The organism is Nocardia sp. NPDC056611 (genome assembly GCF_042792755.1).
Taxonomy (GTDB): Bacteria; Actinomycetota; Actinomycetes; order Mycobacteriales; family Mycobacteriaceae; genus Nocardia.
In genome coordinates this window covers 114277-171947 of record NZ_JBHTVV010000006.1, presented here as the reverse complement: position 1 = coordinate 171947, position 57671 = coordinate 114277, and the positions used below count along the sequence as shown (strand labels likewise).

The window sequence follows — 57671 nt, the reverse complement described above, 5'->3', positions numbered from 1 at the left end:
GTCAACGCTGACCCGCACCTTCAGGATCGTTTCGAACAGACGTGAGGTAGCAATGAGCAGCGAGATCGCCGGTAGAACCTTCTCCACTCCCGAAGAGGCAGGAATCGAGCCGCCCACCCCGCAGGATCTCGAAGAGTACGGGAAGATGTTCAAGGAAGCCCGGCAGAAACTGCGCATCGCCTCACCCGATCCAGAAGTCCTCGCGAGTAACAAGTTCCACGATGAGATCTCCGGAACCGAATTTGACCCACGCAACCGTAAGTCCGCTGATCACTAGGTTGTTCAGCCAGTATCGACCACCAAGGCCAGGGTGCATCGTGTCTGGGCGAGAATCTCTGATTACCGATGCGCGAAGTCGTTCCGAATGGAGGCTCGAGGGTGCAAGAGCTGCTCACCAGCGAACAGGTGGAACAGTATCTCCGACAGGCCCACATCATTTCGGAGTACCAGCAATTGGGCATGCGTCGGATGGAGCACGCCTGGGTCTGCTGGCGGATCCTCACGCCAGACGAGGCGAACCAGGCAGCGAGAACACCGGGGACCGGGGTCTGCCTGATAGTGAACCCCATCACCGGGGTGGTGATCAGCCATGGCAGCTCGATGCATCCACTGACATGGGGCGAGATGTACGACCAATCGATCCGGACGGGCGAACCGATGCCCGCGGGCGGACAGATCTATCCACACCGGTGGAGACTGAACATCCAACGGGCTCGGGAGGATCAGACCGAGATCGAGTACTTGGTGACAGCGGAGTCCCTGACTGAGCCGCCGGAACCGAGCACGGAACTCCGGCTGATCGTGAACCGGGAAAGCCAACAGATTCAGACGACCGGGAACACCAATCCCGAGCTGATCAGCAGGGCGACGAACGCGGTCCAGGGAGCCAACCGTCAGACCGAGACCTGGCCCGGGTACCTGACGATCGAGTACTAGACGGCGGGGATCCGCGGGGACAGACACAGCTTGTTCCGGATCGTTCGTCAACGCTGACCCCGCATCTTCAGGATCGTTTCGAACAGTGTCGGGGGCGCATCAACGACATCTTCGCGGCGCATGACGATCCCGCACGACCGCCTGAGTTGCCCTCTCTACGTGTGCGATCCGAAATTGTCGATCAGCTCGGGCTGCGCGATCGGGAGGGATAGGTTACCGCGTGGCAGTTGTACCACGAACACGATGCCGCGCTGGAGAAGTACGTCGCGAGCATCTGCTGCCTCAGAACGAACAGTCCCATTCCGAGCCTCCGAGGGATGAGCCGAGTTCCGCCCACGATCCGGATACACAGCCACACAACGGGATTCCAGCGACCAAGGCCACGTCAGCGCTTAGGTCGTCGAATCCTTCTGGTTGCACAGAGAGGGAGTCACATGGGGCGGCGTCGCCTCAGTCGACAAGAACCAATCGGAATGGCCGGCAGCGGCTGCCGTGAGGTCGCCGTCCGGGTAGGCCATCCGGAGGGAAGTGATCCTGGCCTATCCACAGACCGGGATAGGCTCGCAGTGGCAGTTCGAGTACGTCTCCTGGGCACAACCTGGAACGGCCACCTTGGATGTCATCCATCAACCGGCCGACTCAGAACACAGGTAGAGCACGACGATCATTGAGCCGCACTGCGAAATGCCCGAGTAGATGAGGATCGAACGACGCATGAAGAGGCTGAAACGACGGCGTCCACGCTGCAGGCTCGACTTGCACGGACACCTCGACCAGGAGCGACTCGAGCAGATACGCGCCAAGCTGGGGCTGACCAAGATGGGCAGGCTGAGCGACTGGCAGGACGAGGATTTCGGCTGGCGAGACATCAGCCACGACGGCGATTCCTCATTGATGCTCAATTTATGGCGCCATTCCGAGGACCAGTGGTCCATCCTGATTTCCGCCGCCGATGATATTGATCTGAGCGATCAGGAAATCGCCCGCTGGAGGACAATTTTCACAACCGCCGTACTCGACTCCGGATTGGAGATCACCGATTTCAAGGTGACTGCGCCACCCCACCGCGAGAGCTACGAGACCACGTGGTGGAATGAGAACTGGTTGCGGACGACTCACTGGGACCTACCGGCCCAGAATCTCGAGGAACTCTGGCCGGTGATCGGCGTCCATCCTTCTGCGGCCGAGGTCGAGAAGCGGGACAAGCTGGCTATTTTCATGACCAGCCCGACGTGGCAGCCGGCACCAGTTGAACTGCGTGAACAGGCGGAGAATTTCATACGGCGCGTGACCGAGGCCGAGCATGTCATCCAACAGGCGCGGGAGGATCGGACCGAGCACTCCGGGAGCGAGTGAGCCGGATCAGCCGGTCGTCTCGTTGCCGTCACGCAGTCGCGTCACCGGGGGTCGACCGGTAGGGTCCGGACAGACATGCTCAGTCAAATGGGGGACGAATGAACCAGTCGTGGCAGCCTTCGCATGCCGAAGATTCGGCTCCGACCGGCCATTCGCTCGAGGTCACCACGATCGCGGACTCCGAGACCACCATGCGTTTGAGTCGCGTCCAGGCCCTGGCTCGCTGGCGCTCGCCCTCCCTGTGGGGCGGCCTGCTCTTGATCCCCCTGATCCTGCTGTCGCGGCGCTTTCTCGAGTTCTTCGTCTCCGCCGGTAAACCCGGTTGGAGCCCCGCTACCCTGCCGCTGTTCTATCTTTTCATCCTCGCGATCGCGATCGTTGTCTGCGCCCTGCTCACCGCTGTCGCGATGGTCAGACGGAACCCGGCGATCGCCGCCTACACCGCCCCCGGCACCTCGATATCGGCAATATTTCACCGCGACGCACTGGAATTGGCGCTGACTACCGGCACCACCACCATCCCCTACAACGGGATCAAGGATCTCGCCAGGATCGGTGGAGGAATCTTCCTGCGCGAGAGGGGCACCCGCGGCATCGTCCTGCCGCGCGAGCTGTTCCCCGACGCGGCGTTCGAGGCGATGGGGCGGCGGCAGGGCGGACGATCGGCTCCACTGCCGAACCTGTCCAAAGAAACGCGAGCCGTCCTCATCGCCGGAGCGGTGCTGATACTCGGTGTGGGAATCGTTGCCGCCATTACTATTTCGAGGGATAGCGCGCCGAACATCTCCCTCTCCAGCGCACCGAAGGGATGCGACATGGTTCCGGCGGGGACGGTAGCGGCTTACCTGCCCGGTACGGCATGCAACGCTTACGACCGGGATGCTTCGAACAGATATCTGCGCTGGTCCGGCAGCACCGGTCTCCTCTCGACCGTCGAGGCGACGGTGACCGTGGAGGCCGGAGAATCGGGCGCGAAAGACTGCTTCACCACCGGTCGGCAGGAGATGGTGACAGCAGCGCCGACTTATGCGAACCAGTCACAGCAGGAGATTTCGCGACTCGGCGACAATGGACCAGCCGTCGACCAGGGATGGCTCATCACAGGCATATTCGGCAAGAACGGCGGGTACCCGCGCGCGGATATCGTCGTGCGACAGGCGAATGCCTGCGTGCGCATCACCGCCAGCGGATTCGGCGATAGCCGCGCCAGAGACTCCGGCCCGGCGACGGCCAACGATGCCGCGATCAGTTTCACCCGGGAAATCCTGACGTCTCTGTCGCACTGATCGTTCAGAGACTGGATTCCCCATGTCCGATTGAAGGCCTGCGCCCCTCCCGGGTCACGTCTCGAATCCCGTTGACACCCAACCATGTAACTCACCAATCTGGAGCCACATGACGAGGAGGACGATGACGTAGGCCAGGACGCTGGCCATACCGATCCAAACCAATCCTCTACCTATCAAGTTCTTCTCGTCGATCGAGGGATCGCCTTTGACCAGGGTCAACAACGGGATGCGATACCCGCTGTTGTCTCCGCCGTCGGGCACGGTGAAGGCCGCGATCAGTAGCAGGATGTCCGCGATCTTCAGTAGCGAATGCTGATCAGCGGTGGACAAGGCCGCGGCGAACAGCAGAGGCGCGCAGACCACGAAAGCCGGCAGGCCGAGCGTCCAGAGGGTGAGCATGATCAGCCAGCCCGGGGCCAGCAGGCGGATGAGGACCAGACCGAAGACCAGCGGCAATTGCCATGAAACGATTGTCATCCCCACACCACTCCCCTGACGTCGCGCACCCGAGCCTAGCGACCCGAGCGGCGAGTGGCCCCGCCCCGCAAATCGGCTGCGACCTACTCGATCGCACGCCCTACCTCACCCGAGTGTGGCGAGTGGGTCTTGCGACGCTGCACCAATTCTCGAACGATGCGCGCGATCTCCTCCTTAGTTCAATAGTCGATCCTTCCTCGGCCGAGGCTCATGACCTTGACCGATGTCGAGGAGCTCGACGACATCACACCGGGCCGAATCGGCGCAGACAGTTGGTGACCCGATACCATTTGCAACGCGAATCAGGCAGTACGACGGGGGATGTGGGCGTTCGTGGACAAAGGGACTCCGTTCGGGCACTACCGGCTGCGCCGTCTGCTCGGCGAAGGTGGGATGGGGCAGGTTTACGAGGCGTTCGACACCCGTAGTGACCGGATCGTCGCGCTGAAGGTTCTGCCGCCGCACTCGGCTGCCGATCCTGAATTCCGGGAGCGGTTCCGACGTGAATCACGCGCGGCGGCGGGGTTGAACGACCCGCACGTGATTCCGATCCACCAGTACGGTGAAATCGACGGACGTATGTATCTGGACATGCGGCTGGTGCAGGGGCAAGGCGTGGATACTGTGCTCGCCCAGCGTGGTTCGATGCCACCGGCGTTGGCGGTGTCGGTCGTAGGACAGGTCGCGGCTGCGTTGACTGCCGCGCATGCGAATGGGCTCGTGCACCGGGATGTGAAGCCCTCCAACATGTTGTTGTGCGCGGACGACTTCGTGTACCTCATCGACTTCGGTATCGCACGCTCCGCCGCCGAGGCTGGGTTGACCAGCACCGGCGCGGCGATCGGCACCTTCGCCTACATGTCCCCGGAACGCCTGGCAGGTGTGGCCGACATTCGGTCGGATGTGTATGCGCTTGCGTGCGTCCTGCACGAATGCCTCACCGGCTCACAGCCTTTCCCCGGTGCCAGTCTGGAACAACAGATCACCGCGCACCTGACCAGCCCTCCGCCCCGGCCGAGCGTGGTCCGGCCGGACGTGCCGGCGGCGTTCGACGACGTCATCGCGCGGGGCATGTCCAAGGATCCCGCACAGAGGTATCAAACAGCGGCAGAGCTGGCGACAGCTGCCCGCAACGCCCTGGCTGTCTCTACCGACCTGAGGGCACCAACCGCGCCAACGCTCCAGGCACCGCGGCCCCCGGAACTGAATCACGCCGATGAGGATCGTTGGTGGGAACCCGAAACCGTACTCGTCGAATCTGTTCCGGACTCGCGGCGCAGCGAGCGCACCCGCGAGACCACCGATGCGCCGCCGGATATTGGCAAGAAGAAGGTGCGGCGTGGCCGCATCCTGCTCAGCCTGGCTGTCGCCACCGCGGTGGCAGCACCGATCAGCTGGTACGCGACACGCCCAGAACCACCGCAGGACTACTCCCTGGCGCACCCACCGCAGGTCCCGACCTACAAGGTAGGGGAGATGCCGGAGTACGTGACCGTAGACGCGGCCACCCATACCGCCTTTGTCGGCAACAACAGACTCGGGCGAGTCTGGGCAGTAGACACGGTCTCTCATACCGTGACCGCGACCATCGATGTCGGGCAATCGAATGTGTGGGGAATGGCTCTCGATCCGGGCCTCCACACCCTCTTCACTCTGGGATCCGGGTTCATCACGATGATCGACACGGAGACCCGGACCGTCATCAATGGAATTGCCGTCAAGGATGCGTCGTTTCTCCAGGGAATAGCGGTCGACCCGGACACGCATACGCTCTACACCAGCAGCAGCGTGAGGATATTTGTGGTCGACGCCGTCGCTCGCACCGTCCGGTCATCCTTTCCCGTCCGCGACTATTCAGATCAGTTGGCCCTGGACGCAAACGCCCATACGCTGTACGCGGTCAATACGAAGAGCAATACCGTCTCCGCGATCGACACAACATCCCAGAAGGTCACAGCCACCATCAATGTCGGGAAGAGTCCCCGGCAGGTGGCAGCGGACCCCATCACCCACACCGCATACGTGACCAACTACGACGACGGAACGGTATCGGTGATCGACACGGCATCCCGCGCTGTCATCGCCACCATCAACCTCGCAGGGGATGCTGGTCACGGAGGACCTGAATCAGCCAAGGCAGTCACGTTCGACAAGGACACCCACACCGTCTACGTGACCTCCGGCAGCAGCACGGTTTCCGTGATCGACGGTCTGTCCCATGTGGTCATGTCCACCATCGGAGTCGGCGAATCGCCGTGTGACGCGGCAGTGGATCCGTCCACCCACACTCTCTACGTCATCAATAACCGCGGTAACTCGATGTCGGTGATCGAACGCTAGCTCCGACGCGGCTGCTGCTCTCGTTGGCGTCGGGAGAGCTGGGCAATTAGGGTCGCAGGATCACATGGGGAGGGATGGGCGGAGCTATGAGTTACATGCGGAATGACGGCGTCATGGGTGCGGGCGGGGCGGGGAGCGCGGGGGCGGGGCGGGTCACCGGGGGGTTGTTGATCGCGGCGGCGGTGTTGGTGTTCGCGGTGTTGTGGGCGCCTGTGGCGAGCGTTCAGTTCGGTGGCCGGTCGTGGGAAACGTCGGTATGGGAGGGGAACGGGGGATCCGGGCTTGCCGACTGGTTCTCCGCTGTGCCGTATGTGCTGATCGGGCTCGTGGCGGGTGTGACGGGGATATTGCTCGTGGTGGGGGTGGGTGCTCGGCGCAGTGTGCTGTTCTGGGTGGCGGCCTTCGCGGGTGGGATGGTGCTGGCGATCTCGTCGGGGGACGTGATGGCTTATGCGCAGGGGTTCAAGGAGAACATCTCACCGGCGGCTGGATTCTGGGTGCTCATGCTGGCGATGCTGGTTGCGATCGGGGCTCTGGTGAGTGGGCTGCGGGATGCGGTGGTTTCGAAAAGCGGTGCGCTGCAGGAGACCAACGGGGCAGCCGGTGGGGCGGCGGACCGGGTGACGGGTGTGTTCTTGCTTGTCGCGGCCGTTGTCGAACTGGCGGGGTCGTTCAAACCGGCGATCAGCGACAGCTCATACTTCAGGTCCATCTGGCGCACGAACTCGGACGGATCGGCGCCGCTGCTGCTGGTGCATTTCGTACTCATTCTGATCGTGGTGGTCGTGGTGGCGATTGCCCTGCTCACGGGTGCGGGTGCGCGGAATCCGGCAGTGCGCGCGGCAGGTGCGGCCGCCGCCGCGCTCATATTCACGGACGAAATCAACGGGCTGATTTCCACCTTCACCATCATGGGGCTCAACTTCTGGGAATACCTGGGCATCGGTCTCGTCATGATGGTGCTGGCGCTGTTGCTGTCCTTCGCCGCGGCCGTGGCGGGGCTGGTGGCGCAGTCGGCGCGACCACGCGCGGCGGCCCAGCCTCGGGCGAGCTATGCACCGATGAACGCCGCGCCCAACCCGTTCGCGCCGGCGCCCCATCCCTTCGCCCCCGCTCCGGCGGCGAATCCCTTTGCGCCCGCCTCCTCAACGAATCCCTCCGCCCCTGCTCCGGCGGCGAATCCCTTCGCACCCGTTCCGCCGGCCAATCCGTTCGCACCCACTCCCCCGGCGAATCCCTTCGCGCCCGCGCAACCCGCGCCTGCGGTGGAGGCGACCGTCAAGATCGAGCCGACACCGACTGCCGTGCAACCGCCGCGGATGGCGCGCGTCTATGACGGCAAGGATGCCGACGGGCGGCCTGTCGTGGATCGGCCCGCGGTGGAGGGGAATACGCGGACGGCCGTGCTGGCGTATCTGGAGTCGGCGCCGATCGTGTTGGCGGCACGGAGTTTCGAGCAGGATGAGTTCGCGCCTGGGGATCGGGATGTGCCGTTGAACTTCCGGACCGATGGGGTGTGGGTGTGGGCGGGGGCGGTGCCGCACTATCTGCACAAGCATGGACTGGCGCCGGAGCCGGAATTGGTGCGGCACATCGCGGATCGCGGGTTTCGGGTCGGTGAGATCGGCGACGCGGCTCAGCAGGCTGCTATTCAGGTGATCACCGGAAGCTGATTGGGTAACGAGGAACAGTGTGAGTCAAGACAATTCGACCGCCGAGTCGCCGGATGTGGGTTTCCGGATGGCTGCGGCAGTCCCGGCGCCCGAGTCGGGCAGCAGTACCGCTGAGCAGGTGGCCGATCGGGTAGCCGACGAACTTCTTGCCCTGATCCCGGACGGGTTCGATCGGCTGGAAGCGGCCATCGCGATGACCGTCACGGATGAGGCCGCGCAGGTCATCGTGTCGGACGGACAGAGCGTCGCGCAGGTGCCGCTGTCGAGGCGTGCGGTCGAATTGCTGCGGGAGGCTCGGCAGCTGGCGGCGACGTCGGCCGAAGGGCCCTGGTGGCGGTTTCTCGCCGCTGTCACCACGACCGGTCCCGCACGGATCGAATACGACTACGGCGCTGAGCCTTTCCCCGAGCAGCAGCTGTTCCCACCCCAGGCGTACCTCGCCGACCTGCTGGAGTATCCGCGCGAGCGGCTGCCGGTCTGGCTGGCGGCGTATATCGGACATGGTGATCGGCAGGCGCGGACTCCGAGTACCGCCTTCGCGGCGGCGCAGGCCGACGCCACGGCGGTTCCGGCCGGAGAGGGACTTCCGCCGCTCCCGGTCCTGTGGGCGCGGTGGGCACTGATCTCCGCGGCGTTCGTGGCAGTGAAATCTCCACTCGGACCGCGAGTTACGAGCGCGCTCGGCTGGTTCGAGGGCCGAACTCGTAGCGGTTCGACGCTGCATCGGCTGCCGCACGGTCGGGCGGTGCTGTCCGGTGGCATCTGGAACGCACCGGAGCTGGATGCCGTGTACAACGGCGGCACGGCGATGCCGCAGTTCTATCGGGGGGCTCCGGATTGGGTCGCGGATCCGGTGTTAAGCCCCAGGGCCGCAAACGGTTTGATGTCGTTCTGCTACTGGTGGGATGGAAACGCGTGGTATCGCGGTGAGTCCCCGGACGCGAACGGCGTGCAGGACGCGCTCCCCGGCGTATGGAATGACGATGCCGTCTACGACGTGCTGACACAGGTATTCGACGGCAATGCGTCGTCCTGGCTCACGGCGCTGATAGCCGCAGCTGATACCGGCACCGTGACGCGCACACTGCTGTCCCGCGCGCTGGTGGGCCCCGACATCGATCTCGACAGCGCCTATTTTCAACTGATCTTGGCGGGTGTCGCCGAGTAGTCGCGTATATGATCGCAACCTGATGGTCAGATGAACATTGGGGGTTCGACGTGAGCAAGGTAGAGGTCGAGATCGCCGGAATGCGTTCCGTAGCAGGTGGACTCGATGACGTGAACACCAAGGTCACCGACATTCTCAACGCGATCACCGCGGCCGCGGACGCTCACGAAGGCGTCTGGGGTCATGACGAATTCGGCGACCAGTTCGCCGAGGGCGAGAGCGGATACGACGCGCGCAAGCCCGGTCTGCTGGCCGCACTCGGGTCGAAGACGACGCTGCTGGCGCAGTACTCGAAGGGCCTGCGCGACGGCGCGACCAAGCTCGAAAACATGGATGAGGCCAACAAGAACGGCTTCTGATCGATGACGAACGAGGTCGCGAAAGCGCAGTTGGCCGATCTGGCCGAGATGGTGCAGGGCAGTTTCGCCGCCGTCGCACGGGCACAGCGGGACCGAGCCCGGCTGACAGCGAGCGCGCGTGCCGGTGGGCGACGGGTCACGGTCACCGTCAATGCCGACGGTGCCGTGATCAAGACCGAATTCTCCGATGACATCGACGAACTGACCTATTCCGAGATCGCCGCCGCCGTCACCGCGGCCGCGCAGGAAGCCGCCGTCCAGGTCAGGGAGAAGTCGCAGGAGATCCTGGCGGCATTGCAGGCCGAGAAGGCGAAGATGCCGACGCTGTCCGAAGTCTTCCCGCTCATGCCCGATATCCAGGCCATGATGCCCACTCCCCCTGAGGTTTCGATGGCGCCGCCGAATGCCGCCGAACGCCGGGAACCCGACGCCGACGCCGGGCCGCGGTTCGAGAATGTCGAGGAGTTCGAGCACGATCCCAAGGCCCGAGCGCATTCGGATGCCGCGACACCCGGCTGGTGATCGACACCGGGCGAATGATCGGCCGGCGCCCGCCGATGCGATGATGTGGCTCGACCGCGCGGAAGATCCCGAAAGGCAGGCCAATGCTCTGGTTGAAAGAGTCGCCATCCTTCTTCCGGTTCCGCAACGGCACCATTCGCCTCGAGGAGCCCGAGCACGGCATCGTGGTCGGGCAGCGTTTGAACATCCGGACCGGCGCCTTCGAACCGGCGTCGGCGGAGGATATCGACGCGGTTCTGAAACCTGGTGCGGATCTGGACTTCTCGGAGCTGACCGAAGAGCGGTTCATCCGCGCGACCGAAGAAGCGCGCAGCACGTATCTCCGCGGCGACGGCCCGATATTCGATATGTACCGCCAGGCGAAAGATATATTCGAGCGGGCCGAGCGGGAACGGCGGCGACTCGCCCCCGAGGAGCGGGACCGGATCGCCGACCTCTACCGCACGACTTTCCGGACGTGGGAAGAGGAATTCGCGCGGCGAACCGCGGGCGAGGCTCCGACCTTCCGCTATACCTGGGTGGGCGACGCCCGGTAGTCTCGCGAGAATTGGACCGGCAGAAGCACTCTGGGTAGGGTGAATCGGAGAATCTTCCAATCCGGTTGGGAGCCCGGACCTTACGATCAGCTGCGAAGTGGAGCCGATGATTGTCCGGATGGACCTGGGTTGGAGACCACCTACCGAACTGGCTGATGGCGGCCCTCAACTTCGGAATGTCTTATCCGAAGGGCGATCAGGACGCACTCTTCGATCTGGGTGACGCCTGGAAGAAGGCCGCGGCCGACCTGGAAAAGCTCGAACCCGACCTGAGGACCGTCACCGGCAGGCTGCCCCAGTTCTATGACAGCGACGGCGCGGTGAAAGTCAGCGCCGAGCTCGCGACGCTGTTCGACGGCAAGGACTATTCCATCCAGAAGCTGGTCGAATGCTTGAACCAGCTCGGCCACGATACGCGCGCCACCGCAACGGAAATCGAGTACGCCAAGATCCAGTCGGAGATCTTCGCGCTGCTCACGCTGTACACCGTGCTCCAGCTGAGCGCGACCCTGTTCGGCGAGGCGCTCGTACCGGAAGTGCTGCTCACCGCGCGCGGGACCCTGCGCATCTTCGCCGAAAAGGTCATGGAGCGGATCGGGCTGCTCCGAGCCCGGGCCGCCCTGGAAACCCTCGCCCAGCCCCTGCTTCGCGAGATCACGGTGCCGCTGGGCGAAAAGCTCGCCGCGCAGGCGGCGACGCGGCCGCTGCTCAACACCGCATTGAAGTACGGCGGAAAGTCCCTGGTCGCGGGGCTCGGCGCGGGCACGATGGGGGCCGGGCTGGATGCCGGTACGCAGTTCATCCAGATCCTGGAGGGCCACCGCGACGACGGCTTCAACCTCAAGCAGACCTTCCAGACCAGTCTCATGTGGGGCGTGGGCGGCGCCGTCGGCGCGCCGTTCCACGCGAAAGTGGGAGACCTGCTGAGGGATACGCGGCTCCCCTCGCGGCTGGGCGGAGCCATCGCCGGCGGCGTCGGCGGCGGCATGGGCGCCGTCGGCATGTACGGGACCGGACTCGCCACCCAGCTCTACGACAACGGTGGCGACTGGAGCAAGGTCGACAAGACCTTCCACACCGAGCTGCTGATCGGTGGCTTGGCCATGGGCGTCGGCGGCGGAGCGAACCATGGGATGGAGAACGGCCACAGCGCTCCGAGCGACACCGCGACCACGGCGAGGCCCAGTCCCGACGGCAGTGCCCCGCATGCCCCCGCACCGGAGGTCCACTCCCCCGCGCCGGAGGTTCAGGTGGCGGGCGAGCAGCCCGGACGCGGTGCACCACACGATGTTCACCCCGCCGCGGCGTCCGAACAACCGGTCAGCCACGAACCGGCCGACGCCCGTACCGGGGAGCGAGCAGCGCCGGCTTCGGAAGCTCCGCGCAATGATCTCCAGACCAATGCGACTACAACGGGCGACGGAGGTTCTCGGAACAGCGACGCCGGCACGAAGCTCAATGATGCGGGACCGAAAGCCGGCGACTCGGGCCCGAAGACCAGCGATACGGGCTCAAAACTCAGCGATACGGGCACAAAGCTCGGCGATACGGGCCCGAAGCTGGGCGATACGGGCCCGAAGACCGGTGAGACCGGTACCAAGCTCGGAGAGACAACCGCCAAGCCGGCCGACACGGCCGCACCGCGGGCCGGAACTCCCGCACCACAAGCCGGTGAGGGGCCGCGCGCATCGACGGCGGCGACCGACCACCGCGGCAATGTCGCGGCGGGCGCCCAGGACAGAGCCGCGCCACTAGGCCGCACCCCCGAGGCCCGGCCTGCGGAAGCCGCCTCCGACACCCAAACACGGTCAACTCCAACGGAATCCGCCACGAAGCCGGAGCAGTCTCCGACGGGGAAGCCGACCGACCGCACCGACCCCTCGGGCAAGTCACCCGAAACGGAACCATCGCGGAGGGATCCCGCGCCCGAAGGACCACGGCCCGAGGACTCCCTACCGGATCGGGCCGAGCAGACACCGAAAGAGCCTGAAGCCCAGCACGAACCGCGACAGCAGCCGGCAACAGAGGTTCAGCGCGAGAACGAGCGCCGAGGCAGCGGACGCCCCGACAGCGGCGACCCGGCGCCGGAAGCTCCCACACCCAGGGACTCCCCGGTGCACGACGAAATCGCGCCCGCTCTCGTCGTGACAACGATGCCGGGTGAGCACGAGGCCAGGACGCATTCCCCTGACGCGGCGAAGCACGACGCTCGCGACGGCGCGCGGGCCCGCGGCCACGAGAACTCGAAACCCACTGACGCGCAGGATTCGCACACACCGGCCGACCCATCGAAACCTGATCCAGCAGAGAGTGATTGGTCGAAGCGTCCCGAAGACGAGTGGTCGAACCGGGACAGCAACCAGGTCGCGGACGAACTGGCGAAGCGGTGGGACCTCGAAGTGTCGGGGTTCGACCATCCACTGCTCGACCCCGAGGTGGCGCGCGAGTTCGCTCGCGCTATCGACGAGATGCTGACCCGCTACCCGGACGTGGATCTGCGCAAGGTGTCGATCGACTCGATCGGCGACCCCGGCACCTACGCCGCGACGTACGAAGGGCACAGCCCGTCGGGCCGCATGTACACCGACGAAGTGGTCCTGGACCGGGACTACGCGCTCGATCCCGAACGGATGGCCCGCGAGATCGCGGAAGACGAGGCGGACGGCCATCTGGTTCCCGGATCCGCCGACCGCCCGATCCACTCGACCCTGGTGCACGAGTTCGGCCATGTGCTCGCCATCGAGTCCCAGGAACACGCCGAGCTGACCGCCTACAAGGCTCTGGCGGACCATTTCGAGGCCACCCGCGGCGGGATGGACAAGGACGCCTTCCACGAATGGCTGGATCAGCTCAGCGGCTACAGCTTCGACGAGAACGGCAGATTCGACGGCCCCGAAGCGGTGGCCGAGGCGTTCACCGATGTCGAGTATCACGGTGAAGGCGCCACCGAGCCCGCCCGGGTCCTGTACCACCACCTCCTCGACAGCGCCCGCGACCACGGCAGCACCCCGGACGGCTTCTCGCATCGTCCCGACGACGCGGGCCAGGACCCGCGTGCACGAAAGGGGAAGTCTCCCGGTTCATCCGAGCCGAACGGCGAACACGAGGGCCCCGCCACCGCGCCCGAATCGCCCGAAGCCGGTGGCCCCTCCGCACCCGATGTCGAGAGCTACCTGGAGCAGCCTCGGGTGTCGGCCGCCTTGGACCGCGCGGACGAACTCGGCATCACCACCTCGATCAACGGTGTCGACACGCCGGTCAGCGCCGTCATCCGGGATCTGCTCCCCCAGCATCCCGAGCTGGCCGACATGCTCCGGAGCAACGAGCACCTCGAACGCTCGCTGCTGGAACGCCCGAAAACACTGGCGTCAGTGCTCACCCACCCCGATGGTCTGCCGGTCCTGCACGATGCCGTCAAGGCGGTCGCGGAGCGCGGACCGGAATCGGCGCTGGCGGAACCGGTTCACATCGAGCCGACCCCGCTGACCCCGGCGGAGCGGGCGATGTCGCACGAGATCCGGGACGCGATCGGCGACGTGCCCGAATCGAGCCGCAGGCAGCCCGAATTCGACTACGGCAGAATCGAGGACCCGGAATACCAGCGCGAGTTCCTGCGGAAGCAGTACGACATCTGGCGGGCGTCGCAGGACGCGCTCAATGACGTCGTCCGGGACATCGCGCAGGAGACCGAGGGCACGCCCGGTTGGCGCGACGCCCCGAAGGACGAGACCCGCGCCTGGGACAAGATCAAGGGCTACGACGGCGACGTCTCCCGCTTGACCGACCTGGTCGGCGCGAAGATCGTCTTCGACCAGGTCTCCGACGCCTACCGCGCGCTCGAGATGATCGAGAACGATCCCCGGGTGCGGATCGTCGAATTCGAGGACCGCTTCGACCACCCCACGCCCTCCGGCTACCGCGACCTGCAAATGAAAGTCCAGTTGGAGAACGGCCACATCGCCGAACTCCGCCTGCATCTGAGCCACATCGACGCCGTCGCCAGCTACGAACACGCGCTCTACGAGGTGCAACGCGACTTCAAGGCCCTGGCCAAGGACGAGAACCGCGCCATGCACCCGGAGGAGGCGGCGCTCAGCACCGAACTCAAACGCACTGTGAGCGGCCGATTCTGGGAGGCGACGCAGCAAGGGCTACCGGAAGAGCACGCGCCGACGAGACAGGAACCCCCGGAAAGACGGGCCAGGGCCCGCAGCGGCATCCCTGACGAACCTCGAGACCCCGGTTCGACGCCGGCCGACCCGAACCGGCCCGAACAGCCGATCGGCGAACAGCTGCGCGACAGCGGCCAGCTGACACCGGAACTTCGCGACGGCTTCGATAACCTGCGCAGCCTGGCAGCGGAAATCGATCGCGCCGCCGCCGATCCCGCCCGAGCCGATGAATCGACGAACCTTCGTGAGCGATTCGCGGAACAATACGACGGTCTCGGTCTGCGCGACGCCGAGAACAGCGGTGCCATGTGGCAGCTGTTCGACCAACACGACCAGGCGCTGTCCACCTACCTCGCGGAATACGCGCGTGATTTCCTGCCTCTCGCGGAGCAAGCCCCTCCCGGCCACGAGCAGCTGAGGGATCGATTCGAGCAGGTCCGCGCGCACGTCAACGACATCTTCGCGGCCACCAACGATCCGGCCCGAGCTCACGAATTGCCTGGACTACGTGCGAAATTCGGTGAACTCGCCGACAGCATCGGCCTGCGCGAGCAGGAAAACCGGGGCCCGGCGTGGCAGTCGTTCACCGAGCACGACGCGGCGCTCGCCGAGTATGTGGAGCAGAATCACGACCATCTGCTGCCCCGTCCCGAGGATGTCAACCCGCCCGCTCCCGAGCCGATCAAGCCGCTCCCGGGATACCAAGGGAACTTCCACCAGGACGCCCGAGACATTGTGAGCGCGCTCGAGAACGCGGGGCGTCCCGACCTGGCGCAGAAGTTCACGGACCTGGTGAACCGCGAAGTCGACGGCGGCAATGTGGGAGGGCTCGAGGATTGGATGGGAGAGACCGCCCCGCGCGCCCGAGCCAGCGATATGGACCAGGTTCTCGACAAGGCCGCCGAGCTCACCGAACTCGACCGATTGGCTCGCGAGATCGAAGCCCACCCGGAACTGAGCGTCCGGTTCAATCCCGGTGTATCCGGGGACAAGTCGTTCGACATCCTCGTCGAACGCACCGCGAACAATGGGTCGACGACAGTCGAGCGACGGGTCGAGATCGAACGGATGAAACATCTGCCCGAGCAGGCGACGAGCATGCACGGCGCCGCACTGCACGGCGCGGACAAAGCCGTAGCGCCGGTGCCGGACCGGATACCGTCCGCCGAGACCACGGTGGTCATGCCCGAGAGTCCACCGGAAGGGCGCGTCCAGCCGCTGGGCGGCGGCAACGAACGGAGGTTCGGCGCGAACGGATGGGACTATGAAATCGTCGACCCGAACGGCAATGTCCGCAAGACGGGCAACCTCCTCGACGAGCTGGCCAAGAGTTTCACCGTCAACAAGAAATTGCACCCGAACCTGGCGAACCTCGATGCCGTTCGCTTCGTGGACGAGAATGGCAACCTGCTGGGACAGATGGTCCGAGACGGTGAGGGATGGAGAAAGGTTCAGTGATCGGATTCAGCGAGTATCGGCCGCATGGTGAGAGTTTGACCTTCACGCGCAGCTTTCCCGTGGACGTCGAGAGCTCCGAGGCGTTGTTCGCGGATGCGCTGCGCGTGCGCGACCATCTGGCGAATGTCGTGCGCCCCACGGGCTTCGATCTGTGGTTCACCTGCGCGATCGAGGGCACCTACATCAATGTGGACGACCCGCGGCCCTCCGACCAGTACTGGGAAGTCCTGCGGACGGATACGCCGCTGCCGCAGGGCGACGGCCCGCAACCGGCTGTCGTCACACGGTTTCCGGTCCTCACCGATCCGGACCTGATCAGCACCTACCGGCAGGCGCTGAATACGATCACTTGCCCGCCAGGGTTTTTCGTGATGTTCGAGAGCATCGCCCCGCTGGGTGCGACCACCCGCTTCGTACGGACCGACGAAGCGCCGAGCTCGGACGTTCTCCCGGTCACCTTGTGGGACGACACCCTGAACCTCCCCGTCACCACCGAGGCGGACGGAACCACATGGCTCGGCCCGCTCCCCGACGCGGCCCCCTACCTGCCACCGGTCACCTTCAGGATCTGGTTCGACAGCATCCTGGTCCTCACACTCGATGTGCACTGGGGACGGTGGCTCGAAGCGGGGAACGCGGAGCACGCGCTGCTCCAGGCGGCACTGGACGCACTGCTCGCCGACGACTGGCAGCTGACCTCCGGCGAGCCCCGGCATTTCAAACTCTGAGATCCCGGAACGCGAGCCGGGCACACCGCGGGCATCGGGCAGCTCGATACGATGGCCCGGACGCCGAAGCAGAAGGAGACGGACGTGCGGCATGGCCGTCCCAGCCAGGAACAACTGAAGCTGAACTTCGAGAGCATGCTGGCGCGCGCGCTGGCCGGACAGGGGCTGCGCAGCTCGACCGGGCTCGACGAGGAGACCCGCACCGCACTCCGAGCTGTCGCCCGCGCCCATCCGAATGCCACCGATGACCTCGTGGAGGCCGCGCGCCAAGCCTTCGCCGGCCAACTGGACGGCAGCAACGCCGCCCGGTGGCACGCGCAGGCGGACCAGATGCTGAGCGAGATGGAGTCTCGCTCACGCGAATCGGAGTGATCCCGCGGTCTGCACCGCGATCGGTCAGAGGTTCGTGAAGTCGGTCGAGTTGTCGGTTTCGACCTTGCCGAAGGTGGCGGCCTGCTGCCGCACGACGGCGGCCAGCTTGCGCAATTCGTCGATGCCGCCGCCACTCTGGTCCACGAAGGACGCGCCGACGGCGCTGAGGGTCTCGGCGGCCGACAGCGACACCTTGTCCGAGCCCGCGGCGGGCACGGCCAGGACCGAAGCGTCCGCGCCGAGCGCGGCCTCCAGACGATCGGCCACGGCTTCCAGGTCAGCGGCGGCGGCCAGCACCGTGTCCGCGTCGAAACGCACACCGCCCAAGTTGAATTCGCTCATCGTCCCTCCCTTTCGCCGCGAATCCTACCGTGTCGCACCGACGGACACCGAGCCGGTTTCCGCGGTGTCGATCACCGGTTCGCGCTGTGGATCACTGTGCCGGGCGCGGACCGTTGGTGCCGACCGCGCCGATCACCGGCACGCCCGTGTAGCCCAGCTCGCCCACGACCTCGTCGCCGTGTTCACCGGTGACCAGGTTGGTGCGCACTTCCTCGTCGGCGTCGCCGGCCAGCCCGGCGCCCGCGCCCGCGGCGCCCATCGGCGGCGGCACCATGCCACCGCCCATACCGGCGCCGCCGACACCGGGCACCGGGGCGGGTACGGCGACCGGCGGGGTGGTGGTCGCGCTCATGGTCCGGGGGCTGGTCTGGCCCAGCGGGGCCGCGCCCGCGCCGCCGCCCAGGCCACCGATCGGCATGAGCCCGCCGCCGCCACCGAGTCCGCCCGGACCCGGCTGCGTGGTCTTCGGTTCGGTCTCCGGCGCCGGCTGCACGGTCGAGGGCTCACTGATCGACTGCAACTGCTGCAGGGTCTGCGCGCCCTGCCCCGCGACGCTGCTCAACGGCGCGATCGCGCTCAACAGCTGGGTGACCTGCGAGAGCGAGTCCACGCCCTTCGGCGCGTCGGTGACCTTCACCTTGTGCCCGGCGGTGGTCATGTTCGCGCTGTGCACCGTCATCTCGGTGCGGGTCTTGGCCACCACCGCGGTGGCCTCGGCCGCCGTCTCGCTGGCCAGCGACAGCAGGAACGCCTGGCCCGGCGGGGTGGCGATGAACGGGGCGGCCAGGGTGACGCCCGTGACGAACTTGGTGATGACGGCCGACATCATCGCGCTACCCACGGCCACCGAGCCCGCGGCACCGGCCATGACGGTCTTCTGGTGCCCGTTCTGGGTTTCCAGTTCCAGCGCATTGGTCTGCGCGGCCGCGCCCTTCTCGGCAGCGCCCGCCGCACCCGAACCCTCCCAGGAGTTCGAATTGGCCAGCGACATCACCGACTGCGCGATCGACATCACCTGCTGCAATGCCGAGGAGACACCCGAGAGCATCTGCGACGCGTCCAGACCCTGACCCAATTGGCCGGTGCCGAAGGTGGAGGCCAGATCGGTGAGCGGCTTGGTGAGCGCGGTCAGATCCAGGGTCGGCAGCGGCGGCATGTCCGGCATCGGGGGCAGCGCCGGAATCTGCGGCAGCGCGGGCAAACCCAGCGTCGACAGCACCTCGGCGACCGGCGAGTCCAGCAGCGGCGCGAAAGCGGTGTCGCGCAGGGCATCCGCCACCGACTGCCCGCTCGCCACCGTGGGAGCGGCCTGCGCGGCTCCCGTCGAACCCTGGTCGAAGGGCGTACTCACAGGTCCCGCGATAGCGACAGGAAGTCGACGCCCGCGGCGCCGTCGACGGCCTCGTAGGACGCCGCGGCCTCGTGCGCGGTGACCGCGGTCCCGGCGTGCACGGCCGCCAGCTCCGCCACCGACGACAGGTGATTGCCCTGCGCGCCCGCGTAACTCAGCAGGAAGTCCTGGCCGATGAGGCCGAAAACCGGTACCAGTGCGGCGACCGTGGCGACCTGGTCGACCGCGGCGGCGCTCGCCACCGCGGTGGCCATGGCGGCCGAAGCATCGCCGTAAGCGCGAATCGCGTCCGGAGTGGCAACGAGATGGCTCATGAGACCCCCATCAGGAAGATCATTTCGGTTCGAACTATACAGAGCGGTGAATCGCCCGGCATAACGAAGAGTTCACTAATTGACCAACGGCCCGGTGAACACCGGGTATTCCCCAGGTGATCGAGGGTACGGCGGATCAACTTGCCGCACTGTATATTTCACACGCGTATTCACACATGCTCAGATCGGGCGCAGCCAGCTGTCGGGTTCGGTCTCGTAGTCCTGCTCCTCGACGTACTCCTGCCTGGTCACATCGTCGGTGGTCGGCAAGCCGGTCAGCGCCAGCAGTTCCGGGGACAGCCCGGCGGCCCGCAGCTGGGCACGTCGCTCGACACCGGCGCGGGCCGCGGATTGCTTGCACAGGCGCAGAATCTCCGAGGCCAGCAGCTCCGGGTCCTGGCGCAGGCGGTCCCGTTCCACCGAAACCGCCCGGGGCAGGCCCTGTTCGGTGGTGGTGACCACGATCGCACCGGTCCGGGAGGACAGCGTGAACTCGCTCGGGAATTCGTCTGCGGTCATCGGTTCGTCTCCCATTCGTCGGCGACCGCCAGGACCACTTCGGCGATCCGGGTGTTCACTTCGGTCACCACGCGGCGGTGATCGGCGGCCATCGCCACGGGTGGATGGTCGGCGGTGATCAGATAGCGGCCGTCCTCCGCGAGGTCGCGCCACTGCAGATGGTGCCGGGTGATACCGCGCGGGCCGAAACGCGAACGGCCTTGCACCACATCGATGGTGCCCGCGGTCGAGGCGGTGATCGCCAGGAACTCCGCGGCACGGTCCACCACGCCGCCCTCCAGCGTCTCGTGCGCCGGAGACAGGCCGAAACCGTAGTCGGTGTCCACCACGTCCTCGGCCTCGGCGAGCACGCGATCGCCGCCACGGCCCGCCGGCGCCTCCGGCAGCAGGCGCACCACCTGCTCGGCCAGCTCGTTGGCCCAGAACTCGGAGATGGTGAATCCCGAGGCAGGCCCGGCGGTTTCGCCAGGATGCTGCATCAGCAAGTAGCCCGCGTCGCCCGAACGCACCCCCATCACCCGAAGACTGGACTCCGGTACGACCCGGTCGCCCAGATCCCAGCCGCGCAGCTCGATCCGGACATCCGGGGTGTGCAGCGCGCGCAGCACGTCGGCCAGATCCTGGTCGTGGCGATCACGCACACTGTCGCGCGCGTGAATCTTGCTGTCCTGGAAGGCACTCCACAACGGCGCGCGGCTGGTGAAGAACATCGGCTCGGGCAGATGCTCCTCGCCGAGCTCCTCCCACAGCACGAGGAACTCCAGATCGGTGAAGGACCAGGATCGCACCGTCAGCCCTCGACCACCGGCTTGGCCACCACCGGCGCGGTGCCCATCGCCTCGTCCAAATACTCTGAGGAATCCAGGAATTCGGGGCGCTTGTGGTCCTTGCCGCCCTGACCCTGACCGCCGGCGCCGTGACCCATCGGGCCCATACCGCCACCGCCGCCCATACCGCCCATGCCGGTGGAGCCCGCCGCGACGCCCGCGCGGGCCACGCCCATCGAGGTCGATTCCGCGGTTTCGGCCAGCGCGGCACGCGGGAACAGGCGCGAGGTCTCGAGCATCGGCTTGGGCGCACCGCCACCACCGCCGCCACCGCCTCTGCCGCCACCACCCAGGCCCTTCTTCAGGTCTTCGAGGTTGGGCATGCCCGCCAGCGGGGAGTCCTTCAGCTTGTCCTTCAGTTCCTGCTGCTGCTTCTTCTGCTGCTCGGTGGTCTGCAGGCTCGTGAGGCCCTGCATGCCCTGCTGCAGCGCGCTCGACAGCTGCGACATGCCCTGACTGGACTGGCCGGAGTTCGAATTCGGGTTGGTCCCGGACGGATTCCCTTGCGGATTGGTGCCGTTGGGATTGGTGCCGTTCGGGTTCGTCCCATTCGGGTTGGTGCCGTTGGGGTTCGTGCCGTTCGGATCGATTCCGTTGGGGTTCGTCCCATTCGGATCGATTCCGTTGGGGTTCGTGCCATTGGGGTTCGTGCCGTTGGGGTCGACACCGTTCGGGTTGATCTTGTTGTTCGGCATGTTGCCGAGATTCGGCATGCTCGCGCCGCCTGCACGGTTCTGCCCGCCGCCGTTACCGCCGCTCCGGCCGTCGCCACCACCGTTGTTCGACCGCCCGCCCGGGCCATCGAGGTGGGGTTTGGGGGCGGTGGGATCGGTCAGCCGCGGGACGGCCTGACCCGCGCCGGTCAGGCCGGGCACATACCAGTGCTGAAAGGCCAGCTGCGCGGCCTTGATCATGTTCTCCATGCGCTGGTAGTGGTCGTAATCGAAGTCGGTCGGCTTGTTGCGGGGCATCATGACCTTGGTGTTCTCCAGCCAACCCGACACGTACTTCAGGTTTTCCGCCATCGAACGCAGGTTGTCGGTGAGGTCGGTCGCCTGCTTCTTGAAGGTGTTGGCGGCGTCCACCGCGCTCTGCGCGCCCGCACTCGACCAGTCCTTGTCGTCCACCATCTTGGTGAGTTGCTTGGTCAGCGCCTCGAAGCTGTCGTCGACCTTCTTGGCGACCTTCGCCCAGGTGGCACTGAAATTCGCCACCGTCTGCGGGTCCATGCCCGCGCCCGCCTCATAGAACCAGTCGAGGTCATGGTGCGCGTAAGGGTTCTCCGGATCGATCGCTTCGTAGTGCCCCTGCTCGTGGGCGACCTTGTACAGGCCCTCATTGCCCTTCGCGTGCTGGTCGATGCGCGGCGCGGAGTCTCCACCGAGGTCGAAGATCTTGCCGTGGTCCAGGGACGGTTTGGCCGGGTCGGTGTCCTTGGCGTCGGCCGCCTTCTTCAACTGGTCGAACTTCGTCTTGGAGTCCACCTCGGCGACGTCGTAGGTCTTGTCGGCCTGAATCATGGTGTCGGCCATGCCGTTCACCAGCTCGATGTAGCGATCCAGGATCGGTCCGAGCGCCAAACCCTGCTCGTTGAAACGCTTCTTGAGAATCAGGACCTGATAGAGATGCTCGTTGTCACTGAAGCCCTTGTGCGTGGTGAGAATATCCTGATAACTCTTGGCATAGATCAGCGCGTTCGCCGCGATGGCGGCCAGTCTCGCGCCCTCGCGCGCGGCTCCCGGTTTCAGCTCGAGATTGCCCGCGTGCGCCTGCTGCGCCAGGCCGGGCCAGGGATTCCTGCCGTCCTCACTCACGTCCCACTCCTAATCTCGCGCGACACTCCGACGATACGGCCAGATCTCACCGATACTCCACTCGTCGGCCGCGATCCCACTACGAATGCCGTTGGCGGAAGCGCTGTTCGAAACCGGACAGGTAGACCGACGGCGGCGTGCTGGAGGTGGCCGCCTCCACCACGCCGTCATCAGCGACATAGAAGAGCGCGCGATCCAGCACGACCTCCTCCGGCTCCACCGGAACGTACACCAGCCAGCCGACCGTAAGCCGTTCCACGCGTTGGCGATCGGGCGGGAATGCGGCGGGGTCGATGCCCTCGGTGTCGAGGTGGTGGCGCACGATCTCGAGGGCCTCGGACTGCGGAATCGGCTCCGGGCCCAGCCGGGCCACGCCCGCCAGCGCCAGCTGGTAGTGCACGGCGTCCAGATCGGCGGCGTCGCCGAAGACTTCGTACAACTGGGCGTGAGTGACATCACGGCGCTGCGCGCCATCGACGAAACTCGTGACGGCCGAGCGCAATTCCTCTGACGGATGCTCGGTGAGCAGGTCGCAGATCACATCGGCGACGGTGCCGGCGGTCCAGATGCCGGGCACCGCGACCGCGACATCGGCGGCCGACGGGGACTCGCCGCGATACCAGCGGCCGCGCTCCCACCAGTAGCAGAAGCTCAGCAGGCCGCCGCCCGCACGAGTGTTCAGCACCGGGTTCGCCACCCACTCGGGCGCGCCCGCGTACAGGCGCGGGAGCGGCGTCTTGCTGTTGTAGGCGACATCCAGTTCCGGCGCGTTCCAGACACCGCCGGACAACACGGCGCGGCCGCCGGGTAGCTCGTACAGGGAGGAACCGGAGCGGCGGGAGCCCTCGAACCAGCCGAAGGACGGCAGGACCCGCGGGCCCCACTCCGAGCCGACCGCCACGAACGCGGCGGCGATGGCCGCCCAGCGCGACCACAACAAGGGGAACGGCGGGAAGTCGTCCTCGGAAACCACCGGGAGATAACCGGATTCGCGATCCGCGCGGGCCTGCTCGGCCGCCTGACGCGGGGAACGGGACTGGCGGTTTCCGTGACCGACATAGGCGGCCAGCCAGGTCGGGAGGGACTCGCGCGGGGTGGCCTCCAGGTCGGCCAGGTATTCCTGCGGGGAGAACAGCTGGTCGTCCGGGAACGGGTCGTCGCCGTAGTCGTGGTCGACGCTCAGCGCGCCCTCGGAGGTGAGGTCCAGTTCCAGTCGCCACCAGGGGTCGCCGAGTTCGGCGGAGAGGAGGCGATGGGCGGCCACCAGGGTCATGATCGTGTCGGTCGCGGGCACCAGGGCCTGGCGCTCGTCGTCGTCCGCGTACAGGATGCGGGAGCGCTGGCCGGAGGCGGCCAGGGCGAAGGCGGCGCGGACCTGGGTCCATCCCTCGGGGGCCAGCTCCTGCAGTTCGGCGGCTATACGGTGGGCGAGGCGGCGGGCGCGCTCGGGAACGTCGAGTTCCTCGGCGGCCATGCTGAAGCCGACATCGGGGCTGGGTTCCGTGGGGACATCCGGGGTTTCGTTCGGGTCCGAGGAAGGATCCTCGCCCAGGACCGCGGACAGGGGGTGGATCTGCGGGCTGTCGTAATCGACGGCCTTTTCGATCCCGAAGGCGGGTGCGGCCGAATCGGGCGCGACCGCGACAGATTCGGGCTGCTGATCGGAATCCGGTGTGCCGGATCGGTTTTCACTGAACTCGCGAGATACGGTCACGCGGGGATCGTCGCTAACTGTCCGACGCGGGCTTGCGCTCGGCGAACCGGCGCTCCAGGTCCGCGCGCCAGCGGGCGGCATTGCTGCCGTCGAGCTGGCCGGCGAAGGACTCGCGGGCGGCGGTCACCAGGTCCTCCGTCGCGTTCGGGTACGCCTCCGCGATCGCCCACAGGGCGTTCTCGGTCGGCGAATCCAGACCGGACGCGGTCCGCACACCACGCCCCTCCCGCACATCGGCCAGGATCGTGTCGAAATTCCGCCGCAGCTGCTCTTCGCTCGGGCGTTCACCGCGCACGTCGAACCTCCTCATCCGTTCCGAAAACCAACTGTCAGCATCACATACCCGGGACAACCGTGCGGTTGCCGAAACCGTAAAAATCGGCGAACACCTCACCGGCCGTCATCCGAAGATCCCCAGCCGGCGCGACGAATCCGACAGCACATCGCGAATCAGCAATCCCAGGTCCGAATCCGCCGGCCGCTCGCTGTACCGCAGCTCACACCGCACATCGCCCGGACCTCCGATCACCAGACGCACGAAGCCCTGCCCCGAACGCTCCCACAGCGCCCCCGCCGCCAGCCGATCCAACTCGATCACCTGATCACCGACGCGCAAGACCAACCCTGCCGCCGGATCGCGGTAGAAAACAACCCGCAAACCATCCAGCTCGTCGAAAACACCCGCGGGCGCACCCGTACCGACCGGCGCGGCACTCAACTGCCCCGTCACCGGATCCATCAGCGCGTACTCCCCGAACCCGGAATGCGACCGCAGATAAATCTGTCCACCGGAGGCAGTCCGCCCCGACGCCCGCGGGAACCGGCTGTTGCCACGAGAACCACCATTCCCGTTCCCACCGCCCGGCGCACCCTGCGGCGGCATCATCGGCGCGCCACCCGGGAACCCCGGCCCCGCGCCGCCACCAATCCCATTGCCGCCGTTGGCACCGTTGGCGCTCGGGTGCCCGCCACCGTTCCCACCCTGGTTCCCGGCATCGGGCGAATCCGCCACCCACCGCGGCATGCCCGGATCGGTATGCGGATACCCCTGCTGCGGCCCCTCCGGCACCCCCGGCTGCACCGGCGTCCGAGACCCCAGCGCATCCGTCAGCCACTGCGGCAAATGCGACCCACCCGGCGCCGCCGGCTGCGAAGACCCGGAATCCACCGGCACCTGCGGCCCCTGCCCACCACCGGGAAAGGTCGTCTGCTGCGAACCATGCTGCCCACCAGTCCTATTCGGCCATTGCGGTTGCTGAGTCGCACCAGGATGCGCCGGCTGCGGGATGCCGGGATTCGAAGGCTGCTGGGGCAGTGCCGGATCCGTCTGCTGACCATCCGGCCGACCAGGCAACGGCCAGCCCGGATTGACCGGAACCTGGGGAATGCCAGGGTTCGTCGGCCACGCCGGCACCTGCGGGACACCGGAATCTGTAGGCCACTGCGGGGTACCAGGACCGGGCGGCAGTTGCGGCCACTGCGGTGGGGTCGGGAACTGCGGAGCGCCCGGGATATGCGGAGGCTGTGGCAGCTGCGGGGGTTCCGGCAGGTTCGGCGGGACCGGAATGTGCGGAGGGGTCGGCGGCTGCGGCGGAGTGGGGATACTCGGCGGCTGCGGCATATGCGGAGGCTGCGGGATATGGGGCGGCTGTGGTGTATTCGGCGGGGCCGGTACCTGCGGCGGCGTCGGCTGCTGTGGGGTCGGCTGCGGGATATGGGGCTGCGGCGTCGGCTGATGTGGCGTCGGCTGCGGCTGGTGCGGCTGCTGAGGGTTGTGGGGTGGGTTGGGGTCCGGGGGCAGAGTCCACGGGGCGGGCTGCTCCGGCGGCTTCGGGGTGTAGTCGGGGAATTCCGGGTCGAACTGGTGCGGCACGAGGGGCAGGTGCGAGCGCCAGTTCGGGCTGTAGCGGAACGGGGTGTCGTCGCCGGTCGAGGCGTTGTCGTCGGAGCGGTCGCCATCACCCGCGTCCGGTTCCGAAGTCGAACCGGAACCCGATTCATCCGGCGCATCCGCATCCGAGCGCCCCGAACCGACATGCTCGCCGGTTCCGCCGGAACCACCGGACTCCCCCGCACCCGCGGGCTCGGGACCATCGCCCGCACCGCCGGAATCACCCTGGCCCGGCTGGACCGGATCATCCGATACACCCGATCCGTCAGAATCACCCGCACCGACGTGCGATGGGTCGCCCGACGCGTCGGAATCACCAGACCCGTCGGAGTCTCCCGAGACGGGCTTGGTCGGATCACCGGGCGCACTCGAGTTCTCCGAACCGCTGGAATCGTCAGTGGTCGGAGGCGTCGGCTTCGCGGGAACTGATGTGTCGCCGGAGCCCTCCGACGGTTGGGGAGCCGGGAGCGAGGAGGCATTGTCGCCCTGCGGTTTTGTGGCGTCTCCGGAAGCCTTGGGGTCCTCCGCACCAGAGTGAGCCAAGTCCTCCACCGCGCCGGGCTCACCCGCACCGGCGGATTCACCTGTCTCCGTGTGCGTGGAGCTTCCAGGTGCACCCAGGTTGTCTGAACCCTGCGGGGATTCAGCCGAAGGCAGCTGGGAGGCGTTGTCCGAGTGCGCTTTTGCGGGTGTGGGCGGCTCGATGCCGAGGGACGGGCCGGCCGTGGTGACGGCGGCCGGAGGCGGGGTGGGGCGTGCCGGGGTTTCGGGGGTGGGGATCGGGAGTGCTTCGGGGGTCGGGGCGGACGGGAGGTGGCGGATGGCGCGGGCGTCGGTGAGGGTGCCCTGGATGAGGACCTGGGAGAAGAGGTCGTCGAGGTCGTAGGTGGGTTTGAAGCGCCAGGTCGCGCCCTCGGGGGGTGCGCCGGTGCGCCATTCCAGGATGAGGCCGTCGGTGCCGGCGAAATGGGCCGCGATGGATGCGCTGCGGCTCCAGGAAGTGGCGTCGCTCTGGCTGCCGAGGTGGGAGGTGTGGCCGTCGTAGTCGAGATCCAGGTCACCGCGGGCGGGGACGATGCCACGCAGACCGTCGAGGTAGGCGGGGTTCACCGAACCGTCCGGCAGCAGGCGCGGAACGCCGCGGTACAGCGGCGTGGCGTCGGGACCGTCCGGCAGGTTGCCCTCGAACAGGACGGTGCCGTGGGTATCGGCTAGCGGTGTGGTCACCTCGGTGACGACCACCGCGGTCGGCGGCTCGGGCGTGGGCGAAGTCGATGCGGTCGGCTGTGAGCCGGGGGCGGTATCGCCTTGCCCGCCAACGCTGCCCGATTCGACGGCACCGCCGGGTTGCCCAGCAGCTCCGGAATGCACCGGGGCAACGGGTTGTCCGGCGACACCGTGATTCACGGGGGATCCGGGGCTGACCGGGGGCTTGGTCGGGGGGCCCGGGTGCGGGGTGGATTCCGGGGCCGGGGGCGGTGTCGGAGGGGCGAGGTCGTGGACGTGGACGGTGCCGTCGAGGTTGACTGTGATCAGTTTCGCGGCAAGCAGGAGGCCGTCCCTGGCAACGACTTCCACGCGATCGTTGCCGAGGACGACTAGGGGGTCGGGGTTTTCGGAGACGACGACGGCGATCTTGGGTTCGCCGTCCACGATCCCGACGCCAGGCGCCCAGATCTTCGCTCCGGCGGCGGTGAGGATGTCCTTCGCCGCCAATTGTCGAACCGCGGTCAGGCGAGCGTTCGCCTCATCCTCGGCCGCCAAGGTGGTCAGCGAGATTCGTTTGCGGTACTCGTTCAGCTCCAGGATCCGCTGGTCGGCCGCCTTCTTCCGGGCCATTCCCTCGGCGGTGCCCAGCCCCTCGGTCGCCTTGCCGAGCTGCTCTTGACGCTGTTCCTCGGCGTTCGCCCGCGACTCCAATATTTCCTGCAGTTTCCGCATCTCGTGCTTGCCCGGGTCCACGCCAAGCTCCCGCGCGATCGCGTGCAGGCCGGCCATCATCCGATCGTGCCGCTCGAGCGCGGAACGGGCCTGGGCCATCATGTCGTCCGCCCAGGCCGCCAATCGCGGATTCGACCAGGTGTGAACGGTTCCCGGCTCGACGACCACCCAGTTCGACCCGGTCGGTGCACTCGCGTGCTCGGGCGCGGCGTTCTGTTCCGGCGCGGTGTGGGTCTGCTCGCCCGTTTGGTTTGTGCCGGCGTCGGGCTGCTTCCCACCGGGCTCGCTCGTCCCGGTTTCCCGTTGCTTCGGGCCGGCCTGATCCGAGCCGTTCTCGTGCAGGCCGGTGGACTCCTCCGATCCGGAATGAGCCGTGGCCGTGGACGAATGCGTGACCGGCGTAACCGGTTGCGCGCCGGATTCAGGCTGTTTGGCCGTCGTGGCGGGGTCGGTGCCGGGTGTGGTGGGGCCGGGGCGGGCGGGGGCGCCGCCCGAGGGGTCGGTGGGCGGGGTGCCGGGGCCGAGGCGCTTCGGGCCGCCGCCGGGTTCGCCTTCGCCGGGCTCGATCGCGCGAACCGGGTCGGGGTAATGGTTGTCGACCCAGTGAGCGACGGTGTCGGCGACATGGAAGGCCTCGGCCGCGGACTGGAGACGGTCGAAGGCGCGGACCACGTCTGGAAGGTTGCCGCGGGCCTGTCCGAGCAGCTCGGTGATGGTGGCGCGCAGGCGATCCGGGGCCACGGCGGCTTCGGTGACTTCCAGGCCGGAGGCGCGCTGGAAGTTCTCGATGGCCGCGCGCAGCTCGGCGTGCGCCTCCTCCCGGGCACGGTGCGCCGCCGTCTGGGGCTTGTCCGCGTCAGCGGCCACCGCATCGGCGATGCGACGCTGCTCGGCTTCCCATCGGGCGGCGCGATCGGCGGCCGCGTCGCGCCGGGCGGTGTCGCCCTCCGCCTCGGCGGCGGCGAGTTCGTCTCGGGCGGTGACGAGTTCGCGGACCGCGGTCTGCTCGGGTGTCTCGGCGGCGCGGGCAGCCGCGGCGGCGGCATCGGCCTCGGCGGCGCGGGTGGCGGCCAGGAACTCCTCGGCCCGCTGGTAGCGGTGTACTGCGTCGCGCAGCGGGACCAGCTCGTCGGTCCAGACGTCGCCCCAGGCCATCGGCATGCGGGACAGCTGCTCGATCTGGGCGATGGCGTGGTCGATGCCGCGGGGCGCGGCCGGGTCGGTGGCGACCAGCGCCTCCAGGTCGGCGCGCGCGGATTCGGCTTCTCGCTGCCAGGCGTCGGCGGGCGTCTCGCCGGGCTCCGTGGCCGCCTCCATGCCGCGGCGCAGTTCGGTCTCCAGATCCTGTACCCGGTGCTGCGCCCGGTCGAATTCCGCTGCCGCCGTGGACAGGTCATCGATGCGCTGCTCGTTGCCCGGCAGCTCGCCGCCCTCCGCGCGGTTGCGGTTGGCGAGGTAGTCCTGCGTGCCGGGCAGATTGTCCGGGGTCAGATCGCTGTTGGCGAGCGGGCGGAATTCCTCCCCCTCGCGCTCACGCCACATGCGGCCCTTGGCGTAGTCCAGGCCCTCCTCGGCGATCTGCAGCTCGTGGCGGGCCGCCGCGAGTTCGGGTCCGACGGTACGCGGATCACGGGGCGGTGCTTCGGGTTCCGGCGGGTTGGTGAGGTCGTGATGCTCGGCCGCGAGTCGTTCGAGCAGGTCGATATCGGCCTTGCGGGCCCGAATCTCCCCGCGCATGGCCTCGACCGCCTGGGAGAACTCCTTCGGGCTGAGCCGCTCGTGCTTCTCGATCTTGCCGTCGCGGTAGGCCTCGTATACCTCGATACTGCGCGCCTTGCGCACGACCCGCACGATCTCCGAAACCTGTTCGGAGCTGAGGAGTTTCCGCGTATCGGTCACGCTGTCGCGGTAGCCCTGATAGGCCGCCGCCGAGTCACCGGCGGTGTCGGTCAGCGTGCGCAGCACCTCCCGCAGCTGCGCCGGGCTCATCCGATCGTGCAGGCTGCCGAGGCGTTCCTGGTAGATCTTGACCGTCTTGTCGATGCTGGAGGTGTCCACCCCCAGCAGGCGCGACCAGACCTCTCCGGCCTGGATCAGCTCGCTCGCCGGCGGCGGCTCGCCGACGAAGTCGCCGTACAACGAGCTCAGCAGCTCGCGACCCTTCGGATCGTGGACGGGCAGCTCGCCGTCGACGGCCCGCGGATCCGTACTCGGGTCGTAGCGCAGCCCCTCCCGGTGCGGGTCGAGCGCGGCGATCGCTTCGATGTAGTCGGTCAGCGCGTCGATGGCGTGCGCCCGGCGCTCGTCCGGCCGGAAGGCCATGTTCTCGAAGGCCCTGGCGATCGCGTCCGGAACCGTGGTCTTCGGGTCCGGCTCGAACCCGATGATCTCGACCTTCTCGGCGTCCTTGACGGCCTTGGGAGCGTGCAGGTTCTCCCGATCGACGTCGAGCAGGCGCACCAGCCGATCCCGGGCGGCGAGCACGGCCGTCTCGTGCCCGTTCTTGCGCAGCACGTCCGCGTACTTGATCAGGTCCGCGAACGCCTGATGCCGCCGCTCCCCCATCCGGAACCGCGGATCGCCGAACGCCTCGGCCACCGCACGCGGTGACAGCTGCTCCGGGTCCAGGCCGAGGCGGTTCGCGAGATTGCCCAGCGCGCCGTCCAGATCGTTGAAGGTGTCGATGGCATCCGACGTGCGGATGAAATCGGCCATGCCCTCCAGTTGCGAGGCGCGCAGCGAAAGCTCCTGCCGCAGCGACTCGATGGTGCGGCCCAGATTCTCGCCGAGGTCGAACTCCACCTCGAGCGACAGTCGGCGCGCCACCGCATTGCGCTCGTTCCGCAGGGTATCCGGATCGCGCGGTACGGCCGGTTCATTGTTCGCCTCGTGCGGTGTGGCGACCGGTTCCGGTGTGGGCTCCACCAGCCGCAGGCCCCGGCCGTCCTCACGCATGACCGCGACCGGTCGCGGGTGGCCGTCGACATCCACGTCGTGGAACCGCACGGTGGGCGCGGCTTCCTCGACCAGGTGGACGTTGCCGTGCTCGTCGAGCCCGACATTGCGGTAATCCAGCCGCCGCTCACCGTGATTCAGCATTCGCCGCACGTCGGGGTGCGCGGCGAGCGCGTCCACCAGATGGGTGTCGTGCTCACCGTCGCCGCGAATCACCACCAGGCGTTCGGGGCCGCCGTTCTCGCCCGGGAGCAGCGCCACACCGTGTTCGCGGTCGAGCATGACGCCGCCGTTGGCGTCGGCCCAATCCCGGGCCGCCCGATCGGAGACCTCGTGGACGCGCTCGCGGAGCTGGTCGTCCGCACCGAGGAAACGGTCGGCCAGGGCCGCGAACTCGAGCATCCGGGCGCGGCCGTCACGAACGCGCATGCGCTGGTCCGAGATGACGTGGTCCAGATCCTCCTGGGTCTCGATCCGGTTCAGTCCGATATCGAGCAGCTGCGCCCAGTTCGAGCGCTCGTCCTGCATCTGGTCGCGTCGCAGCGAGTGCTTGAAGAGCGTGCCCTCGCGGGTTTCGACCAGCTCCTCGTCGACATCGTCGAAGTGCGGCACCCATTCGCCGCCATTGTTGACGCCCTCCACCTCGAGCAGGGACGGGCGGGGTTCGCGCGCACGGAGTTCCAGCGGCGGATCGTCGTGCCCGACGCCCGCCTCCTCACGGCGGGCCCGCGCCTTCAGTTCCTCCAGCTCGATGCCGCGGGCATGGGCGAACTCGCGCAGGAAGCGGCCCAGCGGATCCTTGTCGAAGATGCTGATCTCGCGGCTGAACGGAATGACCTCGTTCTCGAGCAGCCAGCGCTGCCCGGCATCGCGCAGCGCCTCGACCGCGCCACCGCGGCGCATGAGCCGGTACCTCGCCTCCTCGACCGCTGCCCGCACGGTCCGCGGATCGGCATCGGCGAGGGGGATGCGGAGCTCCCGGGCCAGATGCACGAGGTCCACCAGCGCGGCGTCGCGGGCGTCGGCGGCGTCCACCAGCGGCTGCGGGACATCGGTGCCCCACTCGTGCGGCTCGGGCTCAGCGGTCACCGGATCGACCGGTTCATGCCGCAGCTCGGGCAGTTCCGACTCGATGGTCATCTCCGCCACGCGCAGCGACTCCTCGACCTCGGCGCGCAGCAGCGGATCGGCCTCGGTGACGTGCGGACGGTATTCGCCCCCGTCCGCGGTGCGCATGGGGATCTGCGGCGGGGAGATGTCGGCGACCCGGCGGGTGAGACGACGCACGAACGGCAGCTGCTCGCGCCCCTCCCACAGGGTCAGGATCTCCTTGCCGATGCGCACCGGGTTGAAGTTGGGCTTCATCCCGAGGAAGTCGTGGTCGTGGAGGACGTTGTAGCCGAACTCCAGTGTCAGCAGGGAGATTCCGGAGGAATCCAGGCGCGAACCGGACGGGTACTTCGGCGACTGTCCGTGGTAGCCCTGCTGCAGGCGCTGCAGCAGGTTGTCGATCCAGCTCGGCGACGGCTTCGCCGCGGGACGGAGCGGACCGAGCTCGGGTCGCGGGACCAGGTCGACACGCTTGGTGCCGTCCGGCGATTCGACGATGCGAGCGTGCAGGCGTTCGCCGTCGGTCTCCAGGACCATATGCGCGTGTTCGGAATCCGGGACGTGCAGGGCGGCGACCATGAGGTCGGCGACATCCATCGCGCGGCGCAGGGTCTCGGAGCGGGCGGCGGCGAGTACAGCGTCGCGCTGCTCGACGGTGGTGTGCGCGGGATCCAGGGCGGATTCGGGGATGCCGAGCAGGCGCGCCCACTCGTCGCGCACCCGGGCCAGGTGCTCGCGTTCGGCGCCGGTGGCGGCGTCGTGACTGCTCAGCACATGGTCGAGCGCCTCGAGTCCACCGATCCGCAACATGTTCCGGAACTGCAGGTCGCCCGCGAGCTCCGGCAGGTTCCGCCGCTGCAGGTTCTCCTCCGACAGGCCGAACTCACCGGCGAGACGGTTTCGCAGCTCCTCGAGGGTGAAGACCCGGGATTCGGCGCCCTCCGTATCGTGCGGGCGCTGCGACCAGGTTTCCAGCGGGCGTTCCCGGACCGGCTCGCCGCCGCCCTCGGGATGCGCCGTGCTCGAGGGCAATTCGCGCCTCGTGGCGGCCGGGTCGAGGGCCCGGGTCGGCTCCTCGGCTCCGAGCTCGGCCAGCCGGCGGTCCAGGCCGGTCTCGCGCAGATGCGCTTCGATGGCGCGCAGCGTCTCCGGATCCGCCTCGGTGCGCCAGTACTCCTCGGAACCGTAGAGCTCCTCGGGGGTCAGCGGCCGATAGTCGTCGCCCTCACGCATGGGCAGCGGCGGGGCGGCGTCATCCGGGTCGCCGAAGAAGCCGCGCGCCTTGGCCATTTCGGCGATCTCGCGGAAATGGGCGAGCGGATCGTTGAGGTGGGCCGCGGCGGTCTCGAGGCCGAGCGCGTCCATCAATCGCGAGGTGAACAGCACCGCGTTGACCTCGCGGCCGGGGGCCAGCGGGTCGTTGACGGCGTCCCGCAGGAAGCGGGCCGCCGCCTGCAGCGACGGGGAGTCCGCCACCGGATCCACCGGCAGCACTTCCTCTTCCACCCGCGGCAATTCGAGCGTCGCGGCCTCGCTCGGCCGGGTCAGCTCGACGGTCGGGTCTTCACTGCCCGGCGGCTTGGGCAGCTCGACAGTCGGGTCTTCGCTCCCCGGCGGCTTGGCCTCGCTGCCGCGCTCCATCTGCACGGTCGGGTCTTCGTTGCCTTCGAACGGCTTCGACGACGCCTCGCCGGGCGGGGGGTTCTTGACGGTCGGATCGTCGTTGCCTTCGAAGGTCTGCTCGCTCGAGGCGTTCTCGCGCGACAGGTTGACCGTGGGGTCGTCGTTGCCCTCGAACATCTTCGATGAGGACGCCTCGCCCGGCACCGGGTTCTTGACCGTCGGGTCTTCGCTGCCCTCCGGCAGTTTCTTGGTCGAATCCTCGCCACCCGCCGACAGGTTGACTGTCGGGTCCTCGCTGCCCGCAGGCAGTTTCGCGGTCTGCCCGTCACCGGGCTTCGACGGCGGGGTGGAGTTCTGGTCGCCGTTTCGACCGGAGTTGCCAGGCTCGTCGGGGTCGGGATTCGGTGGGGTGGAGGAGTTTCGGTTCGGCGGCTCCTTGCCGCCGCCACCCGAGCCGGGCGGGGTCACACCGATCGGAGGGGTGGCCGCCGTCGGGCTGGAGCCGGGCGGCTTCGGGTTGCTCGGGCGCGCCGGGGTGGGGCCCTGGTCGCCTTCGTCGCCGGCGCTTCCCTCGTCGGAGGCGCGGGCATGGCGCTGGACCTCGTCGAAGCGATCCATCAGGGCGCGGTGCCAGTCGTCGCGGCCCAGGGCGGCGAATTCGGGGGCCAGGCCCTCCAGGCGGGTACGCATGCCGGGCATGTCCGAAGCGCTCAGATCATGGTCGTGCCACGTGATTTCGCCATCAGAACCCTCGGTCGCGTAGTGGCGGGCGAAGAGGCTGGTCGACAGTTCGTCACCGCGGCGGCCGCCGCCGAAGGCCAGGCTGTGGTCGATACCGCTGATGTGCCCGTCCGCGGTCATCAGCCAGTTGGCGAGGTTGCGATCGGGGATGCCGACAAGCACGTCGAGCAGGCCGAGCCGGCGGCCGTCGGGGGTCGCCAGCACCGCGTCCAGACCCGCGGACATGGGCGTCGTGAAACGGTCCGCTCCGGCCTCGCCGGGCATCACCTCCATGTACACCACCCGGTCCTCGACCCGGTGCACCTTCGGCACATTCGCGCCGACCGCCTGGCCGACCAGCGAGACCAGCGCCTCGGCCTGGGCGTGCTGCGGATTGGTGACAACCTTGCGAATCAGCTGCGTCGGCGGCTCGGTAGCGAAGGTGACCAACTCGACGCGTTCGGCCATCCGCCCGATACCGGTGCTGAGGACCACCACCTCGGCCTCACCCGCCGCGATCGCTTCCTCCACGCGCCGCGCGAAGGACTGATTGACGTCGGTCTCGCCGGAGTCGTTGTGCGTCACCGCATTCGATCCGCCATCCTGACCATCGCCTTCCGGATTGCGGGCGGCGGAGGACGGGTCGGAGTTGGGCTGGGTCGGGCCTTGCGGGCGAGTGGGGGCTCCGGAGGCGCCGGGCTCCTCGCCCTCGCGACCGGTGTGGCCGGATTCCGGGAAATGGGCATCGACCCACTCGGTCAGGGCGTCGGCGCGGTGCAGGGCGCGGGCCGCGTTCTCGAGTCGATCGAAAGCTCCGACCACCTCGGGCAGAGTGCCGCGCGCCTCGGGGAGCAGGCGGTTGACGGTGTCACGCAGGTGTTCCGGGGCGAGTTCGGCTTCGGTGACGTCCAGGCCGGTGATGCGGCGGAAGTCCTCGACGGTTCGGGTGAGGTCGTCGTGCGCGGCCGTGCGAGCGCGTTCGGCGGCCTGGTGCGGGGTGTCGGCCGCGTGGGCGGCCCGGGCTTCGAGGAGGCGGTGCTCGGCTTCCCAGCGGGAGACGCGGTCCTGCGCGGCTTGGCGATCGGCCGGGGCCGCGTTCGCGAGATCATCTCGGGCAGAAGCCAATTCGCGTGCTGCGGTCTGCTCCGGGGTCTCCGCGGCGCGTGCCGCTGCGGCGGCGTCGGACTCGGCGGCGGCCAGGAATTCTCGGGCCTGTTCGTAGCGGTGCGCGGCGTCGCGCAGCGGGACCAGCTCGTCGGTGAACACGTCACCCCACTGCTGGGGCATGCGGGACAGGCGTTCGATGTCCGCGAGCGTGCGGTCGAGACCCTGCCGCGCCAAGCCGGGGTCGGCGGCGATGAGCTCTTCCAATTCGGCTCGCGCCGTGTCGACTTCACGCCGCCACGCGTCGACCGGCGACTCGTCCGGGCCGACACCGGCCTCGACGGCGCGACGCATCTCGGACTCGAGGTCGTCGACCCGGGACTGCGCGCCGTCGTGTTCCTCGACGGCTGCGGTCAGATCGGTGAGGCGCTGCTCCAGACCCGGCAGCTGTCCGCCCTCTTCGGACGGGCGGTTGGCGAGATAGTCGTTGGTGCCGGGCATCCGCTCGGGGGTCAGATCGCCTTCGCGCAGCGGCCGGAAGCCGGGGCCCGGGTTCTCCCGGTAGGCCCGGCCCTGCGCGTAGTCGCGCCCCTCGGCGGCGATCTGCAGTTCGTGCCGGGCAGCGGCCAGATCCGTGGCGACCGCGCGCGGGTCACGCGGCGGGCCCTCGGGCGGGCGCGGTTTGGTGAGCGCGTCGTGTTCGGCGGCCAGCTTCTCCAGCAGCTTGATGTCGGCCTCGCGGGCGCGGACGTCGGCGCGCAGTTCGTCGATGGTGGCGGCCAGTTCCTTGGCGCTGAGCCGCTCGTGCTTCTCGATCTTGCCGTCGCGGTAGGCCTCGTACACCTCGGCGTACCGCGCGTTGCGGACACCGCGCACCAGATCGGCGAGCTGGTCCTTGGTCAGGATCTTGGTGGGGTCGGCGGCGCTGTGGCGGTAGCGCTCGTAGGCCACCGTCGAGTCGCCGGTCTCGCGCAGCGTGGTCAGCACATCCGCGAACTGCTTCGGGGTGACTCGGTCGTGCAGGCCGCCGAGCTGCTCGGTGTAGATCTTGACCGTTCGGGCGAAGTCGTTCATGTGCACGCCGAGCAGGCGCGACCACACGGTGGCCGCCGCCGACGGGTTGTCGGACAGCGGCGGCTCGCCGATGGAATCGTTCATGAACGCGCGCAAGGCCGCCGGAGCGTCGCCGTCGTGGATCGGCAGTTCGCCGTCGACGGCGCGCGGGTCGGTCAGCGGGTCGTAGCGCAGGTTCTGGCGGAACGGGTCCAGGTCGCCCAGCACACTGCTGTATTCGAGCAACGCCGCCAGCAGTTCCGGGCGGTCGGCGGAATCGCGCAGCAGATTGTGGATCGCGTCCAGCAGCGCGTGCTTGTCGGTGTTCTTCGGGTCCGTCGTGAACCCGATGACCTCGCCGTCCTTGGTCTTCGGCTTACGCGGGGACAGGTCGTCCGGCTCCACGTCGAGCCGGTTCGCGAGCTCCTTGCGGGCCGCGAGCACCGCCTTCTCGTCGATGTTCTCGCGCAGGACCTTCGCGTACTTGATGAGGTCGTCGACGGCCTGCAGGCGGCGCACCTTGCGCACGTTCGGATCGGCCATCGCCTCGGCCAGCTTCTGCGGCGACAGCGTGTCCGGGTCGAGGCCGAGGCGGTGCGCCAGCTGTTGGAGGGTGCGGTCCAGGTCGTGGAAGTTGTCGATCGCGTCCGAGCTGCGAATGAAGTCGGCCATGCCCTCGATCTGGGCGGCGCGCAACGCATTGTCATGGTGCAGGTCGGCGATGGTCCGGTCCAGGTTCGCGCCCAGATCCATGTCGTAGACCGACAGGCGGGCAGCCACCGCGTTGCGTTCGGCGCGCACCACGGCTGGATCGCGCGGCGCGGCCGGCTCCGTGGTCGGTTCGGCGTGTGGGGCCCTGACGTCCGGTGCCGGCTGCACGATGCGCCACGGCTCGAGGCCGTTGCGCAGCAACGCGACCGGTGTGCGCTCGCCGTCGACCTCGACGTCGTGGAATCGGATCTGCGGCGGGTCCACCTCGATGACGTGGACCCGGTCGTTGCCGTCCAGACCCACCACGCGGTAGTCCAGCCGCAGTTCACCGCGGTTGAGCTGCTCCCGGATCTCCGGGTGGGCGGACAGCGCATCGACCAGGCGCACATCGTGATCCGCTTCGCCGCGGATCACCACCAGGCGGCGCGGCTCGCCCGGGAGCACCGCCAGCCCGCGCTCCGGATCGAGCATGACGCCGTCGTGCTCGTTCACCCAGTCGTGCGCGGCCGCGTCGGCCAGATCGGCGGCGTGCTGCCGGGCCGCGGAGTCCAGGTCGAGGAAATGCTTGACGGCCGCGTCGAGTTCGAGGATGCCGTCCGCCCGGTCGCGCACGCCCACCCGGGCCTCGGCGATGGCCTCCCGCAGGTCCTTCTCGGTTTCGAGCCGGTCCAATCCGATGTCGAGCAACTGCGCCCAGTTCGAGCGCTCGTCCTGAATCTGGTCGCGGCGCAACGCGTCCTCGAACAGGCGGCCCTCGCGCCGGCTGGACAGTTCCTCGTCCGCGTCGTCGAAGTGGCGCGGCCACTCACCGCCATTGTTGACGCCCTGCAGATCCAGGAAGGAGGCGCGCGGACGGCGGGGACGGAACTCCAGCGAATCGTCGTCCGGGCCGACGCCCGCCTCCGCGCGGCGGCGCGCGGCCTTCTCCTCCTCCGTGCGCAGCGCCTCGGCGCGCGCGAATTCCCGCAGGTAACGGCCCAGCGGATCCTTGTCGAAGATGCTGACCTCGCGGCTGAACGGGATCTGCGCGTCCTCCATGAGCCAGCGCTCGCTGACATCGCGCAACGCCTCGATCGCGCCCGCGCGGCGCATGAGCTTGTAGACGGCCTCGTCCACCACGCGACGCAGGGTTTCCGGGCTGTCGTCGGGGATGTCGATCTTCAGTCCGCGAGCCAGGCGGACCAGGTCGGCCAGGGCGGCGTCGCGCGTCGTGACCGCGTCGACCAGCGGCTGCGGCAGGTCGGAGCTCCACTCGCGGGGCGCGGGCGGATCGAGGACGGGGCCGCGGTCGAGCGGCTCGTGCTGCGGCTCCGGCATTTCCGACTCGATCGGCATATTCGCGCCGCGCAGGGTCTCCTCCACCTCGGCGCGAATCCGCGGATCGGCCTCGGTGACCCACGGGCGGTACTCGCCGCCGTCGCGGGTGCGCATCGGGATCAGGGTCCCGGCGACATCGGCGACCCGCGCGGTCAGATGCTTGACCAGCGGGAGACGCTCGCGCTCCTTCCACAGGGTCGCGGTCTCCTTGAGTATGCGCGCGGGGTTGAACTTGTCCTTGAGATGCAGCAGCGCCTCGTCGTGGGTGACGTAGCCGATCTCCATCGCCAGCATGGTCTGGCCCTTGGAGTCGTTGCCCGAACCGGACGGGTACTTCGGCGACTGACCGTGGTAGCCGTGCATCATGCGCCGCCACGTGCGCTTCAGCCAGCCGGGTTTCTTCTCCGGTTCCTTTGTCTCCGCCGGGGTTTCGCGAGGCAGGTCGGGGCGCTGGATGACCTCGGCGCGCTTGTTGCCGTCAGCGTCCTCGGTGACGCGGATGTGGACGCGCTCGCCGTCGGCCTCCAGGACCACATGGGTGTGGTCCGAAGTCGGGTGGTGGAAGCTCGCGACCATGAGGTCCGCGACATCGCCGGCGTGACGCAGGGTTTCGGCGCGGAGCTCGTCGAGGATCGCACGACGCTGTTCGGGGGTGGTGCGGGCCGGATCGAGGAGGGATTCGTCGACGCCGAGCAGGTCCGCCCAGCCGTCGCGGGTGCGGGCGGCGCGCTCGCGCTCCGGGCCGGTCGTGTCGTCGTGACGGAAGACCGCCTCGCGCAGAGCCTCGATTCCGCCCGCGCGCAACAGGTTCCGCAGCTGCTCGTCACCCACGATTCGCGGCAGCTGATCATCCGGCGTGGATTCGGGCAGGCCGAGACGGTGCAGGAGTTCGGTGCGCAACTCCTCGAGGGTGAGCGTGCGCGGCTCCCCGCCCTCGGGTGCGTGCGGACGCGTGCCGAGACCATTCGCCGGATCGTGGAAGAAGCCCTCGGCCGCAGCGGTTTCGGCGAGATGCCGAAGCGCGGACAGCGCGTCGGGGCGTTTGGCCAGCGCCTCGACCACACCGAGCGCGTCGGTGAGGCGCGCGCCATAGACCTGGTCCTCCAGGCTGCGCGGGCGCTCCCCGGCCTCAGCCTCCGCCGCGCGCAGTCGATCGAGAGCCGCTTGCAATCCGGGTGACGCCTCGGCCGGATCGGCGGGCGGCTTGGGCGACTCCGCCTCCTGGCGCGGGATCTCGACGGTAGGAGTCTCATCCGGATTCGACTGCTCGGGCCGCTTCAGCTCGACGGTCGGCGTCTCATCGGGGTTCGTCTGCTCCGGACGCTTGACCTCGACAGTAGGAGTCTCATCCGGATTCGACTGCTCCGGACGCTTCAGCTCGACAGTAGGAGTCTCATCCGGATTCGACTGCTCCGGACGCTTCACCTCGACAGTGGGAGTCTCATCCGGGTTCGCGCCCGTGCGCTTGACCTCGACGGTCGGGGTCTCGTTCGGGTTCGTGCCCAACGGTTTCGACCGCGAGCCGGTCTGGGTGCCATCCGACCTGCCGGCGTCGCCCGAGCGCGGGGCGGTCGTGGAGGGCGGCACCGGGGTGGAAGGGCCGGGAGGGGTGGGGCGGGCCGAGGAGCGGGACGGCTCGCCGGAGCTGTTCACCGGCTGCTTGGCTGCGGCTTCGCCGGGAGCGGGTTCGGGGCGACCGCCCGCGAAGTCCCACATGTACTCGGCGCGCAGGGCCGACAGGCGGGCCTCGGCATCGGCCATGCGGGCCTCGAAGCGGGCCTCCAGCTCCGCCTGGCTGCCGGGCTCGAGCTGGTCGGCCATGTCGTGGAACCACTTGGCGCGCTCGGCATCCATGTGGGCGACCCAGTCGGCCTGGATGGCGCGCTGTTCGTTGAACCAGGCGTCCGGATCGTCCGGGGTCGCGGCGGCGCGGCGCGGGGGTCCATCGTTCGGCGGCTGGCCGTCGCCCGCCGACGCGGTCTCGGGGTTCTGCCCGGTGCGGGGCTCGGCCGTGGCGCCGCCCTCACCGGCGAGTCGCGTAGCCGGCGCGGGGTCGGGGCGGCCGCCGAGGTCGGCCCAGAGTCGTTCGGCGCGTTCGGCAGAGCCGCGGGCCATGTCGTCGACTTCGCGGGCCTGCTCGCGGAACAGTCGTTCCTCGGTGCTGCCGGGAGGTGCGGAATCTGCCATCTCGTGCAGGAAGCGGGCGTGCTTGGCCTCCATGTCCGCGGCGAAGTCGGCGTGCTCGGCCATTCGCTGGTCGAACCAGCGCTCGTCGCCTACCTGCGGTTCTCTTGCAGGAGTGCGGGATTCGGGGCCCGGTTCCGTGGCGCTCGGGGAACCGGGCGCGATCGGTTCCTCGGCGCCGGCGGGCGGCTCGGTGGATTCGCGCGGGTCGGGCTGGTTCCCGTCGGGACGCTCGGGCCGGTTGGGGTCGTTGGAGTCCGACGAATCACCGGACTGGTCACGCGGTCCCAGCAGGTCCGGGCCGTCCGTACCGGAGTGGCGATCGGCATCAGCGATCCCCGCGCCGCGATCGGTGGGCGTGGACCGGTCCGCGGCAGGCATGGACCGGTCCGCGGCAGGCGCGGACTGGCGCTCGGCAGACGCGGACTGGCGCTCAACGGGCGCAGACTGGCGCTCGGCGGGCATCGACTGGCGCTCGGCGGAGGGGGACTGGTGTTCTGCGGGCGCGGAACGATGCTCCGGCAGGCCATGCGGTTGCAGTACGCCCGAGTCCTGCGCGGCCACGCGCAGCATCTGGTACATCACCTGTGACGGCTCGGCCGCGTCGCGGCCGTTCAGCATGACGTCGCGGAAACCTTCCGCCAGCGCCTCGCCTTCGTGCAGGCCACCGTTCTTGTCGAAGGCGTACTCCGGCAACTGATGCAGCCATTCGGTGAAGGCCTGGGCGTCCAGCGGAGCGCCGCGGGTGGCCTCGAAGTGCGCCGCGAGGGCCTCGGTCAGTTCGTACCGGGCCTCACGTCCACCGGCGAAGTCCAGTACGTGCCCGAACTCGTGGACGATGGCCGAATACACCGGCCGCGCATCGGATCCCGCCACATGGTGGCCGCTCTCGACATTCGCGCGAATCAGCGCGTCGAGGCCGGCGGCGTCCATGGCCCACCGGGCGTTGAGCACGAGGCGATCCGCGACCAACCGGCCGTCCTCGCGTCCCGGGTAGACGGCGGCGATGGCGTCGGCGTCCTCGGGGATGAACCCGATCTCGACCCGGTTGGGCTTCACGCCCGGGTGCTGGGCCAGCATGTCCTCGAGGGCGCGGCCATATTCGCGCAGCGTTTCGACGTCGCCGGCGTAATGGAAGTCGACCGTCGGGATGCCGAGCTCGTTCTGAATGTGGTCGACGACGCCCTGCCGGTCCAGGCCGGTCCAGTGGTCGTCGATCGCCGGAACCTCGGGCGGCTCGGGCGGCGACAGCACCAGATCGGGCTCCCGCGAGGGCTTTCCGTCGTCCTCGGACCGCATCGGCTCGGGGCGATCATCGGCCCGCACGGCGTCGGGGCGCGAGTCGCCCCGCATGGCGTCGTGGTGTACCTCGGGCGTCGGGGTGCCGGGTGGCTCGTCGCCGGTCCGTGTGGCCGGTTCGGCCGGGAGCTCGCGGATGATGTGGGCGTTCTCGGCGGCGCGGTCGGTCAGCAGGCGGTGGAGGACCTGGGCGGGTTCGGTGGCGTGATCGAAGTTCAGGGTGACGTCGACGAAGGCTTCCGCCAGCGCCTCGGCGTGGTTGATCGAGCCGTCGGCGTTGAAGCTGTAATCCGACAGCTGCGAGAGCCAGCCGAGATACTCGACGGCCGTGGTGTCGCCGTGCGTGCGCAGGTAGTGGTCCAGCAGCGCGTTCGCGAGTTCGGCGTGAGCCGCGCGGTTTCCGGCGTGGTCGATCGCATGACCGATTTCGTGCAGGAAGACCGAGTACATCGGGCGCTCGCCGGCTCCCCTCGGGAACGCGCCACCGGCCTCGCCGTTCCGCACGATCTCGGCCATCCGGGCCGGATCCAGCGCGTGCTCCAGACGCACCACGATCTTCTCGGTGACGATATGGCCGTCCGGGGTTCGGATGCTCGTCGCCTCCGCGAGCGAGTCCTCGAAGACCGGCTCGCCGATCTCGATGCCGCGCAAGGTGATCTTGTTCTGGGCCGTGGCATCGTCGAGCGCACGGGCGAACTCGCGCAGCACCTCCGGATCGACGGACGTGTTGTCCAAGCCCTCGAACCTGGTGACGCCGAACAGATCCTTCATCTCGCGGATGATTCCGTCGCGATCCAGCTCCGCCCAGAAATCGTCCGGGCGCGGCGACCAATCCGCGGGCGGGTGGGCGGGAGCAGGATCGGGGGCGCCCTCGTGAGGTGCCGAATCCTCCGGCGGGATCGAATCCCGGTGGTTGTCAGCCGTTTCCGGCAGATCCCCAGACCTGCCCTCAGGGCTGAGCCGGTCGTGGAGGTTCTCGGTGGAACCGTGTTCGGGCGAGTGCGCCGGGTCCTGCGCATGCAGGGGTGCGGCGTCGCGCGCGGCGGCGTGCAACCGGTCCACCATCATCTTCGACAGGTCGGAAGCGTTGTCGCCGTTGAGCTTCACATCGCGATACGCCTCGGCCAGGGCCTCCCCCGCGTCGAGCATGCCGTGCTTGTCGAAGGCGTATCCGGGCAGCTCGCCGCGCAGCCAGTTGGTGAACTCGGCGAAGTCGGCGCCGGCATTGGTCTCCACATACCGGTCGGCCAGGGCTTTCATCAGGTTCTCGCGAGCCTGCATCTGGCCGTAGTAATCCACCAGGTGGCCGTATTCGTGCACGATCACCGCGTAGATCGGCCGGGCGTCGGTGTTCGGCGCATGGAATCGAGCGGCGACCGCCTCCCGAATCCCCTGTTCGAAACCCGCGGGATCCAACGCCCACCGGTCGTTGAACACGATCCGGTCGGGCCGCCATGGTCCGCTCCCATCCGCCTGCCGCGCGCCGAACGCGGTGGCGATGACGTCGGGATCCCCAGGAATCGGCCCGATTTCGGCGCGGCGCGGCTTGATGCCCGGGTTGTCGGCGATCCCCTCTTCCAGAGCGCGACCGAACTCCCGCAGCGTCTCCAGCTCGCCGACGATGTGGAAGCCGACGGTCTCGATACCGAGGTCGTTGTTGATCCGATCCAGCACACCCTGGCGATCCAGGTCGGTCCAATGGTCGACGACCGCCGGCGCTTCGACAGGTTCCGGCGGCTGCAACACGAATTCCGGTTCGTGCGACGATTTCTCGCTGGTCGATCCGTCGTTGTCGGTGCGGGGCAACGCGTGCGACTCGGGCGCGGGGCGCTCGGGGTTCGGCTCGCGGTCGCGGCGGGCGACCGGACCCGGATCATCGCCGACGGGGCGGGCCCGGTGCTCAGGCGTCTCGTGCCCGTGGACGGGGTTGTCGGCGAGATAGTTCCGGTAGACCTGCTCCAGGTGGTCGTGGAGGATCTGAGCGGGCTCACCGGCCAGGTCACCGTTGAGAACGACGTCGGTGAAGGCCTCGGCCAGCGCCTCCGCGTGGTCGTACATGCCGTTCTCGTCGAAGCTGTAGCCGCTCAGCTCATCGTGCAGCCAGCCCAGGAATTCCTCGTAATCGCCGCCGTAGGTGCGCTGGAAGTGGCGTTCCAGCGCCTCGAAGGCGTCGAGGCGGGCATGCATCTGCGTGGTGAAGTCGATGGCGTGCGCGAACTCGTGCACGATCGTCGAATACAGCGGGCGGTCACCGGAACCCGGGACCAGGTGACCGTTCTCCTCGGCGAGCCGGACCCGGTGGGCGAAATCGGCGGGGTTGCGCGCGAAACGCTCATTGAGAGTGAGGGTGTCGGCGAAATGGCCGTCCCCATCACGGCCCGGGTCCACCTCGGCGAACACGGTGTCGTCGTCGAGCGGGGCGATCCGGACTTCCACCAGCTCGGTGTCCGGGAAGCGGCGGAACATATCGTCGACGGCGCGAGCGAACTCGCGCATCACCTCGACATCGACATGCTTGTTGTCGAAGCCGGTGACCTCGAGATCCCAATCCTGGTGCAGCTTCTCGGCGATAGCCCCGCGATCCAGCTTCGCCCAGTCGTCCTGCGGCCGGTGCGACCAATCGGACGCGTCTCCGGAATCGATTGCACCGGAATCATTGTCGGCGTCATGCCGCTGCTGCGGCCGCGCAACATCGTCCCGCGCCTCTTGCGGCCGGAGAGCTGCCTCCCGTACGTCCTGAGGACGGGCGACATCCTCACGAGTGTCCGTGGGACGACGGACATCCTCGCGGGTGTGGGCGTCGGGGCGCGGCAGGTCCGGGTGGGTGGTGTCGGTACGCGATGCGTCGGGGCGGGTGGTGTCGGTGTGCGGTGCGTCGGGTCGGGTGAGGTGGGGGCTGGCGTCGGGGTCGATCGGGGCGACGGTGCCGCGAATGCCGTAGTGGCCCGGTCCGCGGGGTTCGACCGAGTCGATGTGGACTTCGAGGCCGTGGGCCATCAGGACCATCGGCAGGTGGGTGCCGTACTGGGACAGATCGCCCAGGTGCAGGGCGGGTGTTCCGGCGGGCACGACCAATTCGACGTGGTGGTGGATGCCGTCCATCGACGGCACCGCGCCGATCATGGCGTTGACGTAGCCCGGCAGGTGCTGAACCGTCCCGGGCAACTCGTGGACGGGAACACCGAACGGATTGGCGCCGGAGTTGAGCGTCACCATCACCGGCTCCGGCAACGGCCGCAGGGCGAGCGCGCCGTCGATATCCCGGATGGTCTCGGCGATCTCGGGAGTCATCGCACGATCGCCGCGCAGGGCGGCCTCGATGTCCGAGGCGCTCGGGCGCGAGTTCTCCTCGCGCGTGTCGTCGCTGTAGGACCTCAGTGCCGCGCGCTGCTCGTCGGTCAACTGGGAGTGGGCGTCCGACCAGACTTCGCGCCCGTACTCACCGGCGCGCGCGAAATCCACGCGTATCTCATCGGAGGTGCGCAGGAATCGCACCGGTTCATCGGGATTCGAATCGTGGCCCGGCAGCCGGTCCGCCTCACCGACACGCAAATGCGCATCCGCCAGGTGCAACAGCCCGGCTCGCACCGAATCCTTCAGCGGATGCCAAGCCTTGCCGTCGGCGTCGAACAAGATGGCGTGAACGCCCGCGGTCTCCTTGGGCACCTGCGGCGGGAAACCGTGCTCCAGACCGGCGGCCGGGTCCTTGACCACGATCTCGCCGCCCTCATTGACCATCAGGTAGGCGTGCGCGCCCACACCGTGCTCGTCGACCGGTCCGGCATAACGGTCGACGACCAGGGCGGACGCGCCGTCGCCCAACTCGAGGAGGCGTTTCGCGATCGCGTCATGGCCACTCGGCCGGTCCGGTCGATCAAGGTTCTTCGGGAAGTCCTGCAACTTGCCGCCCGCACCCGAGACCAGTTCCTCGAGGCTCATCCCCTCGGGACCGACCCGGCGCGTGGGCGGGCGGATGGATTCGTTGCCGGTGATCTCACGCAGCAGGCGCAGCGCCAGTTCGCCGCAGCGGCCGCGGTTCTTCGCGCGGACGACATCCGGATCATTCGGAGCGGGCTCGGTCGAATCATCATCGTGGACAGGGGTATTCGAGGGATCGTCAAGGGTGCCGGGGTGCGCCTTGTGTCCATCGGTGCGCTCGGGCGGCGCCCCACGCCGAGTATCGCCGCGGTCGGAGGAACCGGGGCGATCCTGCGCCGCGGAAGGGGTTTCGTCGCCCGCGTGCCGCTCACCCGGCGCGCGGCGCTCGCCCTCGTGAGCTCGAACCTCGGGTCCGTCGCCCAGCGGAATCGGTGCGACGACGAAGCCGTCTTCGGGCGTCGCCCCATCCTCGACTCGATGGTCACGATCCGACGAATGCGAATCGCGGTCGGGGCCGGCCGATTCCGATCCCGGGCGGTCGCCGCGATCCCGGCTGACCGAGTCCCGATGCGACGGGTCGTCATGCACAGGCTCGGAGGTATCCGATCGCGGCTGCTCCGCCGCGGGCCGCTTCTCCTCCGCGGGAACGTCCTCGTGACGGTTCGAATCCGGTTCGCGCACCGGCTCGTCGGCAGCCGGCTCGCGGCCGTCCCGCAGCGGCCGATCCGCCGCCTCCGCGGGCGCATCCTCATCCCGAGGCGCGGCCGCGTCCTCGCGCGCGGCCTCATCGCGAGGACGCGCATCGCCACTGTCCCGAGCCGCCGGATCGTCCGCATGACGCGTGGCGGGCCCATCACCGCGAGCGGCTTCCGGCTCACCATCGCGGCGGACAGCGGTATCGTCGCGCCGGGTCTCCGGCCCGTCCTCGCTCCGGAGGGTCGGCTCGTCCTCACGGCGACCGGACGGCTCGTCCTCACGCCGGGCCGAGGGCTCATCGTCACGCCGGGCGGCCGGGGCGTCGTCACGGCGGCCCGTCGGCTCATCCTCACGGCGGCTGGACGACTCGTCCTCACGCCGGGCCGAGGGCTCATCGTCACGCCGGGCGGCCGGGGCGTCGTCACGGCGGCCCGTCGGCTCATCCTCACGGCGGCTGGTCGGCGTGTTGTCCTCGCCACGCGCATCCGGCTGGTCGTCGGGGCGCACATCGGCCGGCTCGTCGGTGGGACGGCGCGATTCCGGATGCTCGTCCGCGTGGTCGCGGTCGGCCGGGGCGCGGTCGGCGGACAGTTCGTCAGCGTGATCGTCGACCGGCTGACGCGATTCGGTGGGCTCACCGGCGCGGTGGGCTTCGGTGGCGTCCGGCTTGTCGGAGGGGCGATCGGTGGTCGCGTTGGTGTCCTCGCGCGGCGGTATGGAGTCGGCGGGACGCTCGACTGCCTCGCTGGAATCCCCACTACCACTGGCCTTTTCGGACTCCGGCGCGGTTTCGTAGCCGGCCGGGCGAGAGGCGGCTTCGGACGGGTCGCCTTCGGGCCGGGTAACCGGGCGATCGGTGGGATCGGTGGGATCGGAATTCTCGCCGGTGGACTCGGAACGCGGCTCGGAGGAGGGCGACTCCGGAGTATCCGCGTGGCTGTCCGAGCTGCCCGGGCGGCTGTCGGCACGCGGACTGTCGGGGCGTGCGGTGTCGGCACGCGGACTGTCCGACTTCGGAGCGTCGGTGCGCGCGCCATCAGACTTCGGAGCATCGACCCGAGGGGCATCGGACTTCGCCGCGTCGGCGCGCGGGGCCTCGGCACGCGGGGTGTCAGACCTCGCGGCATCGGCGCGCGGGGCCTCGGCGGCCTTCGGAGTGGCGCCATCACCTGCGCGGGGGCCGGCTGCTCGCTGGTCCGGGGTGGCGGATTGCGCTGCGCTGCCCGCGTGCTGGGCCGTGGAGCCGGAGGTGGTCGAGCCCGGGGCGGCGTTGCCGCTGGAGGAGGCGGCGACGCTGGAGGGCGACGGTGAGCCGCTCGCGCTGGTCGCGCCGGCGGGGGACGAAGCTCCTGATGCCGGAGCCGATCCGCCGGGCGTCGCCCCCGAGGGGGCGGCCGAGGCACCGGCTCGGGCACCGCCGGACACCGGATCAGCCGCTCCCCCAGTCGATCCGGCGCGTGCGGAGCCATCCGAAGCAGACGAGCCGCCACCCGAGGTGGAAGCCGCCGCGTGCGTAGCAGCTCCGCCGCCCGAATTCGACGACCCACCGACGTTCGAAGAACCACCGGCGTTGGACGTACCACCGGTCGTCGAGGACGCCCCGGTGGTCGAACTGCCGTTCGTGGCCGCGGTGGAAGTCGGTGCGGCAGTGGAGGTGTCGTGGAGGCCGCCGCCCTGGATGCCGCTCTGGACCGGGGCGGTGGACTCGGGTGCGCCTGCCTGCGGATGGCTGGCTGCTGCGCCGCCCGCGCCGTTGGTGTCCGTGCCGACGTGGGTTTGCGGGGTCGACCCGGAGTTGTTCGCCGGACCGGTCGGGGACGCGTCGCCCGGATCGGCGGGGGTGGCTCGATCAGTGGTGCGGGAATCGGTGGTTACGCCGCCACCGCCCTGACCATTCGTGTCGGGGCGCGCGGTGCTGCCGTCGCCGGTCGGGCGTGCGCCTGCGTCGCCGCTCGGTTCCCCGCCGTCGACCGAGGCCGGATGCGTGCGGGGGCCGTCCGAGCCCGGGCCACCCTGGGCATGAGATCCATCGGAGCCGGGGCCACCCTGCGCGTGGGATCCGTCCGAGCCGGGGCCACCCTGCGGATGAGATCCATTGGAGCCGTTGGATCCATTCGTTCCATTGGTCCCCGGGTCATGGCTGCCGCCGGTCCCATCGCCGCCCGGACCATCCGGGCGCGAACCCACCAGGGTGAGGTCGCGGGGATTGATCCCCGCCGACATACGCGTGACCTTCGGCTCCCAAACAGTGTGTGCCCCAGTGTGATTGACACCGGACAACCCGCCCTGGAACATTCCTCCGGTGAGCATGCGGGGGTCGAAGTGGGTGTTCTTCAGGTTGTCGACGGCCTGGTCCCAGCCGTGCTGCGCCGCGTCGAATCCGAACTGCGCGGCCGTCGCGCCGACGAAACCCGCACCGCCGCCGACCAATCCGGCGGTGGTGCCGGTGATCAGGCCCGTCAGATAGCGGTTCATGCCACGCTGACCGAGCGAATTGCCGATCGCACCACCGATCGGGCCCGCGACCGCGCCGCCGACGGCAGAGCTGATCGACGTCACACCGACCTGGGTCCAATTGACGCTCTTCCGGTGCCCGGTGTCGACCTGGTACTGCTGAATCCCGTAGTCCTGCAAAGTGCCCAGCAGGGTGTTCATCACGATGTGGCGCATCGCGAACTTCACGACCGCGGTGATGCCCATCCGGGCGGCGATGGCGAGGATGCGGTCGAGCGCCGCGCGGCCGATCACCCGCACCGCGACACGCGTGAACGCGACGATCATCGCCTCAACCATCGGAGCGGTCGGCGGCCACAACCACGCGATGATGATCTCGCCGGCCGCCATCGCGATCGACGAGTAGAACATCAGCTTCGTGTACTGGATCTCGGTGCCGGTCTCCTCGACCGAATCACCCAGCTGCTGGAAGTGCTGGGCCAGATCCAGGATCGAATTGCCCGTGCCGTCGCCACTCGCCGGTGCGGCCAGCTTGTCGAACAGCTGCGCCATCTCGTCGCGCCCGTCGCCGTTCACATAGGCGGCCAGGGTCGCGGACTTGGCATCGGTGATGGACGAGATCTGATCGCGCAGGCCGGCGGCGGCATTGCGCCAGTCCTCGGCCAGCGCCCACATCTGGTCCTCGTCGCCCTCGGGCCATTCCACGCCCACGAGGTAGCCGAGCCATTCGAGTTCCGAAGGCAGGTGGAGGGTCATACGCCGCTAACCCACCGGTGCAGGCGGTGTCACCATCCGGAATCGGTGGCCCCACCACGATTTCGAGGCGCGTCATCCGAATTCGGCTCCGCCGCACGACGTTCCGGCGCCCTCGGCGGGGCGGTCGACACGACCGGCGGTTCCGGAATCCGCAACGCCTCGGACAGATCCGGCATCTCCGGCACCAGCTCCGACAGCCTGGGCAGGCGATTGCGATTCTGCGACACCGGGGCCATGATCTCCCGGCTGCGCCGCGCCACCTCCGCGGACGCCTGCTGCGCGGCCTCGGTCACCGCCTTGGCGATCTCCTGGTAGTCGAGATCGTCGATGTCCGCGGCGAATTTGGTCTCGATCACCGTGCCATCGGCATTGACGGTGACGGTCACCCGCTTGCCGCGCACGCTCGCGGACGCGGTGATCGCCGCCCGCTGCTGCTGCAACTGGGTGATATTGCGCATCTGATCACGGAAGTCGTCGAGAATGTCCGAGAAATCGGCCTTGGCCCGCTCGTTCACCATGATCGGCTCACTCGAACCCGTCGCCGTTGCCGTGGTCCATCTTCTTCAGCTCCGCGGCGGCCTTCAGCTGGCCGTCCGAGAAGTTACCGAAGGTGCCGGCCATATTGTCCGCACCCTCGATGATGTTCGTGCGGCTGGCGAGATACCCCTGCTCCCCCTTGGCGAAGTTGCCGCCGAGCGTGTCGTTCCCCCACGGAGTTCCCCGCCCATCGGCCGCCGAAGTCAGTGTGCTGACGACTTTTTCAATGCCATCGCGCACCTTGTCCGTCTTACCAGCCGCTTTGGTCAACAGATCCTCGTAAGCTTCCAGCCGACCGCTCATGGGAAGAAACCCTGTCAGGCGTTGGCAACCGAGTAGTAGCCGGAAGCTGAACGGCGAGTGCCGATTCGGGCGGAGGGATACCCCGCCCGAACCCGTCACCCCAGTACTTCGCCCCGAGCCTCCATGTGCTGGAGGACCTCCCGCATCAGGTCATCGATCCGGTTCGTCAGCTGTTGCGAGCTGGTGGCGACCGCGTGCGTGCCCGGTCGGCCCATCTCGAAGGCGTAGCGCCCATCCATCGGCAGATCCCGCCAGACCAGCAGCGATTCCATATGGCCACGCGGTCCGTACATGGACCGGCCCTGCATCACCCGGATGAATCCGTTCCACTCGATGGGCTTGGCCCAGAAAGCGGCACTGAGACTCTCGTTGGTCTCCTCGAACGAATCGAAAGCGAACGACTGCCTGACCTCGTACGGGTCCCGTTCCTCCGGCTCCGTCACCAGCGGCACCGCGGGCCCGCGCCCCGGTTCGGTCACGGGCAGCTGCGCGACTATCAAGCCCGGCAGATCCTCGGGATCGCACTCGGTCAGCGTGAATCCGCCACTGTGGTAAATGGTTTCGCCGGGCTTCATGGTGACCATCACGGCACGACGGCCACGACGAGCCAGGTGCGCGCGAATCCTGCGCTCCGGATTGTCGAGATCGTCCTCACGCCGAGCGTGGGCCCCGATCGTGAGCTCGGGATTCCGGAGCAGCTCGAACACCGGCTCGAGCTCCGCGAACACCGCGGGCCCGAGCTGTTCGGTCACCTCGACATGCCTGCGCCTGGCGGCCTCTTCGTACTGGGTGTGGCTGGTGTACACCAGCGGGAACGGCACCTTACCATCGAGGTACCGCTCGCACAGCACGAAGAACTCGTCGTCGCTGAAATCCCAGATCACTGCTCAGCCACCGGAACCGTCACCGTCGGCGCCTCGAACGCCTGCTCGAGGCCATGCTCGAGCCTGCGCACGAAATCCACGGGACCGGCGACCGGCTCCGCACCAGCGGCGCCGGACGCGACCATCGCGCCCTCCGGCGTGCCGATCGGCGCCGCCGGCACCGCATCCAAACCCGTGCGGAACAGATTGGTGAACGACGGAGCACCCGCGACCTGGCCGGATGCCCGCACCGCGCCATCCGGTCCGGGCAGCGCCTGGGCACGCACCTCGGCAGCGGGATTCGCCACCTGGGGAGTCTCCGCCCCGGTGACACCGAGCAGCTGCCCCAGCTGCGCCAGCTTCGCCGGATCCTTCTCGATCGCCGCGAACGCGGTGGTGATCTTGTCCTCCGGCACCCCGAAGAGATGGGCCAGCGCGGCGGTGTCACTCGACTGCATGGCAGATTGCAACTGCTGCAGCATGGTCGGCAACTGTTGCGACAGCGTCTGTATGCCCGAGTTCATGCCGGTGAGCAGCGACGTGAGCGCACCCGTCAGCTGCGAGCTGTCCCCGCTACCCGAGGAGCCGTTCGGCGAGGTGCCCTGCGGCGTCGTCGAATTCGGATTGGAACCGTTGGGGCTGGAACCGTTCGGATTCGAGCCGTTCGGGTTGGAACCGTTGGGCTTCGAACCGTTCGGATTCTGGTGGTTCTTGTCGTTCGGGTTCTGGTGGTTCTTGTCCTTGTCGTGCTTCTTCTGGTCCTTATCGTTGCCCTTCGGATGATTCTGCGTCTGAGGATGATTCGCGCCGCCGCGGTTGTTGTTCGCGCCGCCGCCGCCGCTGTTCGCACCGCCGCCGCCGCTGTTAGCGCCGCCACCGCCGCTGTTACCGCCGCCACCACCCTGTTGATGACCCTTGTCGCCGTCCTTCGGCTTGTCACCCTCGTTGGGCTTGTCGCCGTCCTTCGGCTTGTCGCCGTCCTTCGGCTTGTCGCCGTCCTTCGGCTTGTCGCCGTCCTTCGGCTTGTCGCCGTCCTTCGGCTTGTCGCCGTCCTTCGGCGCCGGAGCCTGGTCGATGCGCGGTCCCGGCATCACCGGCATCACCGACAGCGTGTGCTTACCCGGCTTCAGGTAGTAATCCCCGAAATGGTCGCGAGCCTCCTCCAGGTCGGAGCCGCGGAACCAGGAGAGATACCAGCCGTCCGTGGCCTTCGCCGGCATCAGGTAGCCGCAGCTGTTCATCCAGTTGCCCGTGTAGTTCAGCAGCTGACCCATGATCTTCATGGTGTCGACGAGCGGCGCCAGATCCTGGCCGTACTTGTCGACCGCGGCGCGGGCTGCCTGACCACCGGCACCGAGCCAGCTGTTGCTCAACCCGCCGATTGTGTTGACGTACGCGCCGACCTTCGTATTGATCTTCTCGGCCATGCCCGCGTACGCCTCACCCGCGGTCCGGTACTTGTCCCCCTGGGCGCCGGTCTTGGTGAGCGTGTCGTGCAACGCGATCATCGGGGGCCATTCCTGGATGTTCTTGTCCTCCCAATTGATCTCGAAGTGGTCCTTCGTCTTCTTGTCGTTCTCGGCCCACTTCTTCAGATCCTCGCGGAAGCCGTCGCCGTACCCGCCCGCCTGCTTCTCGTAGTTCTTCGGATCGACATCGAGTTTCGCGGTGTCGGCCGAGATCTTGTAATCACCGGCCCAGTCGATGTTCTTCTGCGCGGCTTTGAGCTGATCGGCCGACACATTGTCCGCGTACCGGTACGCCTGCGCCGCCTCACGGAAGATGTCGACCATGTTCGTCAGGATGTCGATGTGGGTTCCGAGCGCGTCGCGCAGCTCGATCCCTCGCCGGTTCAGCCCGGCCGCCAGCTCCGAGCCCGACGGGTAGGAACCGATATTCGGCAACGAGTCGAGATGAAAGTCCGTGACCGCCTTCTGATAGGCGCGCATCGACTCGGCCAGCGTCGAGGCCGCCGTCATCGCGGTCTGCGCATCCTTGGGGTCGAACTGCAACGTGTGCGCGCCGATCTGCGCCTTCAAGCCCGAGCCCCACACAGGTGTTTTCGTATTATCAGGTGCCATCGGTGACTACTATCGCTCCGCCCGGTTCTTCACGTTGTCTGTGCCAGCACAGCCTACTGTCGTGAACTCCCGATGGCGCACAAGGAAATTCGGGGCAGGGTGATCGCTCCGGGGTAGCCGCGCCGCTACACCATGGCCCATCTGGGAAGATCCATGGTCATGCGGGTACTGGTGCAGCGGGTCACGTCAGCGCAGGTCAGTGTGGACGGCGAGGTGGTCGGGCGCATCGACCCCGCGGCGCACGGCGCGCCGCAGGGTCTGGTCGCGCTGGTCGGGGCCACCCACACCGATACCGACTCCACCGCGAAAGCTCTGGCCGACAAGCTGTTCCGGCTGCGGATCCTCGACGGGGAACGATCGGCGGCCGATCTGGCGGCGCCGATCCTGGTGATCAGTCAGTTCACGCTGTACGCCGACACCACCAAGGGCAGGCGACCCTCCTGGAACGCGGCGGCGCCCGGCGCGGTGGCGGAGCCGCTGGTGGAGACGTTCGCGGCCGCGCTGCGGGAGCTCGGCGCCACCGTCGAGACCGGGCGATTCGGGGCGCATATGCAGGTCGAACTGGTCAATGACGGACCGGTCACCCTCTTGCTCGAAGGGTAGGGCCGATCAGCGAATCCAGTGGGAAGTGATGCCCGCGACGATCGAGCCGTCCAGGTCCGAGAGGCTGGAGGCGACGAAGGAGCGGGCGTAGTCCGAGGTCTGCCAACGGAAGACGATCGGATAGGCGGTGAGGGCGGACATGACCACGGCAGCCACCTGGTCGGCGGTCTGGCCGGTGGAATAGGCGCTGCGCGTGCGGTTGATATAGGCGTTGAGGGCGGGGGCGTAGGGGCCCGCCTCCGCGACTACCGCCGCCGGATCGATGTGCGCGTTGGCGACGAATTCCGTTGTCACCGCGCCGGGTTCGATGATGCTGACGCCGACGCCGACCGTGGCCGCCACCGGTTCGAGGCTCTGCATGAAGCCCTCGACGGCGAACTTCGCGGCACAGTAGGCCTCGTTGAAGGGCTGGCCGACAGCGCCGCCGACACTGGTCACCGTCACCACGCGGCCCTTGGTGGCGCGCAGGTGCGGCATAGCGGCCTTGGTGACCTCGACGACGCCGAAGTAGTTGACGTCCATGGCGCGGCGGATCTCCGACATGGGGAGATGCTCGACCGTGCCGAACACCGAGACCCCGGCATTGTTGACGACGGCGTCCAGGCGGCCGTAGTCGGCGACGACGCCGTCGACGCACTCGGTGATCGAGGCGGAGTCCGTCACGTCGAGCCGCCGCACGTCGGCGCCGGTTTCACGGACCGGGCCCGCCTTGTCCGGATTTCGGAGAGTCGCGACCGTCCGGTATCCGGCCCGGACCGCCGCCGCGGCGACCGCCAGCCCGATACCGGTGGAAGTCCCGGTGATGAGAACAACCTTGTCGGCCATGGCCTCATAGAACCAGGACCGGGGCCCGGCCCTGAGCTGCCACGCCCAAGGAATCGGCGGGCCCGGGGCCACCCCGGCCGGATTACTGCGGGGGTGGGACGAACCTGACCGTGCCGGCCACGAACGCGTAGATGGCTCGCGATCGCGGATCGACGGCCGAACCCACGAGCAACTTCATGCCCATCTCGATCGAGGCGTCGCCCAGGCGACGTTCCGCGAGTTCGACGGTCAGCAACCGGTAGCCGTCCCGACCATTGTCGGCGACATAGGCGACGTGCCTCACGGGGTCCACGCCGATCGAACCGGATGCGCCCACCACCCGGAGGGTGGCGTCGACAGTCCGAGTCGCGGTATCGGCGAGGCGGATCGCGTCACTGCCGACCAGGACGAGCGTATTCGCGGTGAAATCCGCGGCGATCTGGAGCAGACCGGCATCCGGGACGGTGATCTGTCCCGCAACCTGATTCGACGCCAAGTCGACCACGATGACGCCGTTGCTGCTCCCTCGCACCTGGTCGTAGCGCGAACCCGCGACGTAGGCGACCCGAGTAGCCGGATCGATCACCACCTCCCCGGCGGACGTCCCGAGCTCGATCGACGTGACCACGGCCGCGGACTGCGGATCGATCACCGAAAGCCCTGCCGCCGCATTGACGTTCACCGTCTTCGGGTCCAGCTGGTACCCGAGGAACCGCTCATTCGTGACATACACCAGGTGGGTGCCGGGGTCGACCGCTACACCCCGCCCCACCTGACCGGTCTCGATCGTGGCGACCACGCCGTTGGTGGTGGTGTCGACAACCCACAGCACAGCCCGGATCTCGGAATGCGCATGACCATGGTCGCCCAGCGACGCCACGTACAGCCGGTGCGACTCCGGATCGAGTGCGATCCCCACGATCTCGTCCTGGAAGGAAATCCGGCTGACCACGGTGCGATTCGCGGTGTCGACCACCGCTACGGATTTGGCCATGTCGTCCGCCACATACAGCCGTCCGGCCGCGCTGTCGACCACCCCCTGCTTGGACCCTGCCTCACGCCCTATCGGGACCGTGGGGTAATCCGGTGCGGCACGCCGGTCACCACCGCCCATGGCGACCACCACTCCGACCACCACCACGATGACCACCAGGACCGCGAAAGTGATCAGCGGGAGATTCGAACTCGAGCTCGGCCGACCCGCCGGGCTCATCCGCCCAGCAGTGGCAACCGGAACCGGCTGCGGCACAGACTGCTTCACGCGCTGACCCGCGCACAGGGGCCGGAATGCCTTCTGTACCAGTGGATTATGTGCGGCGAACCCCGAGAGATACAGCGAATGGATGTCGTCCGGCGAGGTGATACCGGCGCCGCGCAGGACATCGACCGCAGCGCTCACCACCGGCGGCAAGCCCGACTCCGTGAGATCCGCGGCGGAAACCGGTGGGAGGTCGCGAGAGTCGATCACCCGCGTCGAGCCATCCGCCGACACTGTCAGCAGCGCGACGGTCAACGCGGCCGAACCGAAGTCGATCACCGCGATCCGCGAACCCTCCGGGGCCGGATCGATTCCCACGGCCAGGCCGGACACACCGATACCCGTCAATACAATCCCCTCCCCTGGACCACTGCGACCTCGATCGTAACCCGCGCAAACGACCGCACCCGCCGCGGCGAGGCCGAAGCGGGTGCGGAAGCGGATTGCGGCGGAGGGTTACTCCGGGCGGAGCGTCAGGATGCGGGGACCGTTCTCGGTCACCGCGACCGTGTGCTCCCAGTGCGCGGCACGGGAACCGTCGTCGGTGACGACAGTCCAATGATCGTCCAGCTCATGGGTTTCCGTGGTGCCGAGGGTGAGCATGGGCTCGATGGCCAGGACCGAGCCGACGCGCAGCTCGGGACCCTTGCCGGGAGCGCCCTCATTCGGCAGGAAGGGGTCCATGTGCATCTCACGGCCGATGGCGTGGCCGCCGTAGCCGGCGACGATGCCGTACTTGCGGCCGTGCAACTTCTCCGCGGCGTACGTGCCCTGCTCGATGGCGTGCGAGACGTCCGAGAGGCGGTTGCCGGGGATCATGGCAGCGATGCCGGCCTCCATCGAGAGCTTGGTCGCCTCGCTGAGCAGGCGGTCCGCCTCGATGATGGTGCCGACGCCGAAGGTCCACGCCGAGTCGCCGTGCCAGCCGTCGAGGATGGCGCCGCAGTCGATGGAGACCAGATCGCCCTCGGACAGGATGTCGCCCTTGGACGGGATGCCGTGCACCACACGATCATTCACCGACGAGCAGATCGAACCCGGGAAGCCGTGGTAGCCCTTGAACGACGGGATCGCGTTGGCCTCACGGATGACCTGCTCGGCCACCTCGTCCAGCTCCAGGGTCGAGACCCCGGGCTTGGCGGCAGCGCGCACCGCCACCAGCGCGCGGCCGACGATAGCGCCGGCCGCCGCCATGGCGTCCAGTTCACCGGCGGTGCGGAAAGGCACCACCCGCTTGCTCTTACGGCCGAAGACCATTCAGC

General features: G+C 68.2%; 32 protein-coding genes (1 of these 32 running past the window's edge). 14 read left to right on the top strand and 18 right to left on the bottom strand.

Translation table 11 applies throughout. The features are described from left to right. Positions 1–52: 52 nt before the first annotated feature. The 4 genes from ACFRAQ_RS28805 to ACFRAQ_RS28790 all read left to right on the top strand — a co-directional run bounded on the left by ACFRAQ_RS28805 (position 53) and on the right by ACFRAQ_RS28790 (position 3578). Entirely contained in the window at positions 53–277 is a 225-nt protein-coding gene (locus ACFRAQ_RS28805) for a hypothetical protein (protein ID WP_379105154.1), read from the top strand. A 101-nt stretch (positions 278–378) separates the two neighbouring features. Then, the gene (locus ACFRAQ_RS28800; RefSeq protein WP_379105152.1) at positions 379–936 is read left to right on the top strand and encodes a hypothetical protein; all 558 of its coding nucleotides are present in this window, start codon (positions 379–381) and stop codon (positions 934–936) included. 714 nt (positions 937–1650) lie between these two features. Further along, the gene (locus ACFRAQ_RS28795) at positions 1651–2292 is read left to right on the top strand and encodes a hypothetical protein (RefSeq protein ID WP_379105150.1); all 642 of its coding nucleotides are present in this window, start codon (positions 1651–1653) and stop codon (positions 2290–2292) included. A 98-nt stretch (positions 2293–2390) separates the two neighbouring features. Further along, positions 2391–3578: a YcxB family protein gene (locus ACFRAQ_RS28790; RefSeq protein ID WP_379105148.1), complete on the top strand. Its 1188-nt coding sequence runs from the start codon at positions 2391–2393 to the stop codon at positions 3576–3578. A gap of 54 nt (positions 3579–3632) precedes the next feature. Here ACFRAQ_RS28790 and ACFRAQ_RS28785 read toward each other — a convergent pair whose 3' ends face one another. Beyond that, on the bottom strand, positions 3633–4058 hold the full coding sequence (locus ACFRAQ_RS28785) for a hypothetical protein (protein WP_379105146.1): 426 nt from the start codon (positions 4056–4058) through the stop codon (positions 3633–3635). A 333-nt stretch (positions 4059–4391) separates the two neighbouring features. On the opposite strand from ACFRAQ_RS28785, the gene ACFRAQ_RS28780 reads away from it, so the two are divergent. From ACFRAQ_RS28780 to ACFRAQ_RS28740, 9 genes are all read left to right on the top strand, one after another. Then, positions 4392–6398 (top strand): serine/threonine-protein kinase, encoded by a 2007-nt coding sequence (locus ACFRAQ_RS28780; RefSeq protein ID WP_379105144.1) that lies wholly within the window; start codon positions 4392–4394, stop codon positions 6396–6398. A gap of 86 nt (positions 6399–6484) precedes the next feature. Beyond that, complete coding sequence (locus ACFRAQ_RS28775) at positions 6485–8071, top strand: hypothetical protein (RefSeq protein WP_379105142.1); 1587 nt, start codon at positions 6485–6487, stop codon at positions 8069–8071. A gap of 67 nt (positions 8072–8138) precedes the next feature. Beyond that, positions 8139–9239: a hypothetical protein gene (locus ACFRAQ_RS28770; RefSeq protein ID WP_379105140.1), complete on the top strand. Its 1101-nt coding sequence runs from the start codon at positions 8139–8141 to the stop codon at positions 9237–9239. Between the two features lie 50 nt (positions 9240–9289). After that, a complete protein-coding gene (locus tag ACFRAQ_RS28765; RefSeq protein WP_357285220.1) occupies positions 9290–9598 on the top strand; it encodes a hypothetical protein in 309 nt (102 codons plus the stop codon). A gap of 3 nt (positions 9599–9601) precedes the next feature. Then, positions 9602–10120 carry a YbaB/EbfC family nucleoid-associated protein gene (locus ACFRAQ_RS28760; protein ID WP_357285218.1) on the top strand — a complete coding sequence of 173 codons (519 nt, stop codon included), beginning with the start codon at positions 9602–9604 and terminating at the stop codon, positions 10118–10120. An 83-nt stretch (positions 10121–10203) separates the two neighbouring features. Next, entirely contained in the window at positions 10204–10656 is a 453-nt protein-coding gene (locus ACFRAQ_RS28755; protein WP_379105137.1) for a hypothetical protein, read from the top strand. Between the two features lie 176 nt (positions 10657–10832). Further along, positions 10833–16286, top strand: a complete 5454-nt coding sequence (locus ACFRAQ_RS28750; RefSeq protein ID WP_379105135.1) for a hypothetical protein — start codon at positions 10833–10835, stop codon at positions 16284–16286. Positions 16287–16321: 35 nt separating this feature from the next. Continuing rightward, on the top strand, positions 16322–17014 hold the full coding sequence (locus tag ACFRAQ_RS28745; RefSeq protein ID WP_379105133.1) for a hypothetical protein: 693 nt from the start codon (positions 16322–16324) through the stop codon (positions 17012–17014). 84 nt (positions 17015–17098) lie between these two features. Then, positions 17099–17386: a hypothetical protein gene (locus ACFRAQ_RS28740; RefSeq protein ID WP_379105131.1), complete on the top strand. Its 288-nt coding sequence runs from the start codon at positions 17099–17101 to the stop codon at positions 17384–17386. 24 nt (positions 17387–17410) lie between these two features. On the opposite strand, the gene ACFRAQ_RS28735 is transcribed toward ACFRAQ_RS28740, so the two are convergent. From ACFRAQ_RS28735 to ACFRAQ_RS28675, 13 genes are all read right to left on the bottom strand, one after another. After that, positions 17411–17728 carry a PE family protein gene (locus ACFRAQ_RS28735; protein ID WP_379105129.1) on the bottom strand — a complete coding sequence of 106 codons (318 nt, stop codon included), beginning with the start codon at positions 17726–17728 and terminating at the stop codon, positions 17411–17413. Between the two features lie 91 nt (positions 17729–17819). Continuing rightward, positions 17820–19079 (bottom strand): hypothetical protein, encoded by a 1260-nt coding sequence (locus ACFRAQ_RS28730; RefSeq protein WP_379105127.1) that lies wholly within the window; start codon positions 19077–19079, stop codon positions 17820–17822. After that, the gene (locus tag ACFRAQ_RS28725; RefSeq protein ID WP_357089064.1) at positions 19076–19393 is read right to left on the bottom strand and encodes a type VII secretion target; all 318 of its coding nucleotides are present in this window, start codon (positions 19391–19393) and stop codon (positions 19076–19078) included. The genes ACFRAQ_RS28730 and ACFRAQ_RS28725 overlap by 4 nt, the downstream gene beginning before the upstream one ends. Before the next feature lie 180 nt (positions 19394–19573). After that, on the bottom strand, positions 19574–19912 hold the full coding sequence (locus tag ACFRAQ_RS28720) for a hypothetical protein (protein ID WP_379105124.1): 339 nt from the start codon (positions 19910–19912) through the stop codon (positions 19574–19576). Beyond that, a complete protein-coding gene (locus ACFRAQ_RS28715) occupies positions 19909–20700 on the bottom strand; it encodes an ESX secretion-associated protein EspG (RefSeq protein ID WP_379105122.1) in 792 nt (263 codons plus the stop codon). The genes ACFRAQ_RS28720 and ACFRAQ_RS28715 overlap by 4 nt, the downstream gene beginning before the upstream one ends. 2 nt (positions 20701–20702) lie before the next feature. Continuing rightward, entirely contained in the window at positions 20703–22553 is a 1851-nt protein-coding gene (locus tag ACFRAQ_RS28710; RefSeq protein ID WP_379105120.1) for a WXG100 family type VII secretion target, read from the bottom strand. A gap of 79 nt (positions 22554–22632) precedes the next feature. Next, positions 22633–24267: a hypothetical protein gene (locus ACFRAQ_RS28705; RefSeq protein ID WP_379105118.1), complete on the bottom strand. Its 1635-nt coding sequence runs from the start codon at positions 24265–24267 to the stop codon at positions 22633–22635. 13 nt (positions 24268–24280) lie between these two features. Beyond that, on the bottom strand, positions 24281–24562 hold the full coding sequence (locus ACFRAQ_RS28700) for a hypothetical protein (protein ID WP_379105116.1): 282 nt from the start codon (positions 24560–24562) through the stop codon (positions 24281–24283). Between the two features lie 105 nt (positions 24563–24667). After that, positions 24668–49960, bottom strand: coding sequence for a hypothetical protein (locus ACFRAQ_RS28695; RefSeq protein WP_379105114.1), 25293 nt, complete (start codon positions 49958–49960; stop codon positions 24668–24670). A gap of 29 nt (positions 49961–49989) precedes the next feature. After that, positions 49990–50478 carry a YbaB/EbfC family nucleoid-associated protein gene (locus ACFRAQ_RS28690; protein ID WP_379105112.1) on the bottom strand — a complete coding sequence of 163 codons (489 nt, stop codon included), beginning with the start codon at positions 50476–50478 and terminating at the stop codon, positions 49990–49992. 7 nt (positions 50479–50485) lie between these two features. Beyond that, on the bottom strand, positions 50486–50800 hold the full coding sequence (locus ACFRAQ_RS28685; protein WP_379105110.1) for a hypothetical protein: 315 nt from the start codon (positions 50798–50800) through the stop codon (positions 50486–50488). A 95-nt stretch (positions 50801–50895) separates the two neighbouring features. Beyond that, positions 50896–51684 carry an ESX secretion-associated protein EspG gene (locus ACFRAQ_RS28680; RefSeq protein ID WP_379105108.1) on the bottom strand — a complete coding sequence of 263 codons (789 nt, stop codon included), beginning with the start codon at positions 51682–51684 and terminating at the stop codon, positions 50896–50898. Further along, the gene (locus ACFRAQ_RS28675; RefSeq protein WP_379105106.1) at positions 51681–53744 is read right to left on the bottom strand and encodes a hypothetical protein; all 2064 of its coding nucleotides are present in this window, start codon (positions 53742–53744) and stop codon (positions 51681–51683) included. The genes ACFRAQ_RS28680 and ACFRAQ_RS28675 overlap by 4 nt, the downstream gene beginning before the upstream one ends. Before the next feature lie 159 nt (positions 53745–53903). On the opposite strand from ACFRAQ_RS28675, the gene dtd reads away from it, so the two are divergent. Next, entirely contained in the window at positions 53904–54347 is a 444-nt protein-coding gene (gene dtd / locus ACFRAQ_RS28670; protein WP_379105688.1) for a D-aminoacyl-tRNA deacylase, read from the top strand. Positions 54348–54353: 6 nt separating this feature from the next. On the opposite strand, the gene ACFRAQ_RS28665 is transcribed toward dtd, so the two are convergent. The 4 genes from ACFRAQ_RS28665 to ACFRAQ_RS28650 form a co-directional block, all read right to left on the bottom strand. Further along, complete coding sequence (locus tag ACFRAQ_RS28665) at positions 54354–55172, bottom strand: SDR family NAD(P)-dependent oxidoreductase (RefSeq protein WP_379105103.1); 819 nt, start codon at positions 55170–55172, stop codon at positions 54354–54356. 82 nt (positions 55173–55254) lie between these two features. Next, a complete protein-coding gene (locus tag ACFRAQ_RS28660) occupies positions 55255–56757 on the bottom strand; it encodes a YncE family protein (RefSeq protein WP_379105101.1) in 1503 nt (500 codons plus the stop codon). A 108-nt stretch (positions 56758–56865) separates the two neighbouring features. Next, positions 56866–57666 carry a type I methionyl aminopeptidase gene (map, locus tag ACFRAQ_RS28655; protein ID WP_379105099.1) on the bottom strand — a complete coding sequence of 267 codons (801 nt, stop codon included), beginning with the start codon at positions 57664–57666 and terminating at the stop codon, positions 56866–56868. Next, a protein-coding gene (locus ACFRAQ_RS28650) for an adenylate kinase (protein ID WP_357285167.1) crosses the window boundary here: on the bottom strand, positions 57667–57671 show its 3' portion. It continues 541 nt past the right edge of the window; only the last 5 of its 546 coding nucleotides appear in the window; its start codon lies off the right edge, out of view; its stop codon occupies positions 57667–57669.

Bases quoted from the DNA above. Each gene is read 5' to 3' on its own strand.
- ACFRAQ_RS28805 (WP_379105154.1), top strand. From the start codon at position 53: ATGAGCAGCGAGATCGCCGGTAGAACCTTCTCCACTCCCGAAGAGGCA.
- ACFRAQ_RS28795 (WP_379105150.1), top strand. From the start codon at position 1,651: ATGAAGAGGCTGAAACGACGGCGTCCACGCTGCAGGCTCGACTTGCAC.
- ACFRAQ_RS28790 (WP_379105148.1), top strand. From the start codon at position 2,391: ATGAACCAGTCGTGGCAGCCTTCGCATGCCGAAGATTCGGCTCCGACC.
- ACFRAQ_RS28785 (WP_379105146.1), bottom strand. From the start codon at position 4,058: ATGACAATCGTTTCATGGCAATTGCCGCTGGTCTTCGGTCTGGTCCTC.
- ACFRAQ_RS28775 (WP_379105142.1), top strand. From the start codon at position 6,485: ATGAGTTACATGCGGAATGACGGCGTCATGGGTGCGGGCGGGGCGGGG.
- ACFRAQ_RS28770 (WP_379105140.1), top strand. From the start codon at position 8,139: ATGGCTGCGGCAGTCCCGGCGCCCGAGTCGGGCAGCAGTACCGCTGAG.
- ACFRAQ_RS28760 (WP_357285218.1), top strand. From the start codon at position 9,602: ATGACGAACGAGGTCGCGAAAGCGCAGTTGGCCGATCTGGCCGAGATG.
- ACFRAQ_RS28755 (WP_379105137.1), top strand. From the start codon at position 10,204: ATGCTCTGGTTGAAAGAGTCGCCATCCTTCTTCCGGTTCCGCAACGGC.
- ACFRAQ_RS28750 (WP_379105135.1), top strand. From the start codon at position 10,833: ATGTCTTATCCGAAGGGCGATCAGGACGCACTCTTCGATCTGGGTGAC.
- ACFRAQ_RS28735 (WP_379105129.1), bottom strand. From the start codon at position 17,728: ATGAGCGAATTCAACTTGGGCGGTGTGCGTTTCGACGCGGACACGGTG.
- ACFRAQ_RS28725 (WP_357089064.1), bottom strand. From the start codon at position 19,393: ATGAGCCATCTCGTTGCCACTCCGGACGCGATTCGCGCTTACGGCGAT.
- ACFRAQ_RS28720 (WP_379105124.1), bottom strand. From the start codon at position 19,912: ATGACCGCAGACGAATTCCCGAGCGAGTTCACGCTGTCCTCCCGGACC.
- ACFRAQ_RS28695 (WP_379105114.1), bottom strand. From the start codon at position 49,960: ATGACCCTCCACCTGCCTTCGGAACTCGAATGGCTCGGCTACCTCGTG.
- ACFRAQ_RS28690 (WP_379105112.1), bottom strand. From the start codon at position 50,478: ATGGTGAACGAGCGGGCCAAGGCCGATTTCTCGGACATTCTCGACGAC.
- ACFRAQ_RS28685 (WP_379105110.1), bottom strand. From the start codon at position 50,800: ATGAGCGGTCGGCTGGAAGCTTACGAGGATCTGTTGACCAAAGCGGCT.
- ACFRAQ_RS28675 (WP_379105106.1), bottom strand. From the start codon at position 53,744: ATGGCACCTGATAATACGAAAACACCTGTGTGGGGCTCGGGCTTGAAG.
- dtd (WP_379105688.1), top strand. From the start codon at position 53,904: ATGCGGGTACTGGTGCAGCGGGTCACGTCAGCGCAGGTCAGTGTGGAC.
- ACFRAQ_RS28665 (WP_379105103.1), bottom strand. From the start codon at position 55,172: ATGGCCGACAAGGTTGTTCTCATCACCGGGACTTCCACCGGTATCGGG.
- map (WP_379105099.1), bottom strand. From the start codon at position 57,666: ATGGTCTTCGGCCGTAAGAGCAAGCGGGTGGTGCCTTTCCGCACCGCC.